The 57,037-nt window shown below is 38.6% G+C and carries 66 protein-coding genes, 1 tRNA gene and 1 riboswitch (2 of these 68 running past the window's edge); of the genes, 10 read left to right on the top strand and 57 right to left on the bottom strand.

From position 1 onward, the window contains the following. The 17 genes from folD to M3206_RS01415 form a co-directional block, all read right to left on the bottom strand. Positions 1-31, bottom strand: the 5' end (the start) of a protein-coding gene (gene folD / locus M3206_RS01495) for a bifunctional methylenetetrahydrofolate dehydrogenase/methenyltetrahydrofolate cyclohydrolase FolD (protein WP_251310722.1). The gene continues 833 nt to the left of window position 1, outside the view; the window shows 31 of its 864 coding nt (coding positions 1-31); the start codon lies at positions 29-31; the stop codon falls past the left edge of the window. A 23-nt stretch (positions 32-54) separates the two neighbouring features. Beyond that, positions 55-450, bottom strand: a complete 396-nt coding sequence (nusB, locus tag M3206_RS01490; protein ID WP_251310721.1) for a transcription antitermination factor NusB — start codon at positions 448-450, stop codon at positions 55-57. A 215-nt stretch (positions 451-665) separates the two neighbouring features. Next, complete coding sequence (locus M3206_RS01485; protein WP_251310720.1) at positions 666-1,070, bottom strand: Asp23/Gls24 family envelope stress response protein; 405 nt, start codon at positions 1,068-1,070, stop codon at positions 666-668. A gap of 17 nt (positions 1,071-1,087) precedes the next feature. Next, positions 1,088-2,446 (bottom strand): acetyl-CoA carboxylase biotin carboxylase subunit, encoded by a 1,359-nt coding sequence (accC, locus tag M3206_RS01480; RefSeq protein ID WP_251310719.1) that lies wholly within the window; start codon positions 2,444-2,446, stop codon positions 1,088-1,090. A gap of 12 nt (positions 2,447-2,458) precedes the next feature. Next, complete coding sequence (accB, locus tag M3206_RS01475; protein WP_251310718.1) at positions 2,459-2,962, bottom strand: acetyl-CoA carboxylase biotin carboxyl carrier protein; 504 nt, start codon at positions 2,960-2,962, stop codon at positions 2,459-2,461. A gap of 536 nt (positions 2,963-3,498) precedes the next feature. Beyond that, on the bottom strand, positions 3,499-4,011 hold the full coding sequence (locus M3206_RS01470) for a SpoIIIAH-like family protein (RefSeq protein WP_251310717.1): 513 nt from the start codon (positions 4,009-4,011) through the stop codon (positions 3,499-3,501). Between the two features lies 1 nt (position 4,012). Continuing rightward, positions 4,013-4,657 (bottom strand): stage III sporulation protein AG, encoded by a 645-nt coding sequence (spoIIIAG, locus tag M3206_RS01465; protein ID WP_251310716.1) that lies wholly within the window; start codon positions 4,655-4,657, stop codon positions 4,013-4,015. Further along, a complete protein-coding gene (spoIIIAF, locus tag M3206_RS01460) occupies positions 4,654-5,277 on the bottom strand; it encodes a stage III sporulation protein AF (RefSeq protein WP_251310715.1) in 624 nt (207 codons plus the stop codon). Before spoIIIAF ends, spoIIIAG begins: the two co-directional genes overlap by 4 nt. Before the next feature lie 13 nt (positions 5,278-5,290). Beyond that, positions 5,291-6,475 carry a stage III sporulation protein AE gene (spoIIIAE, locus tag M3206_RS01455; protein WP_285876635.1) on the bottom strand — a complete coding sequence of 395 codons (1,185 nt, stop codon included), beginning with the start codon at positions 6,473-6,475 and terminating at the stop codon, positions 5,291-5,293. Positions 6,476-6,492: 17 nt separating this feature from the next. Next, positions 6,493-6,882: a stage III sporulation protein AD gene (gene spoIIIAD, locus M3206_RS01450; RefSeq protein ID WP_251310714.1), complete on the bottom strand. Its 390-nt coding sequence runs from the start codon at positions 6,880-6,882 to the stop codon at positions 6,493-6,495. 13 nt (positions 6,883-6,895) lie between these two features. Next, entirely contained in the window at positions 6,896-7,102 is a 207-nt protein-coding gene (spoIIIAC, locus tag M3206_RS01445; protein WP_066290831.1) for a stage III sporulation protein AC, read from the bottom strand. A 15-nt stretch (positions 7,103-7,117) separates the two neighbouring features. Beyond that, on the bottom strand, positions 7,118-7,630 hold the full coding sequence (gene spoIIIAB / locus M3206_RS01440; RefSeq protein WP_251310713.1) for a stage III sporulation protein SpoIIIAB: 513 nt from the start codon (positions 7,628-7,630) through the stop codon (positions 7,118-7,120). Beyond that, entirely contained in the window at positions 7,630-8,559 is a 930-nt protein-coding gene (gene spoIIIAA / locus M3206_RS01435; protein WP_251310712.1) for a stage III sporulation protein AA, read from the bottom strand. The genes spoIIIAB and spoIIIAA overlap by 1 nt, the downstream gene beginning before the upstream one ends. Before the next feature lie 189 nt (positions 8,560-8,748). Next, the gene (efp, locus tag M3206_RS01430; protein WP_251310711.1) at positions 8,749-9,306 is read right to left on the bottom strand and encodes an elongation factor P; all 558 of its coding nucleotides are present in this window, start codon (positions 9,304-9,306) and stop codon (positions 8,749-8,751) included. A gap of 19 nt (positions 9,307-9,325) precedes the next feature. Continuing rightward, positions 9,326-10,399, bottom strand: a complete 1,074-nt coding sequence (locus M3206_RS01425) for a M24 family metallopeptidase (RefSeq protein WP_251310710.1) — start codon at positions 10,397-10,399, stop codon at positions 9,326-9,328. A 14-nt stretch (positions 10,400-10,413) separates the two neighbouring features. Further along, entirely contained in the window at positions 10,414-10,854 is a 441-nt protein-coding gene (aroQ, locus tag M3206_RS01420; protein ID WP_251310709.1) for a type II 3-dehydroquinate dehydratase, read from the bottom strand. Positions 10,855-10,933: 79 nt separating this feature from the next. Further along, positions 10,934-11,449, bottom strand: a complete 516-nt coding sequence (locus M3206_RS01415; RefSeq protein WP_251310708.1) for a YqhR family membrane protein — start codon at positions 11,447-11,449, stop codon at positions 10,934-10,936. Between the two features lie 191 nt (positions 11,450-11,640). Here M3206_RS01415 and M3206_RS01410 point away from each other — a divergent pair, with 191 nt between their 5' ends. After that, the gene (locus M3206_RS01410) at positions 11,641-12,585 is read left to right on the top strand and encodes a DUF1385 domain-containing protein (protein WP_251310707.1); all 945 of its coding nucleotides are present in this window, start codon (positions 11,641-11,643) and stop codon (positions 12,583-12,585) included. Between the two features lie 19 nt (positions 12,586-12,604). Further along, entirely contained in the window at positions 12,605-12,973 is a 369-nt protein-coding gene (locus tag M3206_RS01405; RefSeq protein WP_285876630.1) for an SA1362 family protein, read from the top strand. Positions 12,974-12,975: 2 nt separating this feature from the next. Here the strand turns inward: M3206_RS01405 and M3206_RS01400 are convergent, their stop codons facing one another. The 10 genes from M3206_RS01400 to M3206_RS01355 form a co-directional block, all read right to left on the bottom strand. Next, a complete protein-coding gene (locus M3206_RS01400) occupies positions 12,976-13,899 on the bottom strand; it encodes a patatin-like phospholipase family protein (protein ID WP_251310706.1) in 924 nt (307 codons plus the stop codon). Positions 13,900-14,025: 126 nt separating this feature from the next. After that, the gene (mntR, locus tag M3206_RS01395) at positions 14,026-14,442 is read right to left on the bottom strand and encodes a transcriptional regulator MntR (protein ID WP_251310763.1); all 417 of its coding nucleotides are present in this window, start codon (positions 14,440-14,442) and stop codon (positions 14,026-14,028) included. 110 nt (positions 14,443-14,552) lie between these two features. Next, positions 14,553-15,590: a spore photoproduct lyase gene (gene splB, locus M3206_RS01390; protein WP_251310705.1), complete on the bottom strand. Its 1,038-nt coding sequence runs from the start codon at positions 15,588-15,590 to the stop codon at positions 14,553-14,555. 168 nt (positions 15,591-15,758) lie between these two features. Further along, positions 15,759-16,100 carry a YxeA family protein gene (locus M3206_RS01385; protein WP_251310704.1) on the bottom strand — a complete coding sequence of 114 codons (342 nt, stop codon included), beginning with the start codon at positions 16,098-16,100 and terminating at the stop codon, positions 15,759-15,761. A gap of 27 nt (positions 16,101-16,127) precedes the next feature. Then, on the bottom strand, positions 16,128-17,996 hold the full coding sequence (locus M3206_RS01380; RefSeq protein ID WP_251310703.1) for an FtsX-like permease family protein: 1,869 nt from the start codon (positions 17,994-17,996) through the stop codon (positions 16,128-16,130). Then, positions 17,971-18,744: an ABC transporter ATP-binding protein gene (locus tag M3206_RS01375; protein WP_251310702.1), complete on the bottom strand. Its 774-nt coding sequence runs from the start codon at positions 18,742-18,744 to the stop codon at positions 17,971-17,973. The genes M3206_RS01380 and M3206_RS01375 overlap by 26 nt, the downstream gene beginning before the upstream one ends. A 184-nt stretch (positions 18,745-18,928) precedes the next feature. Further along, positions 18,929-19,534, bottom strand: a complete 606-nt coding sequence (locus M3206_RS01370; RefSeq protein WP_251310701.1) for an ATP-binding protein — start codon at positions 19,532-19,534, stop codon at positions 18,929-18,931. Positions 19,535-19,899: 365 nt separating this feature from the next. After that, positions 19,900-20,601: a response regulator transcription factor gene (locus M3206_RS01365; RefSeq protein ID WP_251310700.1), complete on the bottom strand. Its 702-nt coding sequence runs from the start codon at positions 20,599-20,601 to the stop codon at positions 19,900-19,902. Between the two features lie 279 nt (positions 20,602-20,880). Continuing rightward, positions 20,881-23,442 (bottom strand): vitamin B12-dependent ribonucleotide reductase, encoded by a 2,562-nt coding sequence (locus M3206_RS01360; RefSeq protein WP_251310699.1) that lies wholly within the window; start codon positions 23,440-23,442, stop codon positions 20,881-20,883. A 365-nt stretch (positions 23,443-23,807) separates the two neighbouring features. Then, positions 23,808-24,644 (bottom strand): lipoate--protein ligase family protein, encoded by an 837-nt coding sequence (locus tag M3206_RS01355; protein ID WP_251310698.1) that lies wholly within the window; start codon positions 24,642-24,644, stop codon positions 23,808-23,810. 149 nt (positions 24,645-24,793) lie between these two features. Here M3206_RS01355 and M3206_RS01350 point away from each other — a divergent pair, with 149 nt between their 5' ends. Then, entirely contained in the window at positions 24,794-25,174 is a 381-nt protein-coding gene (locus tag M3206_RS01350) for a rhodanese-like domain-containing protein (protein WP_251310697.1), read from the top strand. 46 nt (positions 25,175-25,220) lie between these two features. Here the strand turns inward: M3206_RS01350 and gcvPB are convergent, their stop codons facing one another. Genes gcvPB through gcvT form a run of 3 tightly spaced genes read right to left on the bottom strand, consistent with a single transcriptional unit; the run spans position 25,221 to position 29,147 of the window. Next, positions 25,221-26,681 carry an aminomethyl-transferring glycine dehydrogenase subunit GcvPB gene (gene gcvPB, locus M3206_RS01345; protein WP_251310696.1) on the bottom strand — a complete coding sequence of 487 codons (1,461 nt, stop codon included), beginning with the start codon at positions 26,679-26,681 and terminating at the stop codon, positions 25,221-25,223. Continuing rightward, entirely contained in the window at positions 26,657-28,021 is a 1,365-nt protein-coding gene (gene gcvPA / locus M3206_RS01340) for an aminomethyl-transferring glycine dehydrogenase subunit GcvPA (RefSeq protein WP_251310695.1), read from the bottom strand. Before gcvPA ends, gcvPB begins: the two co-directional genes overlap by 25 nt. A 25-nt stretch (positions 28,022-28,046) precedes the next feature. Then, a complete protein-coding gene (gene gcvT, locus M3206_RS01335) occupies positions 28,047-29,147 on the bottom strand; it encodes a glycine cleavage system aminomethyltransferase GcvT (protein ID WP_251310694.1) in 1,101 nt (366 codons plus the stop codon). A gap of 172 nt (positions 29,148-29,319) precedes the next feature. Then, positions 29,320-29,406, bottom strand: a riboswitch (glycine riboswitch). Positions 29,407-29,523: 117 nt separating this feature from the next. On the opposite strand from gcvT, the gene M3206_RS01330 reads away from it, so the two are divergent. Continuing rightward, positions 29,524-31,221 carry a DEAD/DEAH box helicase gene (locus M3206_RS01330; RefSeq protein WP_251310693.1) on the top strand — a complete coding sequence of 566 codons (1,698 nt, stop codon included), beginning with the start codon at positions 29,524-29,526 and terminating at the stop codon, positions 31,219-31,221. Continuing rightward, a complete protein-coding gene (locus M3206_RS01325; protein WP_251310692.1) occupies positions 31,190-31,966 on the top strand; it encodes a YqhG family protein in 777 nt (258 codons plus the stop codon). The genes M3206_RS01330 and M3206_RS01325 overlap by 32 nt, the downstream gene beginning before the upstream one ends. Positions 31,967-32,078: 112 nt before the next feature. Here the strand turns inward: M3206_RS01325 and M3206_RS01320 are convergent, their stop codons facing one another. From M3206_RS01320 to comGA, 9 genes are read right to left on the bottom strand one after another with little or no spacing between them, the layout of a single operon-like run. Beyond that, the gene (locus M3206_RS01320; protein ID WP_251310691.1) at positions 32,079-32,267 is read right to left on the bottom strand and encodes a YqzE family protein; all 189 of its coding nucleotides are present in this window, start codon (positions 32,265-32,267) and stop codon (positions 32,079-32,081) included. Positions 32,268-32,316: 49 nt separating this feature from the next. After that, positions 32,317-32,832, bottom strand: a complete 516-nt coding sequence (locus tag M3206_RS01315; protein ID WP_251310690.1) for a shikimate kinase — start codon at positions 32,830-32,832, stop codon at positions 32,317-32,319. A 2-nt stretch (positions 32,833-32,834) separates the two neighbouring features. Next, a complete protein-coding gene (gene comGG, locus M3206_RS01310) occupies positions 32,835-33,215 on the bottom strand; it encodes a competence type IV pilus minor pilin ComGG (RefSeq protein ID WP_251310689.1) in 381 nt (126 codons plus the stop codon). Continuing rightward, positions 33,215-33,700 carry a ComGF family competence protein gene (locus M3206_RS01305; protein WP_251310688.1) on the bottom strand — a complete coding sequence of 162 codons (486 nt, stop codon included), beginning with the start codon at positions 33,698-33,700 and terminating at the stop codon, positions 33,215-33,217. Before M3206_RS01305 ends, comGG begins: the two co-directional genes overlap by 1 nt. Then, positions 33,633-33,950: a hypothetical protein gene (locus M3206_RS01300; protein WP_251310687.1), complete on the bottom strand. Its 318-nt coding sequence runs from the start codon at positions 33,948-33,950 to the stop codon at positions 33,633-33,635. Before M3206_RS01300 ends, M3206_RS01305 begins: the two co-directional genes overlap by 68 nt. Beyond that, positions 33,934-34,335, bottom strand: a complete 402-nt coding sequence (gene comGD / locus M3206_RS01295; protein ID WP_285876650.1) for a competence type IV pilus minor pilin ComGD — start codon at positions 34,333-34,335, stop codon at positions 33,934-33,936. The genes M3206_RS01300 and comGD overlap by 17 nt, the downstream gene beginning before the upstream one ends. Before the next feature lie 35 nt (positions 34,336-34,370). Then, positions 34,371-34,682 carry a competence type IV pilus major pilin ComGC gene (gene comGC / locus M3206_RS01290; protein ID WP_251310685.1) on the bottom strand — a complete coding sequence of 104 codons (312 nt, stop codon included), beginning with the start codon at positions 34,680-34,682 and terminating at the stop codon, positions 34,371-34,373. A gap of 16 nt (positions 34,683-34,698) precedes the next feature. Then, positions 34,699-35,730, bottom strand: coding sequence for a competence type IV pilus assembly protein ComGB (comGB, locus tag M3206_RS01285; protein WP_251310684.1), 1,032 nt, complete (start codon positions 35,728-35,730; stop codon positions 34,699-34,701). Continuing rightward, on the bottom strand, positions 35,723-36,784 hold the full coding sequence (comGA, locus tag M3206_RS01280) for a competence type IV pilus ATPase ComGA (RefSeq protein WP_251310683.1): 1,062 nt from the start codon (positions 36,782-36,784) through the stop codon (positions 35,723-35,725). Before comGA ends, comGB begins: the two co-directional genes overlap by 8 nt. Positions 36,785-36,903: 119 nt before the next feature. Between comGA and M3206_RS01275 the strand changes: the two genes are divergently transcribed. Continuing rightward, positions 36,904-36,978 (top strand) — tRNA-Gln (locus M3206_RS01275). A 42-nt stretch (positions 36,979-37,020) separates the two neighbouring features. Here M3206_RS01275 and M3206_RS01270 read toward each other — a convergent pair. After that, a complete protein-coding gene (locus tag M3206_RS01270) occupies positions 37,021-37,410 on the bottom strand; it encodes a Spx/MgsR family RNA polymerase-binding regulatory protein (RefSeq protein WP_251310682.1) in 390 nt (129 codons plus the stop codon). A gap of 183 nt (positions 37,411-37,593) precedes the next feature. Between M3206_RS01270 and M3206_RS01265 the strand changes: the two genes are divergently transcribed. Next, on the top strand, positions 37,594-37,842 hold the full coding sequence (locus tag M3206_RS01265) for a DUF2626 domain-containing protein (RefSeq protein ID WP_066242314.1): 249 nt from the start codon (positions 37,594-37,596) through the stop codon (positions 37,840-37,842). Positions 37,843-37,866: 24 nt separating this feature from the next. On the opposite strand, the gene M3206_RS01260 is transcribed toward M3206_RS01265, so the two are convergent. After that, entirely contained in the window at positions 37,867-38,952 is a 1,086-nt protein-coding gene (locus tag M3206_RS01260; protein WP_251310681.1) for an SAM-dependent methyltransferase, read from the bottom strand. A gap of 2 nt (positions 38,953-38,954) precedes the next feature. Next, a complete protein-coding gene (locus M3206_RS01255) occupies positions 38,955-39,587 on the bottom strand; it encodes an MBL fold metallo-hydrolase (RefSeq protein ID WP_251310680.1) in 633 nt (210 codons plus the stop codon). Positions 39,588-39,664: 77 nt separating this feature from the next. Between M3206_RS01255 and M3206_RS01250 the strand changes: the two genes are divergently transcribed. Together M3206_RS01250 and M3206_RS01245 are read left to right on the top strand one after the other, a co-directional pair. Then, positions 39,665-40,063, top strand: a complete 399-nt coding sequence (locus tag M3206_RS01250; protein ID WP_251310679.1) for a hypothetical protein — start codon at positions 39,665-39,667, stop codon at positions 40,061-40,063. Between the two features lie 111 nt (positions 40,064-40,174). Continuing rightward, a complete protein-coding gene (locus M3206_RS01245) occupies positions 40,175-40,360 on the top strand; it encodes a DUF2759 domain-containing protein (RefSeq protein WP_251310678.1) in 186 nt (61 codons plus the stop codon). A gap of 54 nt (positions 40,361-40,414) precedes the next feature. Here the strand turns inward: M3206_RS01245 and M3206_RS01240 are convergent, their stop codons facing one another. The 6 genes from M3206_RS01240 to M3206_RS01215 all read right to left on the bottom strand — a co-directional run bounded on the left by M3206_RS01240 (position 40,415) and on the right by M3206_RS01215 (position 47,873). After that, positions 40,415-41,608 carry a M14 family metallopeptidase gene (locus M3206_RS01240; protein WP_251310677.1) on the bottom strand — a complete coding sequence of 398 codons (1,194 nt, stop codon included), beginning with the start codon at positions 41,606-41,608 and terminating at the stop codon, positions 40,415-40,417. Positions 41,609-41,706: 98 nt separating this feature from the next. Then, complete coding sequence (locus tag M3206_RS01235) at positions 41,707-43,608, bottom strand: LTA synthase family protein (protein WP_251310676.1); 1,902 nt, start codon at positions 43,606-43,608, stop codon at positions 41,707-41,709. 323 nt (positions 43,609-43,931) lie between these two features. Next, positions 43,932-44,903, bottom strand: coding sequence for an ROK family glucokinase (locus M3206_RS01230; protein WP_251310675.1), 972 nt, complete (start codon positions 44,901-44,903; stop codon positions 43,932-43,934). Positions 44,904-44,916: 13 nt separating this feature from the next. Next, positions 44,917-45,108, bottom strand: coding sequence for a YqgQ family protein (locus M3206_RS01225; RefSeq protein WP_251310674.1), 192 nt, complete (start codon positions 45,106-45,108; stop codon positions 44,917-44,919). A gap of 165 nt (positions 45,109-45,273) precedes the next feature. Then, positions 45,274-46,737 carry a spore germination protein gene (locus M3206_RS01220; protein ID WP_251310673.1) on the bottom strand — a complete coding sequence of 488 codons (1,464 nt, stop codon included), beginning with the start codon at positions 46,735-46,737 and terminating at the stop codon, positions 45,274-45,276. Positions 46,738-46,829: 92 nt separating this feature from the next. Further along, complete coding sequence (locus M3206_RS01215; RefSeq protein WP_251310672.1) at positions 46,830-47,873, bottom strand: M42 family metallopeptidase; 1,044 nt, start codon at positions 47,871-47,873, stop codon at positions 46,830-46,832. 111 nt (positions 47,874-47,984) lie between these two features. Here M3206_RS01215 and M3206_RS01210 point away from each other — a divergent pair, with 111 nt between their 5' ends. Beyond that, positions 47,985-48,848: a hypothetical protein gene (locus tag M3206_RS01210; RefSeq protein ID WP_251310671.1), complete on the top strand. Its 864-nt coding sequence runs from the start codon at positions 47,985-47,987 to the stop codon at positions 48,846-48,848. Here the strand turns inward: M3206_RS01210 and M3206_RS01205 are convergent. From M3206_RS01205 to M3206_RS01165, 9 genes are all read right to left on the bottom strand, one after another. Beyond that, the gene (locus M3206_RS01205) at positions 48,829-49,557 is read right to left on the bottom strand and encodes an HAD family hydrolase (RefSeq protein ID WP_251310670.1); all 729 of its coding nucleotides are present in this window, start codon (positions 49,555-49,557) and stop codon (positions 48,829-48,831) included. The genes M3206_RS01210 and M3206_RS01205 overlap by 20 nt on opposite strands. 2 nt (positions 49,558-49,559) lie before the next feature. Beyond that, entirely contained in the window at positions 49,560-49,736 is a 177-nt protein-coding gene (locus M3206_RS01200) for a hypothetical protein (RefSeq protein WP_251310669.1), read from the bottom strand. A 121-nt stretch (positions 49,737-49,857) separates the two neighbouring features. Then, entirely contained in the window at positions 49,858-50,463 is a 606-nt protein-coding gene (locus M3206_RS01195; RefSeq protein WP_251310668.1) for a molybdenum cofactor guanylyltransferase, read from the bottom strand. Beyond that, complete coding sequence (locus tag M3206_RS01190; protein ID WP_285876649.1) at positions 50,448-51,212, bottom strand: DUF92 domain-containing protein; 765 nt, start codon at positions 51,210-51,212, stop codon at positions 50,448-50,450. Before M3206_RS01190 ends, M3206_RS01195 begins: the two co-directional genes overlap by 16 nt. 40 nt (positions 51,213-51,252) lie before the next feature. Continuing rightward, positions 51,253-51,810 (bottom strand): 5-formyltetrahydrofolate cyclo-ligase, encoded by a 558-nt coding sequence (locus M3206_RS01185; protein WP_251310667.1) that lies wholly within the window; start codon positions 51,808-51,810, stop codon positions 51,253-51,255. A 197-nt stretch (positions 51,811-52,007) separates the two neighbouring features. Next, positions 52,008-52,157 (bottom strand): 50S ribosomal protein L33, encoded by a 150-nt coding sequence (rpmG, locus tag M3206_RS01180; protein ID WP_251310666.1) that lies wholly within the window; start codon positions 52,155-52,157, stop codon positions 52,008-52,010. Positions 52,158-52,257: 100 nt separating this feature from the next. After that, entirely contained in the window at positions 52,258-54,240 is a 1,983-nt protein-coding gene (locus M3206_RS01175) for a glycoside hydrolase family 15 protein (protein WP_251310665.1), read from the bottom strand. Positions 54,241-54,243: 3 nt separating this feature from the next. Further along, positions 54,244-56,655 carry a sugar phosphate nucleotidyltransferase gene (locus tag M3206_RS01170; RefSeq protein WP_251310664.1) on the bottom strand — a complete coding sequence of 804 codons (2,412 nt, stop codon included), beginning with the start codon at positions 56,653-56,655 and terminating at the stop codon, positions 54,244-54,246. Next, a protein-coding gene (locus M3206_RS01165; protein ID WP_251310663.1) for a 1,4-alpha-glucan branching protein domain-containing protein crosses the window boundary here: on the bottom strand, positions 56,655-57,037 show its 3' portion. Its footprint extends 2,416 nt past the window's final position; 383 of the gene's 2,799 nt are visible here — the last part of the coding sequence; its start codon lies beyond the right edge, outside the window; it ends in the stop codon at positions 56,655-56,657. The genes M3206_RS01170 and M3206_RS01165 overlap by 1 nt, the downstream gene beginning before the upstream one ends.

Below are 57,037 nucleotides of genomic sequence, written 5' to 3'. Positions count from 1 at the left end.
TTGCAATTTGCTTTCCATCTAGTACAGTCATTCTAGTTCCCCCTCAAAAATGATTTATTTTTTCTGGATATCTGAAATGATCTTACCTAATACACCATTAACAAAGCGTCCTGCTTCTTCTCCGCCGAAAATTTTCGCTGTTTCTATCGCCTCATTCAGCGTAACGTTCTTAGGGACTTCATCCATATACAGCCATTCATAAGCAGCCATCTGCAGAACAACACGTTCTACATTAGCAAGTCTTGAAAAGCTCCATTTTTCTAGATAAGGAGTTAAAAATTTCTCGATGTCTGCTTTATTTTTTACAGTTCCATACACGATTTCATCAAGAAAATCATCTGATGGTTCTCCTTCTAATACGTGCTCCATTGCTTCTTCAACACCTGTGTCACTCACTTCAATTTGAAAAAGTGATTGAAAGGCTTTTTCTCGAGCAAGTCTACGTTTCATAATTCGACTTCCTTTCTATATGCGAACAATTTCTACCTAGCATAATAACATATTCATAGGAGGGGTTACAATCCGAACATTTAATACTAAAACCCTTCAAAACATTCAGTTTTTTTGCATTTAAGAGACTGCCTTTTAAATAGTTAAAAGAGTCTATTGGAACAATGGCCAAGAAAGAAAAAAATCAAAGGGGGAATCCCCCTTTGATTTCTGTTTCAATCTACTTCAGGTGCTTCATACGGTTTTTCTTTGGAGTCAAATTGAACGCCTACAACAAAAACATTGATGTCTGTTGCTTCAAGAGCAGTCATGTCCAACAACGCTTGTCTAACATGATCTTGAATTTTTTGAGCTACGTCTGGAATCGAAACTCCATATTTCATAGATACATAAATATCAATCGAAATACCTGCTTCTGAAAGCTCAACTTTAACGCCCTTACCGTGCGTTTTTTTACCGAGCCGTTCAACGACTCCACTTGCAAAGCTTCCTCTCATTGAAGCCACACCATCAACATCTGAAGCTGCAATACTTGCAATAACTTCAATTACTTCAGGTGAGATTTCAACTTTTCCTAACTCTGATGAATAGCTCTCCATCTCAAACGAAAGTTCATTCATTTTTTGCACCTCCATTGTTATTCACTTTTTGATGTTAAGTCATGGTTTTCTAAAAACTTAGTATTAAAATCGCCATTCACAAATGTTTCATGGTTTAAAAGACGAAGATGGAACGGAATGGTCGTGTGTACGCCTTCAATAACGAATTCACTTAATGCCCGCTTCATACGATTGATCGCTTCTTGTCTCGTATTTCCGTAAGTGATTACTTTAGCGATCATAGAGTCATAGTATGGCGGTATTGTGTAGCCAGGATAGACGGCTGAGTCAACACGGACACCTAGTCCTCCTGGAGGCAGATACATGTCAATCTTTCCAGCAGACGGCATAAAATTCTTTTCTGGATTTTCAGCATTAATACGGCATTCGATCGACCAACCGTTAAATTCAACATCATCCTGTGTATATCGTAACTTTTCCCCAGAAGCTACTTTGATTTGTTCTTTTATAAGGTCGATCCCAGTTACCATTTCCGTTACAGGATGCTCAACTTGAATACGTGTGTTCATTTCCATGAAATAAAACTCACCAGTATTATGATCAAAAATAAATTCCACAGTTCCTGCACCAGAATATTGAACAGCTTCCGCTGCTTTAACAGCTGCTTCACCCATTTCTTTACGCTTTTCCGGACTAATCGCAGGAGATGGTGTTTCCTCTAAAAGCTTCTGTAAACGTCTTTGAATACTACAGTCTCTTTCACCTAGATGAATGACATGTCCATAATTATCTGCAAGGACTTGGATTTCCACATGACGGAAATCTTCGATGTATTTTTCGATATAGACGCCAGGATTTCCGAAAGCGGTAGCCGCTTCTTGCTGAGTGATCGCTATACCCTTCAGCAGTTCAGCTTCATTTCTTGCAACACGGATACCTTTTCCTCCACCGCCGGCAGTTGCTTTAATAATGACAGGATAGCCAATTTTATTACTGAGTTCAACAGCTTCTTCTTTATCCTGGATAATTCCTTCAGAACCGGGAACGATCGGCACCCCTGCATCTGCCATTGTAGCTCTGGCAACATCCTTAATTCCCATCTTGTTGATCGCTTCAGCACTAGGACCTACGAAGGTTACGTTACATTCTCTGCAAAGTTCTGCAAAATCAGCGTTCTCAGCTAAAAATCCATAGCCTGGATGGATCGCATCTGAACCTGTCAATGTAGCGACACTCATAATATTGGTGAAATTCAAATAACTGTCTTTTGAAGCAGTTGGTCCAATACAATAAGCTTCATCTGCTAAACGAACATGCAGTGCATCTTTGTCAGCTTCTGAATAAACGGCTACCGTTTCAACACCTAGTTCTTTGCATGCTCGAATAATCCGTACTGCAATTTCACCACGGTTTGCTACTAATAGCTTATTAATCATAAACATACCCTCCTATTCTGCTTTCACGAGGAACAGAGGTTGTCCATATTCTACTAGTTGTCCGTTCTCCACCAATACTTTTACAATTTCACCATTTACTTCAGCCTCGATTTCATTAAACAATTTCATCGCTTCGATGATACAAACGACGCTGTCTTTAGATACTTTGTCACCAGGCTTTACAAAAGGAGGATCTTCAGGAGATGATGCCGCATAAAAAGTACCCACCATCGGTGACACTACTTTATGTAAATTTGAATCATCTTCCTCAGCCTTTGGCTCTTGCTGAACTTCCGGGCTATCCTTTACAGGTTCTGCAGCAGGAGCTGACTCACGTGCAGGTGGTGCTTGAGTTACAACAGGTTGAACCGGTGCTTCTTCTGTTCGGTATGTAACAGTTGCTGCCTCATTCTTCTTAAGAACGATTTTTGAACCGTCATTTTCATATTTGAATTCATTAATACTTGATTTGTCGATAAGTTTAATTAGTTCTCGGATCTCTTGTATTTTTAGCATAAATCTCGACTCCTTTAAACAATCCTATCCAGGTTTATTTTGGTTATTTAGCACCTTCTATTGTGACTAGGTCTTAACAAAAGTAATATACCACATTTCTTTTTTTATGGATACATTAGTTTCATGTACAATCTAATAGTACACGAATCCTCAATAGATTGTAAGCGATTACCGTTATGAATGATTGATTATTCTATTTTTGCCTTTAAATAACGAATACAAACTTTGAAAATAGAAGTTTTTATGTATCAGAGTTATGGAAGGGTTGATTATCCGTAAAATTTACTCGTAAAGTAAATGAGAGTTGTCATAATTATGACTTGAACCACTATAGTATATAGGCTTTATTGAAAAGACTCTTCCCCTTTTAATCATCTTCCATTCAAACATGATGAGAAAAAAAGAAAAAACAATACTCCTATGAAACTACTCAGTATAGACATAATCAACACACCCCTGCTCCACTTTCTTAGTGTAGTCAAAATATACCACGAATTCTCATAAATAAAAAAAGCCGGAGTCACTCCGGCTTCCCTTTACTTTGCTGCATGATATTCAACGGCTACAGTCTTGCTTTTACCCAGATGTTCGTTTGCTAAATTCATAATCTCTACAACGTCTTTTTTGGATAATTTATCTGCTTTTACAATGACCTTGATCTCATTATTCATTGTGCTGACAAGCGCATCTTTAAAGCCCATTGATTTGATTAAGGTTTCAAGGGTAGCTTCCTTCATTGTCAGAGATTGAAGTTCAGTCATTTTTGCCCATGCTTCTGCTTGTACTTCCGCAGACGCATCTTCTGATCCTGCTACAGCTACATAATCAGCACTCATCTCGTCACGAACTTCATCACGCTCTAAGCGAAGAGCTGTGAACATGTCATCGTTGGCAACTCCAGAAACGGTGGCATCCTTCCCAGATTTTTTACCTGCCTCCAAGTAAGCGAGATCATCTGTCCCGCCTGGTGCTGTAATGTAATAGACAGACAAGACAATAATCAGACTAAGCATTGTTAAAAGCCAAACTGTTTGTTTTTTTAGTAACATTTTAATCCCCCTCGTATTTTTTGGGAACCACAGATACATTGTGGCTGCCGATATCAAATACTTTTGTTATCACATCGATGATCATTGCTTTTGTTTGCAGATTCTCTGCTCCTTGAGCAACTACTGCAATACCCCTTATTTTAGGCTTTTCAGTGGTAATGACTATAGGTTCCTCTCGTCCATCGTTTTGAACGATCACGACCTTTTCTTCTGTCTTTTGATCTTCAATCGTTCTTTTACCTCCACTTTTATCGTTCTCTGATGTTGTTTGTCTTTGAACACTGTCGTCTCTTGCAATTTCTTTTCTCTCCGTAGTATCAAGCTCTACAAAAACAGTAGCACTCTCCACCCCTTGGATCTGTTCCAACAGATCTTTCAGCTGGTTCGCATATCTGTCTTCATACGATCGAATGTTCTTGCTCGTAACTCCTTTTGTATCCTTGAATACAGCTTCTGATTCATTTGATTGTTTTTTAGTCGAAAGTGTTGACATGGAAACATTTTTAGCAGGGGAGTCGATCATTTTGCTTATAAACATAAGAGCGATTCCCAATAGAAGCAGTACAAGTAAGTATTTTTGTTTATTCCCTGCTTTATCACTAAGCTGCAGCCATTTTTTTATCTGTTCCCAAAATGAATGTTTCATTGGGATGACTCCTCTCCCCCTTCCATTTCGACCTCAAGTTGCGCCTTGTCTAGTTGCCATTGGCTGGCCAAGAACTCTATAATCTTCTCAGGAACTTCATCTTTATCAGCTTGCTCTCTATGATCAGCAATACTCACTTCCACTTCCGATACTTCTGAGATGCCCGCTGATTCATGATGTTTAGCTAGTACAACTTTTAGACCTGTTATATCATTAGGGTTTAAAGTTTCTGTACCGCTTTTCGTTTGGATTTGAAGATCGACTATTTCTAATTCATACGTCTTTTTCAACTCCTCCTGAACTTTCTCTTTCATTGGGACAGCCATTTGCTCTAATATATATGCACGTTGTGCGCCTTGTATTTCACTTTTATTTTTTTCTATCGAATTTTTTATTTCATTTTCTTTCGCAGCAGCGGGTACATCCATCGCTTGGAACACTTGGTTGATGTCAGAGTTTAATAGTTTGAATAGCGGAGACAACATGGCGAGCAAGATAAGAAGCCCAATCACCATCTTGATATAACTTTGAAATTGATTGCCAGGTAATAAAAGTTCGATTACCCCTGCAAGCAGAACGAGTACGATGATGTTTGTGACCCAGTCAGTTAAGAATCCCATTTTAAAACGCCTCCTACCGAACCATCAGTGTGACATTGCCAGCAGCTATTATGATGGTTATCGCAAGAAAAAACATGATAGACACTGTCATGAGAGCTGCGAAAATAAACATGACACTTTTGCCGATAATTCCTAAACACTCTACGATCGGTCCTCCACCAAGAGGCTGCAGCAAGGCTGAAGCCATGCTGTAAATGAAAGCTAAGATTAATACTTTAATAGCTGGGAAGATGGCGATCGTCAATATAAGTGCCGCGCCAATTATTCCTATAGAATTCTTCAGAAGTATCGAAGCACTCATCACGGTGTCGGTCGCATCAGTAAACATTCTTCCTACTACTGGGATAAAATTACCCGTGATAAATTTTGCAGTTTTAATCGTTATTCCATCAGCTACTGCTGCTGTTGCACCTTGAACACTCATGACACCAAGAAAAACCGTAAAGAAGAAGGCGAGTGCTCCAATGCTGATATTCTTCAGCAGTTTGGCTAAATGAGTAACCTTGTGATGTTCTGACATGGTTGAGACGATACTTAATAAAGCTGATAAAAAAAGCAGAGGCAGTACAAAATTTTTAATGAGCAGACCGCTCGTGTTAACTAAAAACAAAATGACGGGATGAAAAAAAGCAACTGAAGCTATACTTCCCACAGTCGCCATCAGAGCTAGAAGAAGAGGGATCAAAGCAATCATAAAACTGAGCATGGTATCAATCGCTTCAACAGCATAGGAAACCGCAACGTGAAAGCTATTGAGTGCCAAGATGATCAACACCATATAGATAATCGCATAGGCAATTTTAGAGATCGCTGATTTATCAAACGCGTTTTGTATGGACTGCAAAAGCATGCTAAACACGGTGAGCAAGATCAAGGTTCCTAGAAGTTTTCCGTGAACAGCCATTTCATGGAACATATATTTCATCAGACCGATCAAATATGCTTTTATCGAAAATTCTTTATCACCTTTTACAAACTCAATAAAAGTACCTTTTTGGCTCTCTGGCAAGAACCCGCCATATTCTTGTGAGACGCTATCCCAAAACTTTTTAATTTCGTCAAGCTGCATAGATGAGACCTGATGCTCTACGATCTCGGACGTGATTGACTCGGCTGAAACGGAAGCTTGGCTAAAGAACGTTATCATTAGTACGAATATGAGTACAAAAAAGCTTGTCCGCGTCCTATTTCTTCTCATCTTTACGACCCGCTTTCTTATTTAGGAATAAGCGTCAGCACGGTTTCAATAATGACCGTTAAAATGGGGATTGCCATAACGATAATGAGTATCTTTCCTCCGAGTTCTATCTTGGATGCAATAGCACCTTGACCAGCATCCCTCGTAATCTGAGCTCCAAATTCGGCAATATAAGCAATCCCTATGATCTTTAAAAGTGTTTCTACATAAATCATGTTTACATTTGCGTTAATCGCCAGTCTTTGAAGCATGGCAATAACCTGTCCGATCTTATCGATCAGAAATAAAAAAATTCCCGCGCCTACCATTAAGGTAATTAAAAAAGCAAAATTCGCTTTTTGCTCTTTCAGGACTAAGGCTAAGAAAGCTGCGACCAGTCCAAAACCTACGATTTGGATGATTTCCAATTGGTCTCCCTCCTTAGTTCTGGAACAAAAATACTCCTTTTACTTTCTGGAACAGGTCATCAAGCAAGGTGATCACCATGAATAAAGCAACCACAAAACCTAATAACGTCACCCAATGTGCATAATCTTCTTTTCCGATCATCTTTAAGACCGTATGCAGCATAGCCACGATTATGCCTAGACCAGCGATTTGAAATACTGCGTTAACATCTAGTCCCATGTAAAGTTCCCCCTTTTACATTAAAAGGATTACGATTAAAAGTCCCATCAGTACACCAAGACTTTTGCACATTTTTTCATAACGCTCCTGTATATCCCTTGCTTCTTTTTCCTCACGATTCAGATGAGCAAGGGTCAATTGAATCTGTTTCTGCTGATGTTCTTTATCATGTCTGCCTAGAGTTGATCCAAACTGTCGCAGCACTTCGATCTCCCCGCTTTTAAACAATGATTCTTCGGCTAAAAGCTCCAGCTGATTTTCCCAAGCTTCTTGAACAGTATGTTCTCCACTGTTTAACATGTCTGAAATCGTTAGAAAAAAAGAAGCTAACGGCTCTTTTAACGGTTTTCCTATATGCTGGAATGCTTCACTAAGCGGGGTTGAGCCATACATGATCTCTGCTTCTAGCGCCTGCAGGGTAACTTTCAATTCTCTCAGCCGCTTCGGCCGTTCTCTCACCCGTTTCGCCCATTCAAATCCGAATATGGTTGTAGCTGATAATATAGCAATAGCACCGAACCAGCTCATCATGCTTCACCACCTGACGACCGAAAAATTTCATTAAATGAGCCGTCATAAATCCGCTGAATCGTACCCGGGCCTTTTTCTCGGCTCAATATCACGTATCGTTGAAATAATGAAAGACCCGATAAAGGTTTCATCACCGGTCTATTTAGAGCATCTTTCAAAGTGCTGCCGTGAGCGGTGAATATCATCTGAACCCCAGCATGCATAGCTTCCAGGATAGCTTCACCATCCTCTTTCCTTCCGATCTCATCGACGATTAAGACTTGAGGGCTCATTGAACGGATAAGCATCATCATTCCTTCCGCTTTTGGACAAGCATCAAGTACATCCACTCGTTTACCAAGCGAATGTTGTGGCACCCCTTTAATAGATCCTGCTATCTCAGAACGCTCGTCCACGATCCCCACTTTAAACGATGGGATGTTTCTATGTTTCACACCGCAGCTGACGAGTCTTGCGATATCACGTAACAGTGTTGTTTTTCCTGTTTGAGGAGGTCCGATCAGCAACGTATTGTGCCATTTTTTTTGAAAAAGGTAGGGAATCAGCGGATCAGCAATACCGATTTTTTCTCTGGCGATCCTGATATTAAAAGAACTTATCTCTTTAATCGCTTTTACAAATCCCCGTTCAGTGACTACTTTTCCAGCGAGTCCAACACGATGACCGCCAGAGATTGTAATATACCCGCGCTTAAGTTCTTCTTCTAATGCATATAGTGAATGTTGACTCAATCGATTAAGTAGAATTTGTGCCTCTTCAGCAGAAACTGGCTTATCCGATGGATAGATCGGATTGTTTGAACATACGATTTCCAACGGCTGTTCAATCCTGATTCTTATTTCTTCCATGGATTGAATAACGTTTGCAGGAAGATTGTGGAGTAACTGCTGAATTTCTTCTGGAAACAATCTAAATATTTTATCCATAGCCTGAGTCTCCTTTTAAAGGCTCGTACTATAAAGCTATGGCCAATCTCTAAGCTTTATGCCAATAAAGGAAGCTTTCATTATGATCGGGGAAATGATGGGGAGGGATGTTTTGACAAACTTCGACAATACTAATTCAATAAAAAAGCCTTATTCCGAATAAACGGAATAAGGCTATAAAAATTATTATTATGCGCGTGAAACATAAGCTCCATTTCTAGTATCGATCACAAGTTTGTCTCCTTCGTTAACGAAGAAAGGAACTTGAACAGTCAGACCAGTTTCAAGAGTAGCTGGTTTTGTTCCGCCTGACGCGGTGTCCCCTTTAATCCCTGGTTCAGTTTCGGTGACCACTAATTCAACCGTGTTCGGAAGCTCAACTCCAAGTGTTTCGCCTTGGTACGTCATGATATGAACCGTCATGTTCTCTAGTAAGTATTTTAATTCGTACTGAATTTGAGATGCAGGCAGTTCGATCTGCTCGTATGTTTCGTTGTCCATGAATGTGTGTGTGTCACCTGAAGCATAAAGATATTGCATTTTGCGGTTTTCGATATGCGCTTTAGATACTTTTTCTCCTCCACGGAACGTTTTCTCCTGGATTCCGCCAGTTCGCAAGTTGCGTAGTTTTGAGCGTACGAAAGCAGCACCTTTTCCTGGTTTTACATGCTGGAATTCAAGTACTTGCCAAATTCCTCCGTCAACTTCAATCGTTAAGCCTGTTTTAAAATCGTTTACTGAAATCATGTTTTTTCCTCCTGATTGGTTAACTTATCGTTATAAGAGACTTTGTAGAGTGGGTAAGTGATTCATTGCCGTCTTTTGTAATGAGGGCATCATCTTCAATTCTTACTCCCCCAAGACCTGAAATATAGATACCAGGTTCCACGGTTACTAGCATACCAGGTTCTAAAACTGTATCAGATTTAACTGACAAAGCAGGACCTTCGTGAACATCTAACCCGATTCCATGACCTGTCGAATGTCCAAAATAATCTCCATAACCTTTAGAAACTATATAATCTCTTGTTATCGCGTCTGCCTCTTTACCTGTCATTCCTGGTTTGATCCCTTTCATGCCCTGCATTTGCGCATCATATACAACTTGGTAAATTTCTTTAAGTTCATCAGAGACATTACCGATGGCCACCGTTCGTGTAATATCTGAACAATAACCTTTGTAGTATGCACCAAAATCCAAAGTGACTAATTCACCAGTCTCAATCTTTTTATCTGAAGCTACACCATGTGGAAGAGCAGAACGATATCCCGAAGCTACGATAATATCAAAGGATGAAGAAGTTGCTCCGTTTTTCCTCATGAAAAATTCTAGTTCATTAGAAACTTCCCGTTCAGTCATTCCAGGACGTATGAATTCGATAATATGTGAAAAAGCGGCATCAGCAATAGACGCGGCATCCTTTACTATCTTAATCTCTGATTCATCCTTTATCAAGCGCAACTTTTCCACTAATCCTGTAACAGGTATGAGCTTCGTTTCGGCTTCATCTAAATGTTTGTCATATGTACGATATGTAGAGTATGTAACATCATCTTGTTCAAATCCTAGTTTTTTTATCGATAAGTCTTTTACTAACTTAGCAACCTCTTCAGGAATTGGACCAGTGTGCATGACCACTCGGTATCCTTTTGCTTGTTCTACGGCTTGTGTTTTATATCTGAAATCCGTTATCAAAACAGCGTCATTTTTAGTAATGAGCAGGACCCCCGCACTTCCTTTAAAACCGCTTAAATAGAACCGGTTTGAAGAAGATGTTACTAATAGTGCATCAATATCAAAGTTCTCAAATAATTGTCTCGCTTTTTCAACACGTTCCATGATCATCCCCCCCATTAAACTTCTTGACTGAAAACTTGAAGCGCAAGTTTATAGCTAGCGAACCCAAAGCCTGAGATTTGTCCGATCGTAACAGGAGCAATTACAGATTCACGGCGAAATTCTTCCCGGGCATGAACGTTTGATATATGAACTTCAATAACAGGGACATCCACACTAGCAATCGCATCTCTAATTGCATAACTATAATGAGTATAAGCTCCTGCATTTAAAACGATCCCTTCAAATTTACCAGGTGATTCATGAATTCGATCTATAATGTCTCCTTCTGAATTACTCTGATAAAACGAAAGATGAAAGGAAAGCTCGGAAGCGGTTCGTTCCAATTCTAACTGAAGATCATCTAATGTTTTCGCACCATAGATTCCTGGTTCCCGTTTCCCTAAACGATTTAGGTTAGGACCATTAATTACAAGAATAGACTTTTTAAAACCCACAAACGCCACCTCGCCTCTTTAACAAAAAAAATAGAATGTTCTTATAACATTCTATCATAGCGTTTGATCTTTTGAATAGTTACGAACTTTGTATGGATCCTTTCTTTTCATGTGCCTCACCGTAACGTTCTCTGTATTCAAATGAAATCGAATACCCGATAAAAACACCATATAATATATATATACAGAGTGTTGTTGTAATTGTATTCTTGCCTATCGTATTCATTGGCTCCAAACCCGGAAAGATCGGATGGAGCAAATAAAAGACAATACCCCAAAGTAGAACTCCAAAAAAGATTCCGCCCCACATGGACTTAATTTTTGCAAAGGCATAACGATAACCAATTGCCACTAAAATGGAAAGCAACGCAATAATAACAATACTGATCAGCTGTCCGATCCATTGCGACTTCCATTTTCCTAATGCCCATGGTGCCAACACAAGAGCTGGTCCTACCTTAGAAAAATTTAAATAATAAGCAATGAATCCAAAAGAAGCCCAAATCAAACCTCCAAAAAAACCTACTCCCACAACGCGGCTCATAAAAGAAGATTGCGATTCTCGTTTGTTTTGCTCTAATTCTTTTTCATCCATTAAATACACCTCCAACAGCTAATAGTATGTCCATTAAATACCATGTCAAACGATATAAAGCGTATTCATTCATAAACCGTGTAAAATATGTATAAAATGGGAAAAATACAAATAAACCTTACCTTCTGGAGGAATATCCAGCTTTACTGTAGAATAGTAGTACCTACAAAATTTTAGGCTGGGGGTTCAACATGACAAAAGAGAAAAAACCCGTTTATGGCGGTCAAGCCGTACTAGAAGGGGTTATGTTTGCCGGAAGACACACTTATGTAACGGCAATTAGAAGAAACGATGATTCAATAGAATATTTTGAACTTAAAAAGAAACCTGCTCCCGTATTAGCTACACTTAAAAAGATACCTTTCTTAAGGGGCTTTATCGCTATTATAGAAGCAAGTATGAACGGTACACAGCATCTGAATTTTTCAGCTGAACGATTCGGGGTGAACCCTGGTGAAGAACAGGCTGAAGAAGAAGAAAAACCTTCAAAGTTTACTTTTTTCTTTAGTCTGGCAATAGTCGGTGTATTGTCTTTTCTGTTCGGAAAATTTGTGTTTACCCTTGTTCCAGTGTTCCTAGCTGAAGCATTTCGATTCGTTGTTCCCGGACATCTCGGGCAAAACCTCTTAGAAGGATTATTTAAATTTATCTTTTTATTAAGCTATATCTATTTTGTATCATTAACTCCCGCGATTAAGAGAGTGTTCATGTATCACGGTGCTGAACACAAAGTGATCAACACATTTGAAGCGGGCGATGAACTGACGGTCGAAAACGTTAAAAAGCACTCGCGGCTCCATTACCGCTGCGGCAGCAGTTTTATCCTATTTACAGTACTAGTTGGGATGATCATCTATTATTTTGTACCTTCTGATGTACTTTGGCAAAGAATTTTATCCAGACTTGCGCTTATACCAGTCGTTTTAGGGGTATCTTTTGAAGTATTACAGCTAACCAATAAATTACGAGACGTTCCCGTTCTCCGATATTTAGGTTATCCGGGACTTTGGCTGCAATTACTAACCACGAAAGAACCTGACGCAAAACAAATAGAAGTTTCTATACTATCTTTTAATGAAATGCTTAAACGTGACGCATCCTATGAAAGTGAGAAACAACAAAATCAAATTGTTTAACTTTAAGGAGGTGAACCTGTTGCAACAGAATAGCAGAAGATTGCATCCTATCATTTGGTTTGTCATTTCACTGGCTGTTGTCGGAATCCTATATCAATTGATCACTTCACCTCGCCAACTATTTACAACCCTTCTGATCGGAGCAGCAGTGGTCGCCGTTTTTTACTTTATATTTCGCAGAACTTCATCAGGAGTAAACGGCAAATATAGAAAAGCAGTAAAACAATCAAAAAAACGTTATGGTTCCAATCAGAAGTCTTCAAAAACTTCACCGTTATTTTCAAACAAAAAAGTAAAAAGCACAGCTCAGAAAAAACGCTCAAGAGAACATCACTTAACCGTTATTGAAGGAAAAAAGAACAAGAAAAAAAATCGAGCCTCCTTTTAGGATCAGGCTCGATTTTTGTATGAAGGATGTGGATAGGATTTCCCTGCGATCCAAGTTTGCAAAAAATTTTCTGCTCGGTCATAACCGAACTGATAAAGCTCACTTTTCGCTTCAGTAGACAACTGAAAATCAATAACAGATATATGTTTGACTGGCATGAAAATAATATCTCTAGCATCGTGTGCATCAATATAACGATTATCATGAGCTTGCATCATCGTTTCGAACAAGGCCCTAAAAAGCTGGATGGCATTTTTAACTTGGTGGGTCGGGATGTGTTCATTGATATAGGAACTAAGCTGAAATCCTAGTACAGGACGTACAGGTACCCGGTCTTTCCTTTGAAATAGCCACATGGGAAAATTACTCAGAACACCGCCATCTACAATATAACTTTTTTGACCTACACGATTAAACAGTTTGATTGGATAAAAGAAGTAAGGAAGACTGCAGCTCATCCGTACCGCCCTGGCTATCGGAAACCGTTCGGGAAGCAAACCGTATTCCTCAAGATCATCGGGCAGAACGATGAGTCGTCCACGTGTTATATCGGACGCAATAATTTTTAAACTTCCATAAGGAATATCAGCAAATGTGAAAATTCCCCGGTCTGCAAGAAGTTTTGCCACCCAATTCTCTAAATAATCTCCTTTAAACAACCCTAGTTTCCAATAAAGTTTTATCCAGTTCATAAACGGTATGGGGACTTTGCTCGTGTCCAAAAACTTTTTAAAATCAAGTTGATCGATTATAGCCTTCATCTCATCAGCTTTATAACCTGCTTTTACAAGAGCAGCCATTAAAGCACCTGCACTTGTACCCGCTACCCTTTCAAAAGACAGACCTCTATGCTCCGCCGCTTCAACTGCCCCAATCAGCGAAAGGGCTTTAATTCCACCACCTGAAAATACGCCGTCTATTCGCATTGACCATCTCCTCCACTACTATCCTAATCGCAAGAAGATGTCCTTTATTCCCTATTTTTTCAAAGGAAATGTTCAGCTTGTTTTTATTTTTCAAAAAAGAACAAATAAAAAACAACCATAAATATATTATGATTGTCCTTGTTCTTCATTTTTAGCTTGTATTTCTCTTAAGTCAGCTAACCGGCCTTTGTCTTCTTCAAAGAATTGCACGAGGTCTCCGATTCGATCGATAGCGTTCCAGCTTAAGTGGTGCTCGATTCCTTCAACATCATGAAAGATATTTTCCTCGTTTACCCCGATTACCTTTAAAAACTCTTCTAACAATTCATGTCTGTATACTAAACGCTTACCTAGTTTTTTACCATTAGGGGTTAAAACAAAGCCTCTGTATTTTTCATAGACGACATACTTACCTTTGTCGAGTTTCTGAATCATTTTTGTTACAGAAGAGGGATGTACCTCAAGGTTTTCTGCAAGATCTGAAACCCTTGCATATCCTTTCTCTTCTATTAGGGCATAGATGCGTTCGATATAGTCTTCCATACTCGGGGTTGGCGGCAAAATGTTCCCTCCCTATACTTAAACCGATGGTCTCTATAAAAAGGATACTATAGAAATGTTTGAGTGACAAGGGAATATCCTTTACCTGAAAATTAAGTAAAATACTCAATCTTGGCTTTTGGAAACATAGTATGAATATAATTCTCTACCGTTCCTCGAAGCTTTTGGGCTTGTTCGTCCTGATATACATACTTGCCTATCCCATATTTCCCCCATTTGTATTTACGTTCTTCCTCTTTCATTTGTAGCTTCGATTTCGGATAGTTTTTTTCGATTACTTTTTTTGCAGGCTTTGTAAATCGATGTTGGATCAGTTCAAAAGTCAAATCGTTCGTTAGATGCTTTGGCATACTACCCTCTAAAATTTCAAAAAGCTCCTTATACCCTCCCTCCCAATCCTTGTGAAGGTATAGCGGTGCCACAATGAAACCCAATGGATATCCCGCTTCAGCTACTTTTATAGCTGCATTAATTCTATCCTCAAGCGGGCTTGTGCCAAGTTCAAAGTTTTTAATCACATACTGTGAATTAATACTGAATCGAAACCTTGTCCGTCCTTGATGATCAGCATCCAACAGATGATCAACATGATGATACTTCGTAGTGAAACGCAGCCTTCCTAAATCGGTTTTCCCAAAAAATTCGATCGCTTTTTTTAAAGAGTGGGTAAGATGATCAATTCCAACGATATCTGATGTACATGAAGCCTCAAACCTCGTAATCTCAGGAGCTCTTTCCTCCATATACTTTTGTGCCTGCGCAAAGATCTCGTCTGTATTTACATACGTTCTTAAATAAGGCTTTGATCCAAGGGTGGTCTGGAGATAACAATAGTGACAATGTCCCATACATCCAGTAGCAAGCGGGATCGCATATTCAGCGGAGGGTTTAGAAGTATCAAATTTTAATGTTTTTCGAATCCCGACAACAAGTGTTGATTTAGCTGTCCTATACTTTTGGAAATCGTTATCTCCAGGCAAGTCACGTATCTGGTTATGTGATGTTGTCTCTCTAATCTCTACCTCAAGCTTACTGAACTTATCGAAAAGCACTTTACCTAAGGAATATTCAAGTGCTCGCGGTTCAAAATATATGAGCTGCGGCATAAACGGTTTATTTGCACCGGCCATTTTTATATACCCCCTACCATTCAAACAAGATAAGGATAGTATGTCCGAAGATGCACATATAAAAAGAAGGAACCATTTCCAGTTCTATAAAATACCCCTCTCAATTCGATCTGCAACAAACGATTATGGAAGAACTAAATATTAGGTTTAGCAGGGATTAGATAAAGACTAATTCAGCTTAGCTTTTACACTCTCAGGAATATCTTCACCCTGTACTTCTTCCCATCCCTCGACAAAATCACCTTTTACAGTAATTTTTAAGTAAGCATCTTCCTTTAAAACTTTCCCTGAGTCAAAAGTAACTTCCTTTTCTTCACCTTTTTCATTATATCCATTCAGAGCATATTCATATCTGCCATCCTTAGGAACAGCTTCTTCATTTATTTGCACATATACATCTTCTTTAAGGACAAATGGGTTGATATGATCTCTATCTTCTTTGGGAACAACAGTGAAAAATCCAACAAGCAAAACAACTAACACAAGTAAAACTCCCAGTAACTTTTTCATGATTTCATCTTCTCCTTTTTCTATTTCTCATTGTCGATATGCATACTCTTTTAAATTCTTAATATAACTAGACCTAATGATCATAAAGTAAAGTAGTTGTAATAGAAAAAAACCTAAAATCGTAAGGATTCCCGATTGTAATACATTGGGGAAGCCTCCTTCCCTTTGCAACACATGTAATGCAAACCCTGTGTCAATGACAGCTAATAGGAATGGCAGGAAGAACAGAATAGCCGTTTGAAGTGTGGCACTTTTTATCATTTCTTTCTCACTTAGTCCTATTTTCGCTAGTGATCTATACTTTTCTCTTTCTTCATATAGGTCTGTAAATAGGCGGAAATACAAGAAGCTTCCAGCAGCTAAGAAAAAGACAATCGCAATAAATAGTCCTATAAATAAGCTCAAACTTGGTACTTGGACGCTATACAAATAACCAATGGCTTTCGAAAAATATCTGGCGTTCGGATTGTAAGTTTCTCCAACGATATTGTTCTGTATCTTGTGACTTATATCGAGGGTGTCTTTCCAATTCGAGAACCCGAAACCATACCAAGTAGATACTTCAGCCTTTCGTTTTAATTGATTAAAATTTTCTTCATTGATAACTATTACATCGGAAAGCGAGGAAATCGGTTTTTCAATCGATTGTAATTTTATCGGCATTTGTTGGTTGTCCAATTGTAATTTCGTTTTGTTCCTTGGGAGAATGGTGCGTTCCCCTCGCTTCGTCTCCCCAAAGTAAATCCCTACTCCTTTCTCAAGATGGGAGAATTTTGACTTGGGGAAATTTTTAATCCAATCTTTATGAGAAAGTACCAAAACAGGGTAGTTAAAAGGTCCTTGTTGAGCTTCTATCATGGCGATTTTAGATTCTTTGTAATCTATATTATTTTGAACAAGTTGTTGTTGAATAAAAGTCAGCTGCTCGCTTTCATCTTTGTTAGTTGATAAAGAAAGAAACTCCATTTCATATGGGGTGTCCTCTACTGAAAATATAGATTTATACGTAGCCAATGTACCTGTTGCAGTAAAGGCAACAGCTGAAACGATACTTACTATAAAAAATAAACGGGCATTATCTCTGACACGATACGTTAAATCAGATACCCACAACAGATTTATACCTTTTCTATAGAATCTTTTATTTCTTTTTAGTAGTTTTAGCGCCCAAATGCTTAACTGACTATAGAACAAGTACGTACCAATTACTGTACAAACCATAATAATTACTGCACTGCCCGTATCAATCCCTGCAACTAGTGCCATTCCAAATCCTGCTCCTAAAAAAGCAACGCCCAGAATAGAAAATAAGATAGATGGCTTCGGTTCTTTTTTTGGTTTTTGAGATCCTTTTAGTAAGGAAATCGTTTGTTCTGTACGAATAATGAATAATGTAAATTGAGAGATGACTACAAACAGACCAAAAAATACGCCTACCGTTAAGCCTAGCGCTTCCCAAGGGAAATATAACTGCATGGGTTCCATCTCAACAATATATGTTCCTGCAGTAAAAAACAGTTTGGCAAGTACCGTTCCACCGATTATTCCTGTAAGAATAGAAGCTAGTCCTATAAAAACATTCTCCAATGTAATCAGCAGGCGAATTTGTTGTGGCGATGCACCTTGAATCGTGAGAATTCCAAACTCTTTTTTTCTTACTTTTAAAAATGCACTAACAGAATAAAGGATAAATAAAATTGAAAAGATGAAAATTGTCCATTCAGCAAATACCATGCCTTTTTTATTCATCATATATCCCGTCTTGAGTGTAGGATGAAAGATAAACATCGCAAACATAAAGAAAATCATAACAGCAAACGAGCTGCTTAAATAAAAAGCAAGGTAAGACCGTAGATTACGTGTTACATTTCTAAAGGCGAACTGTGGAAAGGTCATCTGCATCTCCTCCTAGCATAGAAAGAACATCCATGATCTGTTGGTAAAATACCTTTTGATTCACGCCTCTATAGATTTCGTTATACAGCTTTCCATCTTTAATGAAAATGACACGGTGACAATAACTTGCAGCATACGGATCATGTGTCACCATTAACATTGTAGTTTGATCTTTTTCATTAATCGATTGCATCGTTTCCATTACGTCTTTAGAAGATTTGGAATCTAAATTTCCTGTAGGTTCGTCCGCTAACAGGAGTGAAGGTTGATGAATAATCGCTCTTGCGATTGCAGTACGTTGCTTTTGTCCGCCAGAAACTTCATACGTTCGTTTTTTTAATATCTCATCAATACCTAATTTTTTTGAAATACTTTGTACCCTTTCATCCATAATAGCTGAATCTGTTTTTTCTAGTGTAAGAGGTAATATGATATTTTCCTCCAATGTTAATGTGTCTAACAAATTAAAGTCTTGAAAAACAAATCCTAATTCTTTTCGGCGAAACTTTGCTAGCTTAGCCTTTTTTAATTTGTGAGGTTCTTGACCATTTATAAGGATTTCCCCCGATGATGGACTATCAATGGTCGAGATTAGATTTAATAGAGTCGTTTTCCCTGATCCCGAAGGACCCATTATTCCAATGAACTCTCCCTTTTCTACTTGATATGAAACATTCGTTAAAGCTTGAAAGGGTGCTTTTCCATCATAAATTTTATTTATATTCTTAACTTGTAGTACGTCTGTCATTTGATTGCCTCCTATCGGTTGATCATGGATTCATTGTATAAAAAATATAAACATGAAAAAATGCGATTGCCTTAAACTAGCCTTACACTTTTGTAAGGAAAAGAAATACAAAAGACCTTACCTGTATGCTGTAGGTAAGGCCTTCTTATTATCCATTTCAATTAAAGGTCTATTCGGAGATATATTACGAAAAGTAGATCTTAAATGTAGTCCCTTCCCCTGCCACCGATTCCAGTTTTATTTCATGCTGGAGCTTGTTCATTATTTCTTTTACAAAATAAAGCCCCATTCCAGTTGACTCATGATACAGTCTTCCATTTATTCCAGTAAAATAAGGATCAAAAACTCTTCTAATGTCTTGTGAAGGGATCCCAACTCCGAAGTCCTGAATTACGAGTAAAATGCGCTTGCCTTGTTTTTCTATGCGAAATATTAATTTATCACTTTTATTAGCCGAATATTTTACTGCATTCGAAATAATTTGGCCGATTGCAAAATGTAACCATTTCTTGTCTGAATACACAAACAGAGTTTCTTCTGGGAACAACGTTTTAGGGAGGATTTTATATTGAATATACAATCGTTTATTTTCCATAATGATTTCATTCATAAAGCTCTGAAGAGGAATTTTTCCAATCGTGTAGTCCTTTTCAAAAAGAGATAACCTTGACGAATACAAAACGGTTTTCAATCCATCTTCTAATCGATATAATTCTTTCCGAATTTGTTGAAATAATTCTTCGTCATGATCCTGAATCATCAAATGGATAACAGATAAAGGTGTTTTCATTTGATGAACCCATTGATCTATAAAAGTGATTCTCTCATTTAAGTCTGATTGTACTTTATGTAATTTGTTTTCATATAACTGTGTAATTATACACTGCCTTTCATGAAGGGATTCGCCTAGTGCGCTTTTTCCCATATACGGAATATGTAATTCTTCCTGTTGAGGTTCTTGTAACCAACGATACAGTTTAAAATCTTGTATCCACCGATATACAAGATAGAGACAGATAGATAGGATCTGTATTATAAAAACATAAAACAAATGATCTAACTCTTGAAAGCCTAAAAACCAGTAATAGCAAAAAACAAATATTCCCTGTATAAAAGTGATAAAAAAAAGGGACAAATGTGAACTTAAAAACAATCTCATTCAGTACCCTCCCACGTATTCTTCATTCTATACCCTGCACCACGAACAGTTTCAATCGCATCTTGAATTCCAAGTTCACAAAGCCGTTTTCTAACTCGTGTAATATATACATTTAACGTATTTTCATCGACAAACATATCAGTATCCCACATTTTTTCTATAAGACGGTCTCTACTCGTAACTTTGTCTCCGCGGTCTAATAATACCTCTAAAAGCATCGCTTCTTTTTTTGAAACCTCGATGGAATGTGAACGAAATCTAAGTTCCATTCTTTCTGGTAAATAGGTTAACCCATGAAAATCTACCACTCGTTCACTTTGAGACCGAGCATATTCCCCATAAGCTCTGCGCAGATGACTCTTAACCTTAGCAATTACCATTTCATATGAAAATGGTTTAGTGATATAATCATCTCCACCATTTTCTAATGCCATAATTTGATCCATCGTGCCTTCCCGTGCAGATATAAAAATGATCGGACAGGTAGAATGCTTGCGAATCTGCCTGCACCAATAAAAACCGTCAAAAGAAGGCAGGTTAATATCTAATAAGACTAAATCAGGTTCTTTTGCTAAAAACATATCTAAAATCGCATCAAACTTCTCCAACGATACGGTTTTATATCCAAATTTCTTTAGATGTTCTGTTAATAGAGAACGAAGGTCGTCATTATCTTCTACAATCATAATTTTTTCCATAAATATGCCTCCTCTTCTTTCCTATTTCAATCTAATACTTTAGTATAATTAATTTTATTCTGCTACTATTCACTACCTCAATAATGGTAATCACGAAAAGCTTCTTTATCATCTCTCCTTTATTTTTAACAACCTTTTTGTCAATTTAAGATGTTCTTGGTCTTTTAGACATAAAAAAACACCTCTTTAGACAATAATATCCAAAGAGGCATTTCTTTGCGACTTTTTTACAAACCTCGCAACTTTACTTCAAGACAACAACTAGTTCCCTTTTTTTGCTTATAGGCCGCACTTTAATTGAGCGTTACAGTTTGTGCAAGTATTGCAGCCGCCGATTTCTTTTACTTTTCCTTTTCGGCATACCGGACAGGTGTTACCTACTTCGTTTCCGATTGTAACATCAGTTGAACGAAGGTCCGTAATCGTATCCAGGATGACGACTTTCTTCTTTTCTTCTTCCATTCCAAGATCGATCTCAGTTTGTTCGAAAGTCTCTTCAGCTTTAAGAGTCAGAACTTGTGCATCACGGCTTCCGTCAACATAAACGGTTCCGCCTTTTGCTCCGCCTTTATATAAGCGCTCATAGACTTTTTGAACTTGATCAACCGTATATCCTTTTGGTGCATTTACTGTTTTAGAGATTGAACTATCTACCCAGCGCTGAATCACACATTGTGTATCCGCATGTGCTTCTGGAGTAAGATCCATTGCTGCAACAAACCATTCAGGCAGTTCATTTTCATTCGCTTCCGGATGATTATCCAGATATTCTTTTACAATATCAGCTTTTACTTCGATAAACTTCCCAAGACGACCGCTGCGGAAGTACGAGAATGAGAAGTAAGGTTCAAGTCCAGTTGAAACTCCAACCATAGTTCCTGTGCTTCCTGTAGGAGCCACTGTCAACAAATGTGAATTACGAATTCCGAATTGTAAAATATCTGTACGTACTTCTTCAGGTAGTTTTTTCATATAACCTGTTTCAATAAAACGATTTCGAAGTTCTTGAGTAGTCTCTTCTGTCTCACCATCTAAGAACGGGAAGCTTCCCTTTTCTTTCGCAAGTTCGATAGACGTTTTATAGGCTGTAACCGCAATCGTTTCAAAAATTTGATCAACCAGCTTATTGCCCTCTTCAGAACCGTATACAGTCTCACAGTAGATGAGCAAATCGTGAAGCCCCATTACTCCCAGACCAACACGGCGCTCACCTAATGCCTGAACACGGTTTGGTTCTAAGAAATATGGTGTGGCGTCAATTACGTTGTCTTGCATACGTACTCCGACCTCTACCGTACGTTTCAACTTCTCAAAATCAACCTTCTTATTTTCTTTATCTGCCATATTCCCAAGGTTTACAGCAGCTAAATTACAAACAGAATAAGGTGCGAGTGGTTGCTCTCCACAAGGATTAGTAGCGACTACTTTTTGTCCATAAGCTGTAGCGTTCGTCATGTCATTGGCATTATCGATAAAGAAGATGCCGGGTTCAGCAGAGTATGTTGCGCAAATGTTGATCAGGTTCCAAAGCTCACGGGCTTTTATACGTTTATAAACGCGAATTCCGTAACCTTTTTCCTCCCATTCACGAACATCTCCAACTTTATGCCACTCGTTATTATATGCTTCCATTTCTTCAGAAGAGTAGCTTTCTACACTTGGAAAACGCAATGTATATTCTCCATCGTTCTCAACTGCTTCCATGAATTCTTTCGTAATCGTAACGGAAATATTTGCCCCTGTCAGGAATTCTGGATTGTGAACACTATAAGTACCGCCATCGCGAAGCATCGTTTCGGCATCACGCAATACATCTGAGTCAAACCCACCCGTTCCAGGAATATCTTTATATCGTAGAATTCCTTCATACATGGCTTTTTGAGCTGGTGTTAACGGCGTGAATTTTAGCTTATCTTGTGCAACTTGTTTAATTTTCTCGTCGTTTGTATTTTCAATTAAATAACGCAAAATACGCGGATTTTGCATTTTAGAAATAATGAAGTCAATAATGTCTGGATGCCAGTCCGCGAGCATGATCATTTGGGCACCTCTGCGTGACCCGCCCTGCTCAACAAGATGTGTAAGTTTCGCTATATCATCCAGCCAGGATACAGATCCTGATGATTTTCCGTTTACGCCCCGTGCTAGAGCATTTTTTGGTCTAAGTGTTGAACCGTTCGTTCCAACACCGCCGCCACGGCTCATGATTTCCATAACTTGTTTACGATGATCTGAAATCCCTTCACGGGAGTCTTTTACATAAGGCATCACGTAACAGTTAAAATACGTTACATCCGTTTCTGCTCCAGCACCGTAAAGGACTCGTCCAGCCGGTACAAAGTTCATTTCGGACAGTTCTTTATAAAACTTCTCGAATGACTCCTGGCGCTTTTCTTCAGTCGTTTCAACGGATGCTAGACCTGTGGCATTCCGAAGTGCGATCTGCTCGTAAAATACTTCGAGAGGCTTGTCCATCACATCAAGTGAACGCGTAATAAGTCCTGTTTCTGCCTCTTCAGGGTTTTCAAGCACGGCTTTGAATTCATCTTCGACTAAAACCACTGCATTTTTATCATCCCAGTTTACTGATTGAATGTATCCAAGCCCTCTTGCCGGGAATTTCGGGTCTTCTTTTACCGTCAAAACCACAAAATCACCCGGTTTGAGTGTTTTCTTTTCTGTGTCTTTAAAACTATATCGATCGAGCATCACCAGTCTTGAAACACCTTTATGTGTTGTCTTCATTGTGGATGATACGGGATGTACTTGTGGAAATTGTGCTATATCGCGATTAAGTGCTTCATAGTCGATACCCTTTTTAACAGTGGCAACCGTGTCCATAATTCTCCTCCTATTACAAATTCTCTCTTTTACAAGGAATGTCTATATCTTGTATGTAGTTCTTCTACCCCTATACTATATATACGTAAACCTCATGTCAAAGAAAAAATATTGTCAAACTTGAAATCAAGAGCAATTAGTCGAATATGAAAGAGAAAAGAATAATTACCATGATTTTATTTATTATTTGGCTTCATACTCGATTTGAATTGCTTGGAAATTTTATAACCCTATATGAGACATAGAGTTTACCAAAATCCTTCTTTTTTCCAAAAAAAATTAATATCTTGACTTCCTTTTTTTCAATTTATTTTTCTTCCAAAAAGAAAAATCGAGACCTCATTTGAGGCTTCGATTTTCTGTTTTTACCTTCTAAACGTCCATTCGTCATTTCGATATCTGGTATCTGCAATACGTTCTACTTCGGCCCATTGTTCATCGGTTAATGTATAAGGAATAAGATTAATATTTAAACCATCTTCAAACCCTTTTTTAAACGCCGTTTTTGCATCATCAATCGTAACAGGTGAATCTAGCAGCTCGTTGATCGCCACCGCCTTTTTCTTAAAGGCTTCCTGCATTCGTTCACGCAGACGATCACTTGAATACTTAAATAAACTAAAGAGCTTATCTTCGTCCAGATCTAACAATATGGAACCATGCTGCAAGATAACACCTTTCTGCCTGGTTTGAGCGCTGCCGGCCACTTTTCTTCCTTCAACAACCAACTCATACCATGATGGTGCATCAAAGCAAACGGCTGAACGAGGGTTTTTTAACCCTTCGCGTTCTTCGTCTGTCTTTGGAACAGCAAAGTATGCATCCAATCCTAATCCTTGAAACCCTTCCTTAATCCCCTCAGAGATCACTCTGTAAGCCTCTGTAACAGACTGAGGCATATCTTTATGATCTTCTGAAACGATCACACTATATGTAAGTTCTTGATCATGAAGAACCCCTCTACCGCCTGTTGGCCGTCTTACAAAGCCTAGTTTATATTCTTTTACAGCTTCGAGATTAATCTCTTTTTCTACTTTTTGAAAATATCCTATGGACAATGTTGCTGGATCCCAGCCGTAAAAACGAATGACAGGCGGGATCTTCCCTTCACTATGCCATGTCAATAAAGCTTCGTCCATGGCCATATTGATGGCTGGTTCACATTCCCCTGAATCAATGAAATACCAATTTTCTTTTTCCATGTTTTCGTCTCCCTGCAATTCTATCGTAACTAGTGTACCAAATTCGGCGGTTGTGTCAAAAACAATCGACTGATTCCTATTATTTTCTTTGCCTATCAGGTCAAGCACCGCTATAATTGGGGTAGATTGTTTAAAGGAGTGCTAGCATTATGGGATGGATTGTTTTAATCGGTATTGTTGTAGCAATAATAGCTTATGTTGTTACGATGGGGATTTATCAAAAGAGATTCTTAAAAACTCTTAATGAAGAAGAGTTTAAAGCAGGTTATCGAAAAGCGCAGTTAATCGATGTGCGGGAACCTGAAGAATATAAAAAAGGTCATATTCTTGGAGCTAGAAATATCCCGTTATCTCAGATGAGACAGCGATTAAAGGAAATTAGAAACGACCAGCCAATTTATCTATACTGCGAGAGCGGTTTTAGAAGTGCCCGTGCAGCGAATTTCTTAAAGAAGAAGAAATATACGAATCTGAATCACCTCCAAGGCGGATTCCGCAAATGGACTGGCCGTGTAAAATCAAACGCATAGAACAAAACAAAGCAGCCCGCTAGAGGCTGCTTTTTCATTTGGTTATTTAAGCTTGTTTCGTATACTTTAAGATTGGTTTTCTTGCGGCAGTTGCTTCATCCAGTCGTTTTACAACCGTAGTATGAGGTGCCTCTTGAACCATTTCTGGAGTTTCTTCAGCTTCTTTTGCAATTTGAATCATCTTTTCAATGAATTCATCAAGCGTCTCTTTAGATTCCGTTTCTGTTGGCTCGATCATAATCGCCTCTTCCACACTGAGAGGGAAATAGATTGTTGGCGGATGATAGCCAAAGTCTAGTAAGCGCTTAGCAATATCAAGTGTTCTTACCCCAAGTTTCTTCTGACGGCGTCCAGACAATACGAACTCATGCTTACAGTGCTGTGTAAAAGGAAGATCGAAATGAGGCTCTAGTCTGCGCATCATGTAGTTTGCGTTCAGAACGGCATTCTCAGAAACTTGACGCAGGCCATCAGGACCCATCGTCATGATGTACGTGAATGCACGAACATTGATACCGAAGTTTCCATAGAACGGTTTCACTCGTCCGATAGATTGCGGTCTGTTGTATTCAAACTTATACTTATCTTCTTTTACCAGAACAGGCTTCGGTAAGAACGGGATAAGATCTGCTTTTACACCTACTGGGCCAGAACCAGGGCCACCGCCTCCATGTGGTCCAGTAAACGTTTTATGCAGATTAAGATGGACTACGTCAAAGCCCATATCTCCAGGTCTTGCAAAACCTAAGATAGCATTTGCGTTTGCACCGTCGTAATAGAGTTTTCCGCCAGCTTCGTGTACGATTTTTGCCATTTCTAAAATATGCTCTTCAAATAGACCAAGAGTATTTGGATTCGTTAACATCAAGGCTGCAACATCCTGATCGACAACACGTTTCAAGTCTTCGAGATCAACAAGACCACGCTCGTCTGATTTTACTGTGATGGAATCAAATCCAGCAACTGTTGCAGAAGCAGGGTTCGTTCCATGAGCAGAATCCGGTACAATTACCTTTGTTCGGTTAAAATCTCCGTTTGCTTCGTGATACGCACGGATCATCATCAAACCTGTCCACTCACCATGAGCTCCAGCCGCTGGTTGCAATGTAACTTCATCCATTCCTGTAATTTCAGCTAGAGAAGTTTGTAATCGGTACATCATTTCCATTGCACCTTGTACAGTCTCCTCTTCTTGAAGTGGATGGATATGAGAAAATCCAGGGAAACGAGCAACATCCTCGTTAATTTTCGGGTTGTATTTCATCGTACAAGATCCTAAAGGATAAAAACCAGAGTCTACGCCATGGTTACGATTTGATAATGCCGTATAGTGGCGGACGATCTGAAGTTCAGAAACTTCAGGGAGTTCTGGTTCTTCTGAACGCAAATAATCGGAAGGAATCACTGATTCTACGTTCACTTCTGGTACATCAAGTTCAGGTATACTATAGCCTACACGGCCCGGTTTTGATAATTCGAATATTAGTGACTGATGTTCTGTACGCATGACAACCCCTCCAATACATTTGCAAGCTGATCGATTTCTTCTTTCGTTCTCATCTCAGTTACAGCAATAAGCATATGATTTTTTAATTCTGGATAAGAAAGACCAAGATCGTATCCTCCGATAATACCGGATTCTAATAACTTTTGGTTTACTTCCTTCGCAGAACATTTAAGTTCAATAACAAATTCATTGAAGAATGGTCCTGTAAAGGCTGCCTTCAACCCTTTATCTTCAAGAACTTTCTTTGCATAGTGAGCTTTTTGTATATTTTGGAGCGCTACTTCTTTTACACCCTTTTTCCCTAGAGCAGTCATAGCAATGGAAGCTGCAAGTGCATTTAGCGCTTGGTTCGAACAGATGTTACTCGTCGCCTTATCACGTCGGATGTGCTGCTCTCTTGCTTGAAGAGTCAATACAAATCCACGTTTGCCGTCTTCATCTACTGTTTGACCCACTAATCGGCCTGGCACCTTACGCATCAACTTTTTTGTTACCGCAAAATATCCACAGTGAGGTCCACCGAAGCCTTGAGCAATACCAAATGGCTGAGCATCTCCAACAACGATGTCTGCATTAAATTTACCAGGAGGTGTTAATGCTCCTAATGCTAGTGGATTTGATGAGACCACGAACATTCCTTTATTTTCATGAACGATTTCTTCAATCTCTTTTAACGGTTCGATCTGACCAAAGAAGTTAGGATATTGTACGATCACACAAGCTGTTTCCTCATCCACTGCAGAACGCAAACCGTTTAATGAAGTCAGGCCGTTTTCAACATCTACTTCTACTACTTCAAGATGCTGCCCTTTTGCGTATGTCTTCAAAACATCTCGAGATTCAGGATGTACGGATTTTGAAACAACGATCTTCTTTCTACGTGTTTGTGCAGCAGATAATAATCCCGCTTCCGCTAGTGAAGTACCGCCATCATACATAGATGAGTTGGCTACATCCATTCCTGTTAATTCACAGATCATTGTCTGGAACTCAAAGATAGCCTGCAGTTCACCTTGAGAGATCTCCGGCTGATATGGCGTGTACGCCGTATAGAACTCTGAACGTAAAAGCATATGGTTAACGATGGATGGTGTGTAATGATCGTAGACACCTGCACCTAAGAAGGAAGCGTAATCCTTAGTGTTCTTATTCATGGCTGCAAGTCTGCCCATTTCTTTTACAAGCTGTGGTTCAGGTAATGCTTCTTCAATGTCAAGGCGTCCTTTAAAACGCACCTCTTCAGGGATATCTTTAAAAAGTTCTTCTGTCGTTTCAATTCCAATCGTTTCAAGCATTTCCTTTTTATCTTGATCTGTCATTGGCAAGTAACGGAACGTCATGATTTCTCCTCCTTATTAGAACGGTTTATTTTCCACGCTTATAAAATGGTGATGCTACCACTTTCGCTTTTAAGCGTTTTTGTCTGATCTGCACTTCAACTTCTGTTCCTAGATCGCTATATTCCTTATCAATAAGGACAAGTCCCAGGTTCTTCTTAAGTGTAGGAGATTGTGTACCAGTTGTTACTTCTCCGATCTTCTTATCCCCTTTAAACACTTCATAATGAGAGCGAGGAATACCTTTATCAATCATCTCAATACCCACAAGCTTACGAGGGGCTCCGTTTTTCTTCTGATCCGCGAGCACGTCTTTACCGATAAAGTCAGCTTCTTTGTCCGTCTTCACAGCAAAACCGATACCAGCTTCAATCGGTGTAATATCCTTTGTCAGCTCTTGCCCGTAAAGTGCAAGTTTTGCTTCAAAACGAAGCGTATCACGAGCTCCAAGTCCAGCAGGCCGTAATCCATCTTCGCTTCCCGCTTCTAGAATAGAGTTCCATAGTTTTTCAGCATCAGCTGCATGGAAGTAGATCTCAAATCCATCTTCACCGGTGTAGCCTGTTCGAGAGACTAAAGAAGAAATTCCAGCTAGCCATACGTTCTCTTTAAAACGGAAGAAACCGATTTCAGAAAGGTCAGTATCTGTTAGCTTTTGAAGGATCGCTTCAGCCTTTGGTCCTTGAATGGCAAGCTGAGCATATACGTCTGATACGTTGACTAGCTCTACACCTTCTGTTTTGTGGCTGCTCAGCCAATCGAAGTCTTTTTCTATATTTGAGGCATTCACAACTAATAGATAGTCATTGTCATCACGCTTATAAATCAAAAGATCATCTACAGTTCCGCCGTTTTCGTAGCACATCGCAGTATATTGAGCTTGTCCGTTTTGAAGTTTAGAAACATCATTCGTCATTGTATATTGCAAGAAGGATAGTGCGTTTGGTCCTTTTACCTCGAACTCACCCATGTGGGAGACATCAAACAAACCTGCTTTCGTACGTACAGCCTCATGTTCTTCTTTGATACTTGAAAACTGAACTGGCAATTCCCAGCCACCGAAATCAATAACTTTTCCACCGTGTTCTTTATACGTGTTAAATAACGGTGTGCGCAACAGTGTAGCCATGTGAATTCCTCCTTTTTCATACTTTAAAATTTTCAATCAATTCAGGACAAAAAAAGGACAGAGAGACCCCTTTAAATAGGAATCCTCTGTCCTGCAACCGGTAAGTTTCTCATAAACGTATGAGTTTCTTCGTTGGTGGCTTTCATCTATATAAAAGCTCTCTCCAGAGATGCGTCGAGCAAGAGTCTTTTTGCCTGAGAGTTTCACGATTGTTTGCTCCTTCGGCGCTGCATCACGCAGTCTCTCCTCTTACTTTCATTCGCGAGTATGTTATTGTCCAAGGTCGCACATACTATTACTATGTTTACTACATTATTATCCTATCATTTTTATAAATGGAATGGCAATGAACTTTTTTATAGAAAGGAAATCCGGTATGAAAATCGACGTTCAGTTTCAGCGAGAATGGCATGATGATTTTTTAAAGCGTGTGGAAGAAGATGGACCTTGGGCCAACTGGGAGTTATATAACTTAGCACTTGAAGCCGAGCATCACCTTGCCATACCTGAGTTTTTGGGGCTTCAAGCTCCAGCTCATCTCCCACAGATGACATTTCTGCCTCATCAGCTGGACGTTGCAAAAACCGTTATTGAACAAATGAACGGTAAAGCAATCCTAGCAGATGAAGTCGGTTTAGGAAAAACGATTGAAGCTGGATTAATTTTAAAAGAATACATGATACGACGCCTCGCTAAGAAAATTTTGATCCTCGTTCCAGCTTCTTTAGTTATCCAATGGACGAACGAGCTTAATCAAAAATTCTTTATCCCTGCGGTTGCACAAAAGAAGTCTTACGTTTGGGAAGCATGTGATGTGGTTGTTTCTTCTATCGATACGGCTAAACGGGCACCACACCGCGATATCGTTTTGAACCAGGAATACGATCTTATCATTATCGACGAAGCCCATAAATTAAAGAATAAGAAAACGAAAAACTATGAGTTTGTGCAGCTTCTAAAAAAGAAGTTTTGTTTATTGTTAACGGCTACTCCTGTACAGAATAGAGTGGAGGAAATCTTTAATCTCGTTTCTTTATTGAAGCCGGGTCACCTTGGCAACAGAGAAAATTTTGATAAAGACTTTAAAGAAGACAAGTATTCATTGAAAAACGAAGAAAAACTAAAACAGCTTGTCAATAAAGTAATGGTACGAAACAGAAGAGAAGAAACGGGCTTAAAATGGCCCAAACGATTAGTAAAGACCATCCCTATTACATTATCAAAAACAGAGCGGGATCTATATGATGAAATATCCAAACTTAAACGGGAACCTTATTTTGACAGAAGTAAGTTCTCTGTCGTGACCTTACAGCGTGAAGCCTGCAGTTCAAGAGAAGCGGTTTTTTTAACACTTAAAAACATGCTTCAAAAAGAGATACCCTCAACCATGATGGAAAACCGCATCGTGGAGTTAATGAAGAAGATTGAATTGGTAGATCAAAACTCTAAAGCATTAAAAGCACTAGAGCTGATTCAGTCTATTAATTCAAAGGTTATTATTTTTACGGAATATCGAGCCACACAATTATATTTACAATGGTTCCTTCAACAACACGGCATCACCTCTGTACCTTTTAGAGGTGGATTTAAACGGAGCAAGAAAGACTGGATGACTCATCTGTTTAAGACTCGCGCTCAAGTTTTAATCGCGACAGAAGCAGGAGGCGAAGGAATAAACCTTCAATTCTGTCAGCACATTATCAACTATGACTTGCCGTGGAACCCGATGAGGATCGAACAGCGCATCGGACGGATCCATAGAATCGGACAGCATGGAGATGTTCATATCTATAACTTTGCTACTCAGAACACCATCGAAGAACATATCCTAAACTTGCTTTATAACAAGATTAACTTGTTTGAGAGTGTCATTGGGGAACTTGATGAGATCTTAACGAAATTTGAAATCAAGAATATCGAGCGACATATTACGGATATCTTGAACACTTCAGACAGTGAAGGCGAAATTAGGATAAAGATGGATAATCTTGCTTCGTTAATTAATTTAGATGGAGGAATCAAACAGAAAGGATGGGAAGAGCATGCAGCAGCACGAGATTCATCGATTTCTTGAAAGGTATTTTGATGCGAACGAATGCCGCATTCTAGAGAAAAACTTCAGTTATATGAAAGTTCAACTAACGACTGAGCTAGATAAATTACTAATGAATCGCCCATTCTATTGGCATTACCTTGAAAAAACCGGTGGAACACCTAATCCTATGACATTAACACTCGTAACAGGACAGCAGCAGGCACCAGATGGCAAAGGAGAGTTTATCCATTTCGGCTCTCCCCGCCTTCATCAGATTTTTGCATCTACTAAAAAACTCGCTTCTTTCATCCGGTTATACGAATCTGTACCGCAGCAAGGTTCACAAGTACCTCTTCAACCTTGGCTATGTTTAAACGTAAAAGTTACCTATCAAAGCGATCAAAAGAAAGATCAATTGCTATCGTATGGCATTCAGTTAATCAACGGTACGATAGAAGATCAATTTCATAGCCGGCTTCAGAAGCTTTTATTAACGAAAAGAATACCTGATTTTTGCTATACGCTCAGTCCTTTTATTAAGTTAGAGAGCGCAATAAAAAGGCTTGAATCTAAAATACAGGAAGTGATCGACCATGATGATCATACTTGGGCAGAGGATGCAATGAAACGGTGGAAAGAAGATCAAGATCTTTTAGAAAGCTTCTATGAAGATCTTTTAACAAAACCTGAATCCTATCATGTAGAAAAAGAAGCACTTCGAACTCAATATGAACCTAAGATTCTGGTAGAAATCATAAACGGAGGGCTCTTTTATCTTTCATAAATGTACACATGCTTCATTGCCATGAAAAGTGGTTTAATATGAAAAAGTTCAACTTGACCAAAACAAAAAGCCGGGTTAGGCACCCGGCTTTTTCCTTTTTCCAGCCAATAGCTTATCGCTTTCTTTTCTTCTTGAACATAAGACCTAAACTCATCGGTAAAGCTCCAAAAAGATAGGTTAGCAACGGTTCTTTTTCGCTTTTCCTTGTTTGTCTTCTTTCTTTTCGGACCGATTTAGGTTCATCAAGATATTTCACTATTTTTTGAGTGAGATATTTTACGACATCATTTCCGGAGGCCATAAACAAAACTCCTTTAATTCACATTCGTCTTCTAGTCTTGTCTATTTGCTCAGGAATTAAACCGTCTCAACTCATCAATTATTTGCTCAGATACCTCTTGTGCCGTCAAATTATCCGTTAATATCGTAATGTCACACTTTTCATAATGCTTTCTCCGCTCGTTATAAAGCTGAAAGATATCTTCTTTTGAATTTGTCAGCAATAGTGGTCGTTTCTTTCGTTCCTCTTCTTTCATCAAACGGCTCCACAATACAGGAAAGCTTGTTTTTAGATAGACAACAGTCCCCTTACTTTTCATATAAGTAAGGTTTTCTTCCCGGACAACTGCCCCTCCACCTGTCATGACCACTGCATGTTCGATAGGAAGCTGACGAATAGCTAGAGATTCATAGTTTCGAAAAGCCTCTTCTCCTTCATTATGAAAAATTTCTTTTATCGATTGCCCTCTTTGCTTCTCAATGGCAGCATCCACATCATATGGCGGAACTTCCAGCTGTTTAGAAAGATGTTTTCCAACTGATGTTTTGCCGCATCCCATGAAGCCTACTAAGTATATGGTGTTCACCTTTAACCCTCCACCCATTTTGTAACGCTGTTCTGGGTTACATTATAATATACTTTCACACTTTTTGTATGGCTCTTATCAGTTAATGCCTCAATCACAATTAATCTCTCTTCATCTGTCGTTTTTTCAATCAACAAATGAACGCTTCCTTCATTCAAAACGATATTCTTCTCTAGTGGATACAACACAGAAGCATCCTTTATATCATTGATCGCACGCTCTACTCCTTGCTTAAGAAGCCTAGTTTGTTTGTATTGTTCTTCCTGCATATAAACAAATTGTCTTTCTGTTGAAATCTTCCCAGTTAAGTATCCCAAAAAGATAAGGATGATTAAACACACTGTTATAGCCAGTGGATAAATGATCCCCTTTTCATTATTCATTACTCGATCCTCCAAAAATATCGCTCATATTCATTTCCTTGTGTATCTATGAGCTTTACGGTTAACAATTCGTTCGAATGCTTTTTTAGAATCATCTGCCTAATATTCTGCACCCACACTTCATGTCCTAGCCCATTAACTTGCTTACGGACCAATGAATGGTATTTGGAGAACTCCGCAACATCACCGTTAGAAAGGGTGATAAACAACGAGTGGTTATTAACGTCAAAAAACTTTCCTTCTCTGATTTCTTTACCTAGCATGGAGAAAAATAATGAGGTTTCTTCCATCTGTGGAACGGAAGGCTTTTTTTGAATAGGGACAAACAATAGTGGAATAAGTGAAGAAAGCATAAGAAGTACTGTCAGTGCAATGAACGCTTCCATTAAGCTATAGCCTTTCTGAGAATCAGCATACTTAATAATAGCTTGAACACGCCTTATACTCTTTTCGGTTAGCCCCTTTAAAAGTAATACAGATCTCATATTCATCTGTAACTCCCTTTATCGTTGTTAATGAGTAGGTTGTTCTATTTTGTATCCACTCCTTAGCATCTTGAAATTTCAATAATGAGAGACGATCCACTTCTTCGATGGCATATAAAAGTTGTCTTGTCGTCTTTTGCTCTTGATTCAATTGATAAACATAGGGTAGACAAATGGAAGCGATAGCCGAAAATAGCAATAGACCTAGCATGGATTCAAGAAGCAAGTATCCTTTATTGTTTCGTAACATAAAATTTACCTTTACCTATCTGAAACACCATTTTATACACATCATCGTCAGAATGAATATAAATGGTTCCAGCGCGACTGATGTTTCCGTTCTGATTAAATTGAATCGCCATTTCAAGAGCTTGTCCTTCAACGGTAATATGTTTAGGGATTTCCCGTTTTAAAACCTTATTTGAACCATACGTTCCAATCTGGTATATTTCTTTCTCGTTATTAAAGGTCAGTCGGTACACACTGGTTTCATTTATCGCTTTCTGCTGAGTCATCATAAGTTCCTTTTCAAGAGTATTTAAAAAATACTCTGTCTTTCGGTTTTTTATGAAAGATTGGAATTTCGGAAAAGCAACAGAACCTATTATTCCGACGATCAAAAGAATGATCATCATTTCAATCAATAAATAAGCGGACTGTTTTTCTTTCTTCAGGATGGTTCATCCTCTTTATTCACGTACACTTTACCTTCACTATCAATGAGTAATGGCGTTTTGTCTGGACATTCTTTTGTATCAATATATTTACCTTCATATAACCTTTCAATTGTTGGCAACTCATTTTTTTCCACTTCATACGCGCCTACTTGCCCTTGTACAAGATCGATTGTTGCTTCACAGCCAAGTGATTTTACAATCGTGTTATTCTTAGTCATACTAGGCAATGCAATCAGCATCAAAACAGAAATAATCAGTAAGACGATCATCATTTCAATCAGTGTAAAACCACTTTCATCTCTCATAAAAAGATTCCCCCTCCTATAATGCCTCCATTAGTTGAAACATCGGTAAAAGCATAGAAGCGAACATAAGCAAGACAAAACCACCAATTACAGAAAAAAGAATGGGCTGTATTTTTTGCAGATTCGATAAAATTTTCTCCTCCAATTCGATTAAAATCCATTCCCCGTATTGAACGAGTTCACGACCTAGTTCTCCGTTTGCCTGTCCGAAACGTATAATATCGCTCATTCCTTGTAGATAAAAAGGGGTCTCAAGTAAAAGTTCAGGCAATGTTTTTCCATCCAATAAACCTTTTTGCAGCCTCATACTCTCTTCTTGAAAAAAACCTTTTTTCATATGTTTTTCCATGATGATTAATGCATCTGTTACCGACAAGCCGCTTTTTAGCATCGAACCAAAATTCATACTGAAATAATGGGAGTTCATCAGTAAAAGAAATGACCTCATAAACGGTATAGATGTTAATACTCTCATTCGATAAGAACAGCTTGTGTTTCTCCTTGCATAGTAAACAGCAACCCATCCGACTAGTGATAGTAATAAGACAGTAACAAGAAGGTAAGGAAACAAGGAGAGGAATGACAGCATTATTGAGGTGAACGCGGGTGTCTTAACCTCTAATGAAGAAAAGAGAAGAGAAAATTGAGGAAATAAAAAATAGTAAAAGAGTATACCGATCCAGACGGTAAGAAACAGCAAAAACAAAGGATATCGAATCGCTTTATTTAACCGTTCCTGCCATTCAGTTTTCTTCTTCATGAAATTACCGTTTTCCAGTAGACTATTCGTTAAGTTACCGTTGACACTGTTTATGGACAACGAACTTATGACTTCATCCGGCAGATTGAGTCTTGAGAAGACATCCAGAACAGAATTACCATTAGACAATGTTTCCAGTAAATCTTCGATTAAATCTTGTTCTTTATCAGGTAAATGAGATTTTACAAGCTCTATACTTTTATTAATTGAATAGCCTTTGCTTAATAAAAGGCCTAATTTATACAAGAAAATGCCTTGAGAAGCTCTCTTCCACTTTTTCTTAAACATTCCCCTTCCATCCCATCCATCTTTCATAACTCTCTTTCGTTACAAAACCAGCTGCATATGCGTGATTAAAATAATAAGCAAGGTTTTTATAGAATGGCGGGAAAGAATTATTATGCTTAAAGGCTGATTCCAGCTCTTGATTACTTAAAATTTCATAAATCCCAGCTCTTCTAAAAGTTCTGGATTTAAAACAATAGTCACTGCACGTATCGACGCAAAAACGGCACGGTACGGAAATCAGCCTTTGTGACACGACACCCATCAAGGTTTGCTTCAATTCTGCCACGCCGATGCCAAATTCCCTCAGGCGTTCTAAACAGCCTATACAATCAGAAGCATGCATGGTCGAGAGAACTAAATGGCCTGTCAATGATGCACGGATCACTAGCCTGGCTGCTGCTTCATCCCGGATTTCCCCTATCATGATGACATCAGGATCGTGACGCAGAAGTGATTTAAAACCTTCTCCATAGGTAACACCAGCTTTTTCGTTAATTTCCATTTGAAGAAATGTATCAACTTTTCGTTCGACAGGGTCTTCTAAAGTAACTACCTGCCGCTTATAATGCTTTTGGAGATATTGAAGCAAAGAATAGAGCATAGTTGTTTTTCCTGAACCAGTTGGGCCAGTGAACAAAAGTAAACCGCTTGAACGTTTAAGAAGAAAAATGAGTTTCTGAAGAGTATGTGGGAAGAGTGAAAGTTCATGGATCGAAAAGGATTCCTGCTGAGGAAGTATGCGGATTACAAGAGATTCATTCATTGCAGAAGGAATAGAAGATAGCCGAAGATGTACGTTATTATTATCAATGAATGCATCCATAGCACCACTTTGTGGTTTACGGTGTTCACCGATATCCATTCTGGCTGAATATTTAAAATGTGAAATAACACGTACGTACTCTTCGAAATTAAGTGATCGGTATTCGAGTAATCTTTCATCAATACGAAATTGTACGACTCCTCCTTTTTTATGTGGAATGAAATGAATGTCTGATGCGTTTTGTATTACCGCATCATGCAAAATAGAACTACCTAGAATTTTTATTGGCAAGCATTATCGGCCTCCTTTTTGTTTAGTGTTATTATAATACTTCACTCGAGTTAAATTCCCTTTATTTTTTTAGAAATAAACGCATATAAATTTCGACACGGCTCATACTATTATTGCATTGGGCTATAGCCAAGCGGTAAGGCAACGGACTTTGACTCCGTCATGCGTAGGTTCGAATCCTGCTAGCCCAGCCAATAAAAAAATAAACACTCTTAAAATGATAAGAGTGCTTGATACTAGGACACATGACTTGACATGTGTTCTTTTTCTTTTTTGCGGCTTAATTTTTTCATATCACCAGGACTATATCCGGCAATCAACAGTTCTCCATCCGTTACGAGCGGACGTTTGAGCAGCTTAGGATTCTTCGTTAAAAGTTCAAGCAGTTCGTTTGTAGAGAGATCGTAAATATCCACATCGAGCGATTTAAAAGATTGGCTTCTTTTAGCTAGAATATCCTCTGTTCCCGCCTTGGTCAGCTTTAGCAGCTCTCGTAGTTCTTCTACGGAAGGGGTTTCTTTAAATAGGTGTCTTTCTTCGAATGAAACTTTATTTTGTTTAAGCCACATTTTCGCTTTCCGACATGAAGTGCAGCTGGGATAGGTATAAAACGTAATTGAATTCATATGACTTCACTCCTTTTGGTTTACATTACCTTTAAAAGAGGCATAATAAACCAAAATTAACCTACTTTGCGTAATTATTTAGATTAGTCTTTTTATACGCTTACAATTGTCATTTACAAGAGAGTGGAAACTCATATATAATACTAAAGGATACAAGTATTGGCGAAAAAAGGAGGGATACATATGTCAAGAATGTATAAGGTATTGGGCTTTTGGACAGGGATCATTGGTGTCATGGCTTATCTTGGCGATATGCAGGACATGGCGTTATTGTTTCTAGGACAAACGATCATGTTCGTTTCATTAGGTTATTTGAACTTATCTGAACGTATGTATATTTATATCTTTGGTGCTTATTTAACGGTTTTCTTTGTCGGATTTACATACTGGTCAACATTTATGATGACACCTGGTGCTGGCGGAGGACATTAATAAGTGCATAAAAAAAACGGACGTTCATGTAATCGTCCGTTTTTTTTGTTGCATCATAACTTGAAATCCGTTAGCTAGTGTACTGTCTAAAAGGAATGACCTGATCGCCCTGTTCCTTTTGTGTTCAAGAGAAAAGGGGTCTCTACTCTGGGTATCATTAAGAAGTGCTAACAAACCCTCTTGTAGGAGAAATTCACCTTGCATGCTAAATTGAATGGTTTCAACCCCTTGTTCTTTTGCGATATTTTCAACCTGGTCCCAGTCAACATGATAAGTGATATCCATTTTACCCGGTTTATCAAGAGCATGATTTTCAATGCTATGCTTATGATAACCTCGTATGCTTCCTTCTTTTAAAGCATCTCTGTTCCACTCTTCTCCTTTATAACCATAGTCAACAAAGAAATAGACACTATCCTCTGCTGTCCATTCATAGATATTCTTCAGCCAATCTACCATCTGAAATGATACTTCAAGATCAAACTCACTTTTCCTTTTGGCAAATAGCTGATCTAATAATGAGCCGTCAGATGCTTTTATATAGTGATATCGAATCTCTTGTTGAACATCATCAAAAGAAACTACTTTTTCAAACCAGATGTTATCCTGCTTTCGAAAAATCCGTAATGGAAAGGCATCTAATACTTCATTGGCAAAAATAATACCTTTATAATTCGGGCAAGCTTCTCTCAGTTCTTCAAATGAACGAAAAATGGCGATTGATTTGAAACCTGCTAATTCATTTTGCAGAAGCTGACTGTGATAAGGACTTTTTTCTATAATGTTATAGGAAAACCGCTCCCCTAAACCTTTTTCTTTCCAAGCTTCTAAAACATGTTTTGCGAATCGACCAGATCCTGCTCCAAATTCTATTACAGCAGGATCTAAATCTTGGTCTTTGATTGTTTTAACAAATGTATCAGCCCAAACCTTACCGAATACATCTGAAACCGAACTAGATGTATAAAAATCCCCGTTTTTGCCAATTTTTTTTTGCCCATTCATGTAGTAACCATACTCCGGATGGTATAAAGCCCATTGCATAAATTGTTCCATCGTCATCCAGGAGTTTTGGTCAAAATAACTTTTTATCAAATCTTTCAGGCTCAATTTTAAAACCCGCCTAAGAAAGGATTCGAATCCATTTCCATTCCGATGGTTGTTTCTGGACCATGACCAGAAAGCACAACCGTCTCTTCAGGAAGCTGTAATAATTGCTCATGAATACTCTTGAGTAAGATTTCCTGATTGCCTCCGTTAAGATCGGTTCTCCCAATACTTCCAGCAAACAAAGCATCCCCAGAAAAAACAGTTCCTGCGTTTTTTAAATAAAAGGAAACACTTCCAGGTGAATGTCCAGGCGTATGTAGGATTTCAAAAGAGAATGAGCCGATCCTTAAAGTACTATCAGCATCCGTTATCATGTGACTCGCTGGCTTTGCTACAATATTCTGCCCGAAGTACTTAGAGCCGTTCTTTGAGGGATCTGTTAGCCAATCTTTCTCTTTTTTATGAATATATAACGGGAGCTGATATTTTTCCCGCATTTGATCGACGGCACCAATGTGATCGAAATGTGCGTGTGTTAAAAGAACTGCAAGTGGTTTTAATTTTAGGGATTCAACGTATTTTATAATCTTAGATCCCTCACTGCCAGGGTCTATAATAATCGCTTCATTCTTTGTATCAAAAAGAATATATGTATTTTCCTGCACTGGCCCTACAGTTAGCTTTTTCCATTTCATAATTATACCTCCAATTTTGTTTGCAAGCTCTTTCTCTCTATCTTACACTAAAATAATCAAACATACGGAGGATATGCATGAACGTTTACTATGGATTGGAAAACATTTCTTTTGAAGGTTTATCTGTTTTCGATTGGGATGATGACCTCATCATTACCGATCAGTGTCCACCTGAAACAATTGAAGCGATTCCCTTGCTTTTAATAAAGCCCTTTAAAACCTCTTCTCTTTTCGAGGATTATGGATTCTTTTCGGAAAGTGGGAAATGTTATTTATATCATGATATGATTTGTGCCGTTTCAATTAAAGACGGGAATCAAAATCAAATCGACCTATTTCTCCTTCAGGCGAAAGAAGAATTAATAGCTGTAGAAAATGAAACAAATCCTGTTTATTTTTTCAGCGGCTATAATAAGCCGCTGATTCAGAAATGGGCATCGGCCTATGAAGTTACGCTCGAATTCATATTGTTGTAAATGTTCACTCGACAAATAAAGATAAAACAAGTAAAATAATACAAGGTTATACCTGTGTGAAAGCGTTATACATAGGATTGGTATTACTCCAAAGCAAGGGGGCACAGAATAATGGGATTAGCCATTATATTCGGCTTAGTAGCTATTCTAGCTGCATTAGGACTATTACGTTCGTTGAAAATTAAAAACTTATTAGCAGCAGGATTTGCTTTCTTAACGTTTGCTGTATTTGGCTGGTTTACAGTCATGACTGTACTAGACGTAATAGTTGGCAGCGGCGGTTCAACAGGCCATTAAAACCCGAAAAACCATCAGATGTTTGATTCTGATGGTTTTTCTATACACAAAAACTTACATATACAAACTAGCTATCAATATGCCTCTTGTTTCTTCATAAATTTTATCAAACTGTCTCAATGGCAATGGGTTTACTCCAATTCCAAGCTCAATTGTAAAGCCCGGCCTTCGGAACTCCTGTATGAACCAATCTTTATAACCTGCATAGCTGTCAACATACCTGATGGCTTTATAACCGCTGAGACGTTCAAATTCCTCTGCTATATGCTGAGAGATAGGCATAGGTTCTTCCCCTTCAAAACCCCAATAGAGCTCTTTTCCTTGCGTGTGAAGTGCAACTATCCTGTCAAAATCATATTTATATGCAGCCTCAGCCATAGCAATCGCTTCTGGTTCTGTTAAAGGTGCCTTTCCAGGGTAATCTCTAGGTGCCGGTTCTTTTGGTTTCCTAGGCTGTTCAAGTTCCCATCTTGCAGGGAACTGATTGTTTAAATCTACTCCTCTTATATTGGCTTTCCAAGCAGAAAAGTCTCTTTTTCCTTTGTTAAGCTTTAATACAAATTCTTTTATTTCTAGGTCTTCTGGAGGACCTTGCAACACAAGGTCAACTCCATCGGGGTCAACCATTGGGACAGCAAACAAAGTCGTAGTTTTGTAAAGATCATATGATGAGACATCATTCAAAGGTTCTTCGGTGGTTAAGGCTCGAGCATATTCGTTAATAAACTTCATCAGGACTCCTGATGTGATCCATTCATTCCCATGGAATGAACCATTGATGTGTACTTTTTTCTTACCCTTTCCGATAATAAGCATATCAATGGGTTTCCCCTGTACAGAATGTCCGATCGTTTGTTTTTTGATAAAAGGATACGTCTTTATTAAATGATCTATGTCTTTCTTAAGTACGTTGCTGTCATATTTACGTTTACCTTGAATACAAGGAAACGGAATAACATATGGAATTTTTATTTCATCTTTAACAAATATCTTCTTAGGATGTACATCCGGATTGAATAAGTAAAGAGCGTCGATGGGCAGATCCTTCTCCTCAGCGATTTTAAAAAACGAGTCACCATTTTTTATCTTATAACGCTGAACATCGATTCCTGGTAAATACACGTTTGTACCTGCTTCAATATTTCCTGGATGAACAGTTGGGTTTGAATCTTTAATTAATGCGTAAGGGATAGACAAGAGTCTGGAATAGTACCAAAGTGAGTCTCCGTTTCTAACTTGAATCTCCAATCAAAGCCCTCCCTAAAAACGTTCTCTTAAAGATGTATGATTGCTATGTACATATATGCAAAAAAAAGCACTTAGCCGAAGCTAAGTGCTTAATTTCTTTATTTCTTTTGTTTTGCTTTATCTTTTGCTTTGTCTTTATCATAGAAACGCAGCAAATCACCGTAGATGATTCGGTCTGAAATATCCAGCTCCGTTTTTGCACGTTCTGCATAAGGTTCACATGGATTTTCTTTGCCTTCAATAGGCTTTCCTGTTGCTTTGTCATAACACTTTCCATCTGTAAAGACATTGTTTTTCGTAATATAGGAATTATCACGAAGGACTGCGAAATCATCACGATCTTTAGAGAATAGGTCAGAACCTAACTCAATGTCACCCTTAGTGTCAATCCCTAATAAATGCAAGATGGTTGGCTTCAAGTCAATCTGTCCGCCGACTGTATCCATTTGCTTTCCTTTTTCTCCTGGGATATGAATGATCAATGGTACTTTCTGAAGCTGTGTTGATTCAAATGGCGTAATTTCTTTACCTAAGAATTGACCCATAGCATCATTGTGGTTCTCAGAAATACCATAGTGGTCACCATACATGATGAAGATCGAATCTTCATATAATCCAGCTTCTTTTACATCAGCAAAGAATTCTTTTAATGCTTCATCCGTGTAGCGTACCGTTGTAAAGTATCTGTTAACTGTTCCGTCTTTTGATGTCCATTCCGGAATCAATTCATCATCTTCTTCCAAAGTGAAAGGGAAGTGATTTGTTAACGTAATATATTTCGTATAGAACGGCTTATTCATAGCCTGCATTTCTTTCAAGTGAGGAATAGATTGTTTAAAGAAGTCTTTATCCTTTAATCCCCATCCGATTGAATTTTCAGGTGTAACTTCAAAATCCTTTAATGAATAATAACGGTCATAACCGAAATTATCATACATAATATCACGGTTCCAGAAACTCTTGTTGTTCGCATGTTGTACTGAAGTGTAATAACCTTGCTCTTTCAAGATTTCTGGTGTCGCGTTGTACTGATTTTGTGAATGTGTAAAGAATACTGCTCCACTTGGAAGTGGATATAGTGAGTTATCTAGCAAGAACTCTGAATCAGATGTTTTCCCTTGCCCTGTTTGGTGATAAAAGTTCGGGAAGTAATAACTGTCTTCAATCAAATCATTCATAAACGGTGTGATTTCTTTTCCGTTTACTGATTCATTAATAACAAAGTTTTGAGTAGATTCTACTGAGATAACGAAAACATTCTTGCCTTTAGCCTTACCAAACATTTCAGGGTTTGGCTCTTTATAATTGGCACGTGAATAGTTTTCAATATCTGTGATCTCACTGCCATCTGCAAATGCACGCTGGGCCTTTGCTTTAGACTGAATGATCGAATCGTAAATATGATAATTGTATGAACCAATATTTTTAATAAGCATCTCACGGTCAAACGTACGAGTTAATAACTGTGGACGCTCTGTTTCCGCAATTCCAACATTGACAATGAATAACACGATTGCAGCTGCAAAAGTCAATGTGATCTGTTTGCGTGAAGCACGATTAGCAGGACGATAATCCGCACGTCTCATAAAGTAAGCTAAGATCACGATGTCAACAAACACTAAAACGTCTGTTGGCTGAATTAATTCAAAAACACTATTACCTAGATCCCCCATATTACTTGTCTGAAATAGGACAGGAATGGTAATAAAATCATTAAAGAATCTGTAGAATACCATGTTTGCATACATAATAAAACTCATGATCGCACTAATGGCGATGATCATTCTTCTATGCGCTTTACCTTTAAAATAAAGGGTAATACCTAAGAATAAGATGACCGAACTGATTGGGTTAATAAATAGGATCAGTTCCTGAATTTTGTTGTCCATTGGCAGTTCAAACGCAGTTTTATAAACGACATAGGTTTTAACCCATAATAAAGCAATTGCTATAAACAAAAACTTATAATCAGCAAAAGCTTGTTTCATTTTTTCTTTCATATGTTCTCTGACCTCCTCAATCAAAAAGAACTTGTGCAGTTAGTTTTAAAATACTTGATATATTCTTTTTATATTAATCGGCTGTATCCAATGGAAATGTAAATCACCATTTACAAAACCTTAACTAAAGGATTACATAAAGAGTATAATAAATGGTTTTGCACAAGAATTCAATACCCTAACGTACTATTTCAAGATTCTGACAAATAGGACAACAAAACTATATTAGTTTTACCCCTTTTTTTCATCCATAAACAATTAGACGAACCTTTGACGAAAAAGTTTCAAAAAAATAAAGAACCACACGCTGTGGTTCTTTATTTTTATATAGTATTTGATAGGTTATGTTTTGCTAACCAAGCTCCCCCTATAATACCCGCATCGTTACCTAAAGTTGCTACAGTGAGCGTTGCTCCTTCCGCAACTCGCGGAAGCGCAAAACGTTTAAATTCTTTTTCAAGTCTAGACATTAGGATGTTGCCCGCTTTTGATACACCTCCGCCGATAACAATTTTTCCTGGGTTAATGCTATTGGAAATATTAGCAATCACAAGTCCTAAATGAAAGGCTACTTCATCTAGCGTAGCTATAGCAGCAGCATCGCCTTTCTCAGCAGCTTCTGCCACGTCTTTTGCTTTTAGTTCGCCTTTATCCTTTAAAACTTTATTTAAAGTGGAGGATTTCTCCGCAGAAGCTTTTAATTTCGCGATTCTTGCTATACCGGTAGCAGATGCAATGGTCTCAATACACCCTGTTTTTCCACAATTACAATGTGCTCCGCCTTCAGGAATAGACGTAATATGTCCAATCTCCCCAGCCATTCCATTCGTTCCGTGCATGATATGGCCATTCACAATAATTCCGCCGCCGACACCCGTTCCAAGTGTCACCATAAGCAGATTGCCTTCGCCATCTCCTGCACCGCGCCACATCTCACCTATTGCTGCAATGTTCGCATCATTATCGATCGTGACAGGAAGACCTGTCGCTTTTTCAAGCTCATCTTTCAAGGCATAATTGCGCCATCCAATATTAACGGCATGGTAGATAAATCCAGTCTTCATATCAATAAATCCTGGTGCTCCCATTCCGATCGCAGCAAGTTTTTCACGTTTTTCAGAAAGTTGATCTAACTTGGCACTTATCGAATCTGCAATGTCGTTAACAATATTTTTACCGTCTTCCGCTTTATTAGTAGGAATTTCCCACTTTTCTACGATGTGCCCATCAAATGTAATAAAAGCAATCTTTATTGTTGTTCCGCCTAAATCTACGCCAACCAGCCATTTGTCCATTTCGCTTCATCCTCTATTGTAATTTATTGTTTGCTGCACGAATAATAAGTATCGCTGTCTTGTATTCGTCTAAGCCTATAAGGTTTTGATGGTACAGCTCTCTAATTTCTTCTTGCATCAATTCTAAATCTGCAGATGCGTTCCCCGTATAAATAATGGTTCCAAATCTTTTCAATAACTGCTGTACATCATACATTGTTTTCATTACTATCACCTACGTCATTATAACAAAAATCCCGGGCACGAATGCAAGCCTTTGCATAATAATCTTATCAAAAATTCAGGCAATTTTTGATAAGATTTCAAAAGTTAAACAAAAAAGGATCAAACCAATCACGGTTTAATCCTTTTTTGTAGGAAACATGTTATGTCAACGATCTGGATCCTTAGGATGGAGGACCACAGGCCTTCTATTTTTTAAAGGCATAGGAACTCTTAATAATACATCTCTGATGGCTTTATAGTTAAAAGGAATGAACGGCCATAAATAAGGAATATGAAAAGATTTAAAAGAAACAAAAAATAAGATAGCTAACGTAAATCCTGCTACATAGCCTGGCACTCCTAAAAGAGCTGTAAGTGTCAACAATAAGAGCCTTAATAAACGATTAGCAAGACTTAGTTCGTAAGTAGGAGTAGCAAACGTTCCAATCGCCGCTATCGCTATGTACAATACGACCTCATTCACAAACAGACCAGCCTCGATCGCGACCTGTCCAATGACTATCGCTGAAACGAGACCTAATCCTGTCGATACAGATGTTGGGGTATGGATGGTTGCCATCTTAAGCATGTCCATACCAAGCTCAACAATAATGAACTGTAAAAAAAGCGGAACGACACCAACCACTTCAGGCCCAATAAAACTAAGACCAACCGGCAACAGATCTTTTTGAACAGAAAACAAATACCAAAGCGGCAGAAGAAAAATAGAAATCCATACCGCAAGAAAACGAACAAGCCTTAAATAAGCACCTACGACCGGTTTCTGCCTGTACTCTTCTGCGTGCTGAAGGTGGTGCCAGAAGGTAGTTGGTGTAATAAGAACAGAAGGTGAACCGTCAACATATACAAGAACATGTCCTTCAAAAAGATGCACAGCAGCCGTATCAGGACGTTCTGTATACCTTACTAACGGATATGGATTTAAGTGTCTTCCACATATAAACTCCTCCACCGTTTTCTCTCCCATAGGAAGACCATCGGTATCAATTTTTTTCAGTGAGTCTTTGATTCGTTCCACGATTTGCGGATCCGCTATATCCTCGATATAAGAAATACATATATCTGTTTTAGAACGTCTTCCTATACTCATATATTCCATGCGTAAAGATCGATCACGTACACGTCTTCTCGTTAAGGCTGTATTAAAAATAATCGTTTCTACAAATCCATCTCTTGCTCCTCTTACTACTCGTTCCACATCTGGTTCTTCTGGTCCGCGGACCGGGTAAGTTCTAGCATCAATTTGTATAATCTCAGTTTCGCCTTCAACGATCAGAACGGCAGGACCACTTAATACCCAATCTATTCCCTGGTTAAGATCATCTGATTTAGAAAGTTCCACATACGGAATATAAGTTTTCATTAATTTTAAAAGTGGATCAGGATCCAGTTGATCGGGTTCTAGGTCAGCTAAAAGCTTCATTAAGAAGTGAAGAATTTCATCTTTTACAAAGCCATCCACCATGAACAGCGCCATTCTTCTTCCAGCATATTCCAAGTCCAAATGGATGCAGTCGAAACTAATATCAACACCTAGTTGTTTTTTCATATATTGAACGTTTTCGTCAAAATCACGTGAAAGAGGTTGTTTTTTTGGCAGATATGACATTTTTCATCACTCCTCTGCCTATCATCCTTAACTTTCTCATAACTTTTCATACCTAAATAAAATCCCAGCAGCTATGACTGGGATTTGGGTCATTATGTAAGATCTGATTGTAAGTATGATTTAATAAGATTTGCAGTATGTTCCAATGATTTAATATGTGTACGCTCATAGGCATGTGAAGCATCGATTCCAGGTCCGATCAAGCCATGTACGACATCAGCACCCGCTCTAATGGCAGCAGTAGCGTCTGAACCATAGTATGGATAGATGTCTACTTTATATTCAATTCCATTTTTCTGGGCTAATTCGACCAAATGCTTTCGTAATCCAAAATGATAAGGTCCTCCAGAATCCTTCGCACAGATACTAACCGTAAACTCATCGGTTGCTTGACCATCACCGATCGCACCCATGTCTACTGCTAAATATTCGACAGTCTGCTCAGGTATGTTGGAATTACCTCCAAATCCGATCTCTTCATTATTACTAATTAAGAAGTGTGTCGTAAAAGGTAATGTTGTTGATGTTTTTGTAATTTTATCCACCAGATGCATCATGATAGCTACACTTGCCTTATCATCTAGATGTCGAGACTTTACAAAACCACTCTCCGTCTCTTCAAAACGGGGATTAAATGAAACAAAATCACCAACGGAAATCCCTGCTTCTTCAGCATCCTTCTTTGAACGGAACGGTTGATCGACCCTTACCTCAATATTCTTTTCATCCCTCTTCAGGTCATCCATCCCTTTATACACATGAGCAGAAGTCTGATGCATCAACACCGTCCCAGAAAAACGATCGCCTTTTGAGGTATGTATCGTACAATATTCCCCTTCAACTGTGTTCCAATAATATCCGCCGATTTTATCTAATTTTAAACGACCGTCACTTTTTATTTCTTTGACCATCGCACCTAAAGTATCCACATGTGCGGTAAGTAAACGATGTTTAGTATCATCTTCCCCTTTTATTGTTGCTAGGAGCGCGCCTTTATTTGTGATTATAAAAGGCACTTCGTTTTTTTCAAAAAATTCTTTCATGTAATGAATAGCAGATTCTGTATTCCCAGAAGGGCTCGGTATATGTACTAATTCTTTAATAAATCTTACAATTTCATTCGTTTGAATTTCCATTTCTTCTCCCCCTTAATGTGAATTATCGTGATATGTTCATTTTCCAACTTCTAATTTACATGGTTGTGCATACAATTTAGGAACGAGTTTGTCCTAGAGGAGGTACAAGTCATGAAGTGGAAAATTTCTATATTCACGTTGATAATTATACTTGTAATAGGTATCATCTACCAGCCGTTTATTAAAAAAGAGGCTCGTGAAAGTATTACATTTTTCCCGATCGACACTTCTTTCTCATTTAAAAAAGCTGTAACTTCTTTAAAATTTATAAAAGGAACAACGTCCAACTATGAATTTGAATGGGACGTTGAATCAGAATCCTCAGAGAATGTTTATTTGAGACAAGATATTGCTATGATTTTTGAAAACGGAAAACTTGCGAATAAGATGACTGAATGGAAAACAAAAGCTAAATCGATCGATCTCGAAAAAGAGATTGATGGAAGTACCCCTGGGTTATGGGAAGCCATCTCTTATCACCAAGGTGAAATTCATCTTAATGAAGAAACATACCGGTCCATACAAAAAATGAGCAGCGATTATCTATACACAGTGAAACCCGATACCACCTTCACAGGATTTAAAAATCCATCTACGGCAACAGAAAGGCGTCAAAAAAATGCAGTGGTTCAGGAAACAAACAAATATCTTCAAGAAACGTTGGCAGAACTTCTGAATCATTATCAAATAAACAGAGACAGTTATTATGTGATTTCGCTTTTGTCTTTAACAGACTATAACGAAAAACCACTTCCCGGGTTCAATAAGAATAAAAGTCAAGAAATCATCGGAAAACTTTGGGAAGGTCTTTATAAAAATTACTTTATAAACATCACTACAAAAACTGGCCAAAAGATCAGCCCCATCGGAAGCAGTATGCCGTATATTTTGTTAAGCAAAGACAAAACCCACCTATTTGTTTTGCTGAAAACCTCAACGGGAGAAAATATCCAGCTCATTCAATACATTTCTTGATGACATGGTTTAATTCATCTGCAGATTGGCAGTTATAGAGATTTGGATGAAGCAGTTCTGGTATCTGTTTAGAAGGATTCCACCAAATGCCTGTCCATCCAGCTTTTATGGCTGGGTGGATATCAAGGCTAAATGAATCCCCAACATAATAAAATTGTTCCGCACATATTTTGCTTTTTACATAGTTGAATAGCTCAATACTAGGTTTAGCAAAAGAAAGTTCAGAAGAAATATAAGTATGACTTTCAGAAAAACTCAATCCAAGCATACTGAGCTTTTTTCTTTGCAGTACAGATTCTCCGTTTGAAATGATTCCTGCCACATATCCGTGCATCTTTATAAAATTAATCATTTCCTCGACCCATGGATAAGGTTGCACAAAGGAGGGAATCTCCTCTTCAAACCGTTTTCGAAAAGCATCCATCTGCCTTTGATCAAATAATTGAATATTAAATGATAACAAGGAAGAAACAAGCCTATTTCTTTGATATTCTTCACGTGTTAACATCTTTTTCTCATATGCCGGCCAGTACAAATCACAAAAGGTCTTATATACTTTAAACCATTTTTCAGGATTTATAGGTTTATTCAAAACTGGGTGTAAAATGGATATAAAGGCAAATAAAGAAGCCTGCTTAAAGGAGGCTTCATAGTCAAATAATGTATTATCTAGATCAAAAAAGAAAGCTTTAGAAGTTGAGTTGTTCATTTTTAGATCAATTCATCCATCATCTTGGAACGCAATCCCGGAAAAGACATAGCACTCCCTACAACAAAACGTCGAAGGATCGGTTGTCCAAGAGCCATATTGATCAGGCGGTAACGCATTCTATAACCAAGTATTACAGCAAGGAATATCAAAAACCCTTTAATCATTAATCCTTTCATAAAAAAACCTCCTTGTCTTTACTTTCTGTGTTTGGAGGTTTTTTTATTCGTTTCAGATCATATGATGAAATTTCTTGGGCATTTTTTTATTGGATTGGACCATCTTTGAAAATTCAAACAGCTATTTCCCCTCAATCATCTTTTCAAGCTCTTCTGTTGTGTTCACATTCTTGAAAAAGTGTTCTTCGTCTTTTTCTACTTCTAAATAGCTAGTATTTTTTCTTTGAAGAAGTTTTAACACTTTAAAGGTATTTTCATGCAGGCAGGAAGTGATATCCGGTAAACATGTTATTTTATATACGCCGTTTAATGGAAAGATCTTTCCGTTTAATACAGGAATCACGCAATCGTAATTTCCTTCTTGTGCCACTGCTAACCATTTTCGATACATAATGCAGCTCATTAAAGGCATATCACACGGAATGACAAGATAATAATCTGCTCTTTGGCTGATCATCCCGGTATATAATCCTGCTAATGGACCTTTCCCTTGATAGCGCGGTACATCTTTTAGGACGCGTACAGACCTTGAACTGAACCCCATTAGATTTGCTAGTAGTTCCTCACGGGTGATTATTAGGATCTTATCTGTGTGAGCTTTTAGTGATGCAATTGAATACTCTATAAATGTTTTGTTATTCCATTTTGCGATTGCTTTTGGACTTCCAAATCTCCGGGATTCTCCACCTGCCAACACGATACCTGCACAAGTCACTTGACTATCCATATGTATAATCCCCCTGCAATAAATGCACCAATAATCGTAGAACTAAAGTTAACCAGGTTATTTGTTACCCATGGTAAACCAAAAATTCTCACTGTTTTCTTTTTACAATGCCACATACTCTCCGTTTCTGTTTTACAAAGTTGGCAATAATACTTTTGTTCAAACCAAGCTCCAAAAAACGTATCTGCCAGATTTCCAGCAAAACCTGCGAAAATAATGATCAAACTACCTGTTAGAGTTAAAGAACCAGAACCTTCATTATAAAGGAGATAATAACTCCCCCCAATCGCGGCAGCTCCTAATATCGCAGCAGATGTTCCTAACCAAGTAACCGCTCCTGAAAGTCCTGCTTCCACCTTTCTCCACTCTTTAACGTGAAAGGGTTTCGCTTTTGAAAGGATTCCGACCTCAGACGCCCAGGTATCTGCTGTAGCGGTCGCAATTGCGCCAGCAAACATGAGTAACCAGATAGGGTCTGCCGTGTAAATAGCCCCTACTGCAGCAACTGTAGATGCCCCGCCATTCGCAAACACTTGACCAGCTGTCCGCCCCTTCTTGTCTTCAAAAGGTTCTGCACGCTCATCCATCTTCACTTCTCTTTTCCATTTTGTTAAAAACGACGATGTTAAAAAAAATACTGCTAATAGGACTAATCCTTGCCATTGAAAAGAGTAAAAGGTTAGGGCGCCCATTATGAATGCTGCAGAACTTCCCATAAGTGTGAGGAGATTTAAGCGGAAAAAGACCATACAAAAGAGAGCGATCCCCACATAAAGAAAAGCTTCCATTTTATTTATAGCGCCCTTCTTCAGTAATGATCCGGTCTACTGGGACATCAAATTCCTCAAATGGCAGTGTTTCTGCTGTTTGAAAGGAGTAACAAATCGATATGGTCGATCCTTGATAGTTCTGTAAGTAACGGTCATAATAGCCCCCGCCGTAACCGATTCTATATCCCTTTTTATCAAAAATCAGACCTGGTACGATTAATAAGTCGATGTTTTCCTTCTCGATTACCGTTGTTTTTTCTTCAATCGGTTCGTAGAGATCCATATATACATTTTCTAATTCATGAAATGAGTTTAACTCTCTAAACTCCATTTGTTTATTAGAAGAATAGCATTTTGGTACACAAACTGTTTTTCCTTCATCCCATGCTTTTTTAATAATCATAGTCGTGTCTAATTCAAATTTTCTAGATACAGTAATCCCAATAATGTTCGCGTTCATCCAGCGTTCAGTTGTAAATAACTGCGCAGCTGCTTTTTCACTTAGAACCTTACGATCTCGTGGTTCTAAAGAAAGCAATTCATTCTTTATCTTTTTTCGCCATTCTGATTTCGTCATTTAGAACACCTCTTATGAATTGAATGTTGTCTTAATCATAGCATGTGTCTTGGAAGAGACAACAGAAACGCTGATTAAGTTTGTGTTTAAGTTCCCTATAGCATTACAACAAGCGATGTATTCTTTTAAGCAAATTTTGTGCACGAAAAAACGCCTGATTCCTCATATACATGGGGATCAGGCGTTTTTAAGTGAAATTACTTCGTTTCACGGTGAATTGTGTATTTCTTTAAACGTGGGCTGTATTTTTTAAGCTCTAAACGGTCCGGATTCGTACGCTTGTTTTTAGTAGTGATGTAGTTACGATCACCAGTTTCAGTACAAGCTAAAGTAATGTTTACACGCATTGTTGTTTCCCTCCACATCTTTACCAAAGTACATATTAATGGTTACTAACAGTCATTATTCTCTATTAAACCATACTTTAACATGATACCAAATTCTTATCTATCGGGCAAGAGAGTTTTGTGAAAGTTTCTGATACACGGTCGTGTATTCTTTTAAAACATCGACATAAGTAGCATGAGACCAAGTCAGAGGAGCTACGGATAAAGCTTCGCCAGTAAAGGGATGAAGCTGTTCTGGCAATACGCCGGTTGAAAAGCTATGTTCTTGAATCCAACGTAAAATTTCGTGCGGCCGCTCTAAATCCTGCAAAGAATTTGCTTTTTGAATGTACCATTTAGCTACCCAGAGAGTACATATCAGCCAAGGATTACCCGGGACCTTTGCCACTTCATGTGTTTGCTGAAAATAGTAATCATTTGTGTACCTCGCGATTCCACCAACGTTCGTTTTGATGCTTAACTCTCTTTCCATCTGCTGCATTGTCCGGACGACTCTTTCATCATCTGCAGGAAACACACCAAAAGCGAATAAAGCATACATGCTGGATTCCATTGTAAAATCCTTTTTATAAGCCTGATCATCTAATAGGTAGATACCCCTGATAAATCTCCCCGCATCCTCATCATACAGATGTTTTTCCATACCTGCTCTTATGCGTTCAGCACCTTTTTTGTATCGTTCTGCCCGATCGTCTTCACCAAATAATGTAGCAAAGGAATAAGCAGCCATCAGTCCGCCATATACACTGCTTGCTGTAAAAGTAAATATGCCTCTCCTCTCCTCCCAAAGATCATAAGAAGGAAGTGGAAGGTCTAGTTCATCATTCATATAGTGGAGCAAAAATCTGGCACTCGGCCTAACAAGGGAACGATACAGAGATTGGGCAAATTCTATATCGCCGGTTTCTTTATAGTGCTCCCAGAATGCCCACAAAACAAGTGCTGTTTCATCTTCTTGGATCGGAAGCTGGTTCTCACCATTTTTATCGACCATCGGATGCCACGAGGATCCTATCGAGCCGTCTGGGTTATATTTATGATGCAAGTACCCTTCTTTCGTAAGAACTTCTGCGCATCTTCTGTAAAAATTTTTAACCATGCCGTGAAATCCTGCTTTTGCTGCAGCAGCAGCGATCAACGCTCCGTCTCGTGGCCACATATAACTGTAATGATCACGGTTATACTGCTGGATATCAGAATCGTTAGCGGCAATAATGTAGCCGTTCTGATTCGTTTGCGTACGAAGAATTAATAGACTTCGGTTGTACAGATCCAGGAGTTCATCTGAGAGGTTGCATGGGTTGATCTTCGTTTTGTTTACCCACCTTCGCCAATAAACATCGATTTTGTCCAGCGTTAATGACGGGCCGATCTCTATCAAGTAATCAAAAAGAGAGAAAACTTCTTCTCTGCTTTTCCCAACAGTCAAGGAATAATAGGCTTCCTTTTTTTCATGAGGTGGCAAGACGCCGGTGATCGAAAACGTGCTGTCTACTGATCCTTGAGCAATGGGATTCACATGTAGATGGCCATCTTCGGCATCTTTCCATGTCCCTTCTGCACTAAGAAATCGTTTAATACCTGTCGTATATTCATCTATTCCTTTTCCATCTAGTGAAGCATGAAATAAAAAATACCGGTTCTTTTTATAATGGATGATGACTGATTTATGGGGATCGTAATATGCCGTATCTCCAACTTCTGTTTCGTAAATGGAGAGATCCTGGTGAAAGAAAAGTTTAATCTTCTTCTCTTCATTGGTCTCATTCATAATACTAATCTTGCGCATGAACATGTTCTCTCTTTGATGTACAGCATCTTCAATCTTTAAGCATACGCCTTCTTTTTTGTTCCTTGCAAAGGACTGGGTGACTAACGAATCGGTATGATAGCCGGGTTCTACTATCCAATCTCTTGAAGAAAGCCAAGAAAAGGAGCCATTGATACTGGCTCCCAAACGGTTTACATGACCTTGTACATGATTTTGCTGACCTACATAGGGAAAATATATATCTCTGATCTGCAAAAATTGGTCTAAGTTAATAAGTAAATTCCCATTGCCTAAAGCTAAATGTCTTGGCATACTTTACACCTGCTGATATCGTTGGATTTTTTCAATGTATTGTGATGCTGCCTGCTTTGCTTGTTCAGGATTCGTATTTTGTGAATAAACCGTAAAAACAGGTTGTTCTACATCAGGTAAAATTAAAGTCCAGCCGCCTTCTGGATGAAAGACTTTGATTCCGTCGAGCAACTCTACATTGTTATCTCTTATATCTTCCATCAACCTTCTCATCACGCGTCCTTTTTTATCTTTTGGACAAGGTACATATTCTCTCAACATGTGTACATCAGGAAGCATTTTCACGAGTTCGGAAAGTGTGATCTGTTGCATCGCCATCATTTCTAAAATATGAACGAATGCGTATTGAGCATCGTATTGGTAGTTTAATACCCCTTCTCCGACTTCCATGATCGACCTAGGGTTAGCCTTTGTACGGATAAGTTTCCCTTTTAGCCGTTCTGCTATTGAATCTAAAGCCGATGACCCATAGACAGGAATCGCCATTTCCTTATGTTTGCCTTGAGAAAAGGCTGTAAATACGTAAAGAGCAAGCATCGTTTCTTCATCTAACACTTCACCGGTTTCTGTGATCAATCGCAGCGTTTCTCCTGATTCACCGATTAATACACCAATATTGGCATTTGTTACCCTAACAAATGAAGCCATCTCTTCCGGCTTTGTCTGATATGGAGCAGTTAGAATCTCGCAGTTCAGTCTGTTATAGAGATTTGGAATAAAATTCAAATAAGGCTGATGATTATAATTTACAACTACTCTGAATTTAGCTTCTTGGATTTGGATTTCCTGAATACCTTCGAGCAATGCAGAAGTATAATCTTCATGCTTATTCACCTGAATTGCACCTTTTCCAATTCGATCGAATGAAGCTCGACGATAATCTTCCTGCCAGTAGGCATTTTCAATCTTTCGTTCTAAATCCGTGTGAATCGGCAAGCCTTTGTTATCATAAAAGTCGATCATTAATTGTTTTTCGCCAGTAGGGTTAGAGAAACGGACGTAAACCCCGCCTTGCAAACGCTCATCTTCGATCGAAAATCTAACCACTGGTGCAACTGTAGGGCTGATATCAAGTGTATGTACACCTGATGAATGAAGTCCTTGGATAAAAGATTGCTTGATCATTACCGAAAAATCATGGGAATCACTTGCGATCAGAATCTGTGAACCATACGGAAGCACTGCTCCATATGCAGATGCTAGTCTCGCGATGTAATCAGGAGTGATTTCTACATTCGCGATCCCTGAAACGCCCCTTGAACCAAACAATGACTTGGTCGCCTTTTTGCCCCATACGATAGAAGTATGAACAAGTGCCTCTTCGAATATCTCTTTTTCCGGCCAGATCTTCACATCTGGTTTTATAGTAGCACTCTTGCCGATCGTACAATGATTACCAATCACAGCATGCTCAAATACAGAGGCATCTTTCTCAACTTTGGTCCCGTTAGCAATCGTAGCTCCCCTCAACTCACATTGATCACCAACAAAAACATCATTCCATAAAACTGTTTTTTTCAGAGAGCTTCCCGAACTTACAACACTGTTTTTTCCGACAACAGACAGCTTGCCAACGTGTGCTCCCTTTCGTATTACCGCTCCATCTGCAATACTTACAGGACCCTCAATCATTGATCCTTCTTCAATTACCACGTTCTCACCAATCCAAATTCCTGGTTCTTGCTCTTTACCCGCAAATGGAAGATTAACAAGGCCGTTCAACATATCATAGTGGGACTGGCGATACTGCTGTAAACTTCCGATATCTGACCAGTAACCTTCCGCTTGATAGCCGAACAATTTCTTATTTTCTTTCATGAGTAAAGGGAACAGATCTTTACTAAAATCAACTGGTACATCTTTTTCGATATATTGGAAAATCTCAGGTTCAAGAACATATATACCGGTATTTACTGTATCACTGAAAACTTCATTCCAACTTGGCTTTTCTAAGAAACGGATGATCTTCCCATCCTGATTCGTCATGATCACGCCATATTCCAAAGGAGACTCTACTTGTTTCATTAAGATAGTAACCAGGGAACCTTTTTCTTCATGAAAATCAATCCCTTTTTCAAGGTCAAAATCAGTTAAAGCGTCCCCGCTGATCACGATAAAGCGTTCGTCTAGAAAATCTTCAGCATTTTTTATGGAACCTGCTGTTCCAAGAGGGCTATCTTCTTCAAAATAATGAAGATTCACACCAAAATCCCGACCATCTCCGAAGTAGTTCTTGATGGCATCTGGAAGATAGTGAACAGTAACAGCAATATCTGTTATTCCATACCTTTTTAATAGCTCGATCCCGTATTCCATAACCGGTTTGTGAAGCATAGGCACCATAGGTTTAGGCATGTTACATGTAAGAGGTCTTAAACGTGTCCCTTTTCCGCCAGCCATGATTACACCTTTCATTACACCATTCCTCCTACTTTTGCTGTTTTATTTTGAATTTGGTTATATAGGTCGACAGTTCTCTCAGCAATTGAATCCCAGCTGAAAACGGTTCTAGCCGTTTGTTCACCTTTCCTAGCCATCTCTTTACAACGTTCACGGTTGCTCAACATGTACTCTACTGCCCAAACGATGCTGTGAGGGTCATTCGGATAAATTTTTAAACCCGTTTCCTCATGATCAATAATTTCTCTCAATCCCCCGGTGTCTGAAACAATTGTTAATTTCCCTGCAGCCATTCCTTCAAGTGCAACGATACCAAAAGGTTCATAATGACTTGGGAAAAGAGCCGCGTCTGCTTGTGCGAACCACATGTTTCTTTCTTCATCACTGATAAAGCCAG

Origin of the sequence: Fictibacillus phosphorivorans, assembly GCF_023715845.1 — a bacterium.
GTDB lineage: Bacteria > Bacillota > Bacilli > Bacillales > Fictibacillaceae > Fictibacillus > Fictibacillus phosphorivorans_D.
This window is presented reverse-complemented; position numbering and strand designations above follow the sequence as displayed.

Coding starts and splice junctions, on each gene's coding strand:
- M3206_RS01185 (WP_251310667.1), bottom strand. CDS start 51,810: ATGACGAAATCAGAATGGCGAAAAAAGATAAAGAATGAATTGCTTTCT.
- M3206_RS01190 (WP_285876649.1), bottom strand. CDS start 51,212: ATGGTCTTTTTCCGCTTAAATCTCCTCACACTTATGGGAAGTTCTGCA.
- comGC (WP_251310685.1), bottom strand. CDS start 34,682: ATGAGAGATGAAAGTGGTTTTACACTGATTGAAATGATGATCGTCTTA.
- M3206_RS01225 (WP_251310674.1), bottom strand. CDS start 45,108: ATGAAAACAATGTATGATGTACAGCAGTTATTGAAAAGATTTGGAACC.
- M3206_RS01485 (WP_251310720.1), bottom strand. CDS start 1,070: ATGAATGAACTTTCGTTTGAGATGGAGAGCTATTCATCAGAGTTAGGA.
- spoIIIAA (WP_251310712.1), bottom strand. CDS start 8,559: ATGGATAAAATATTTAGATTGTTTCCAGAAGAAATTCAGCAGTTACTC.
- M3206_RS01360 (WP_251310699.1), bottom strand. CDS start 23,442: ATGGACACGGTTGCCACTGTTAAAAAGGGTATCGACTATGAAGCACTT.
- M3206_RS01245 (WP_251310678.1), top strand. CDS start 40,175: ATGGGATTAGCCATTATATTCGGCTTAGTAGCTATTCTAGCTGCATTA.
- gcvT (WP_251310694.1), bottom strand. CDS start 29,147: ATGGCTACACTGTTGCGCACACCGTTATTTAACACGTATAAAGAACAC.
- accB (WP_251310718.1), bottom strand. CDS start 2,962: ATGCTAAAAATACAAGAGATCCGAGAACTAATTAAACTTATCGACAAA.
- comGB (WP_251310684.1), bottom strand. CDS start 35,730: ATGTTTAAGAAAAAGTGGAAGAGAGCTTCTCAAGGCATTTTCTTGTAT.
- gcvPB (WP_251310696.1), bottom strand. CDS start 26,681: ATGCGTACAGAACATCAGTCACTAATATTCGAATTATCAAAACCGGGC.
- M3206_RS01325 (WP_251310692.1), top strand. CDS start 31,190: ATGCAGCAGCACGAGATTCATCGATTTCTTGAAAGGTATTTTGATGCG.
- M3206_RS01425 (WP_251310710.1), bottom strand. CDS start 10,399: ATGGAACGTGTTGAAAAAGCGAGACAATTATTTGAGAACTTTGATATT.
- efp (WP_251310711.1), bottom strand. CDS start 9,306: ATGATTTCAGTAAACGATTTTAAAACAGGCTTAACGATTGAAGTTGAC.
- M3206_RS01175 (WP_251310665.1), bottom strand. CDS start 54,240: ATGCCAAGACATTTAGCTTTAGGCAATGGGAATTTACTTATTAACTTA.
- M3206_RS01320 (WP_251310691.1), bottom strand. CDS start 32,267: ATGGCCTCCGGAAATGATGTCGTAAAATATCTCACTCAAAAAATAGTG.
- M3206_RS01375 (WP_251310702.1), bottom strand. CDS start 18,744: ATGACAGACGTACTACAAGTTAAGAATATAAATAAAATTTATGATGGA.
- M3206_RS01380 (WP_251310703.1), bottom strand. CDS start 17,996: ATGACCTTTCCACAGTTCGCCTTTAGAAATGTAACACGTAATCTACGG.
- M3206_RS01270 (WP_251310682.1), bottom strand. CDS start 37,410: ATGAATTCAATTACGTTTTATACCTATCCCAGCTGCACTTCATGTCGG.
- comGD (WP_285876650.1), bottom strand. CDS start 34,335: ATGATGATCATTCTTTTGATCGTCGGAATAATAGGTTCTGTTGCTTTT.
- M3206_RS01385 (WP_251310704.1), bottom strand. CDS start 16,100: ATGAAAAAGTTACTGGGAGTTTTACTTGTGTTAGTTGTTTTGCTTGTT.
- M3206_RS01210 (WP_251310671.1), top strand. CDS start 47,985: ATGAAGTGGAAAATTTCTATATTCACGTTGATAATTATACTTGTAATA.
- M3206_RS01330 (WP_251310693.1), top strand. CDS start 29,524: ATGAAAATCGACGTTCAGTTTCAGCGAGAATGGCATGATGATTTTTTA.
- M3206_RS01230 (WP_251310675.1), bottom strand. CDS start 44,903: ATGGACAAATGGCTGGTTGGCGTAGATTTAGGCGGAACAACAATAAAG.
- M3206_RS01170 (WP_251310664.1), bottom strand. CDS start 56,655: ATGAAAGGTGTAATCATGGCTGGCGGAAAAGGGACACGTTTAAGACCT.
- M3206_RS01305 (WP_251310688.1), bottom strand. CDS start 33,700: ATGAGATCTGTATTACTTTTAAAGGGGCTAACCGAAAAGAGTATAAGG.
- mntR (WP_251310763.1), bottom strand. CDS start 14,442: ATGGAAGACTATATCGAACGCATCTATGCCCTAATAGAAGAGAAAGGA.
- spoIIIAB (WP_251310713.1), bottom strand. CDS start 7,630: ATGAGCTGGTTCGGTGCTATTGCTATATTATCAGCTACAACCATATTC.
- M3206_RS01195 (WP_251310668.1), bottom strand. CDS start 50,463: ATGGATAGTCAAGTGACTTGTGCAGGTATCGTGTTGGCAGGTGGAGAA.
- M3206_RS01220 (WP_251310673.1), bottom strand. CDS start 46,737: ATGTCATATCTGCCAAAAAAACAACCTCTTTCACGTGATTTTGACGAA.
- spoIIIAC (WP_066290831.1), bottom strand. CDS start 7,102: ATGGGACTAGATGTTAACGCAGTATTTCAAATCGCTGGTCTAGGCATA.
- M3206_RS01300 (WP_251310687.1), bottom strand. CDS start 33,950: ATGTTACGAAACAATAAAGGATACTTGCTTCTTGAATCCATGCTAGGT.
- M3206_RS01350 (WP_251310697.1), top strand. CDS start 24,794: ATGGGATGGATTGTTTTAATCGGTATTGTTGTAGCAATAATAGCTTAT.
- M3206_RS01365 (WP_251310700.1), bottom strand. CDS start 20,601: ATGGAAAAAATTATGATTGTAGAAGATAATGACGACCTTCGTTCTCTA.
- M3206_RS01200 (WP_251310669.1), bottom strand. CDS start 49,736: ATGAAAGGATTAATGATTAAAGGGTTTTTGATATTCCTTGCTGTAATA.
- M3206_RS01355 (WP_251310698.1), bottom strand. CDS start 24,644: ATGGAAAAAGAAAATTGGTATTTCATTGATTCAGGGGAATGTGAACCA.
- M3206_RS01400 (WP_251310706.1), bottom strand. CDS start 13,899: ATGCGAATAGACGGCGTATTTTCAGGTGGTGGAATTAAAGCCCTTTCG.
- splB (WP_251310705.1), bottom strand. CDS start 15,590: ATGGCCGGTGCAAATAAACCGTTTATGCCGCAGCTCATATATTTTGAA.
- M3206_RS01255 (WP_251310680.1), bottom strand. CDS start 39,587: ATGAAATGGAAAAAGCTAACTGTAGGGCCAGTGCAGGAAAATACATAT.
- M3206_RS01235 (WP_251310676.1), bottom strand. CDS start 43,608: ATGAAAGAAAAAATGAAACAAGCTTTTGCTGATTATAAGTTTTTGTTT.
- rpmG (WP_251310666.1), bottom strand. CDS start 52,157: ATGCGTGTAAACATTACTTTAGCTTGTACTGAAACTGGTGATCGTAAC.
- accC (WP_251310719.1), bottom strand. CDS start 2,446: ATGATTAATAAGCTATTAGTAGCAAACCGTGGTGAAATTGCAGTACGG.
- gcvPA (WP_251310695.1), bottom strand. CDS start 28,021: ATGACGTTCCGTTACTTGCCAATGACAGATCAAGATAAAAAGGAAATG.
- M3206_RS01265 (WP_066242314.1), top strand. CDS start 37,594: ATGTCAAGAATGTATAAGGTATTGGGCTTTTGGACAGGGATCATTGGT.
- spoIIIAF (WP_251310715.1), bottom strand. CDS start 5,277: ATGGGATTCTTAACTGACTGGGTCACAAACATCATCGTACTCGTTCTG.
- M3206_RS01410 (WP_251310707.1), top strand. CDS start 11,641: ATGACAAAAGAGAAAAAACCCGTTTATGGCGGTCAAGCCGTACTAGAA.
- M3206_RS01370 (WP_251310701.1), bottom strand. CDS start 19,534: ATGAAAACACCTTTATCTGTTATCCATTTGATGATTCAGGATCATGAC.
- nusB (WP_251310721.1), bottom strand. CDS start 450: ATGAAACGTAGACTTGCTCGAGAAAAAGCCTTTCAATCACTTTTTCAA.
- comGG (WP_251310689.1), bottom strand. CDS start 33,215: ATGAATAATGAAAAGGGGATCATTTATCCACTGGCTATAACAGTGTGT.
- spoIIIAG (WP_251310716.1), bottom strand. CDS start 4,657: ATGAAACATTCATTTTGGGAACAGATAAAAAAATGGCTGCAGCTTAGT.
- spoIIIAE (WP_285876635.1), bottom strand. CDS start 6,475: ATGAGAAGAAATAGGACGCGGACAAGCTTTTTTGTACTCATATTCGTA.
- M3206_RS01215 (WP_251310672.1), bottom strand. CDS start 47,873: ATGGAAATTCAAACGAATGAAATTGTAAGATTTATTAAAGAATTAGTA.
- M3206_RS01205 (WP_251310670.1), bottom strand. CDS start 49,557: ATGAACAACTCAACTTCTAAAGCTTTCTTTTTTGATCTAGATAATACA.
- M3206_RS01415 (WP_251310708.1), bottom strand. CDS start 11,449: ATGGATGAAAAAGAATTAGAGCAAAACAAACGAGAATCGCAATCTTCT.
- M3206_RS01250 (WP_251310679.1), top strand. CDS start 39,665: ATGAACGTTTACTATGGATTGGAAAACATTTCTTTTGAAGGTTTATCT.
- M3206_RS01470 (WP_251310717.1), bottom strand. CDS start 4,011: ATGTTACTAAAAAAACAAACAGTTTGGCTTTTAACAATGCTTAGTCTG.